Source organism: uncultured Allobosea sp., assembly GCF_945957345.1.
In the GTDB taxonomy this organism is placed as follows: Bacteria; Pseudomonadota; Alphaproteobacteria; order Rhizobiales; family Beijerinckiaceae; genus Allobosea.
In genome coordinates this window covers 1-55,441 of record NZ_CAMFKW010000013.1, presented here as the reverse complement: position 1 = coordinate 55,441, position 55,441 = coordinate 1, and the positions used below count along the sequence as shown (strand labels likewise).

At 67.0% G+C, this 55,441-nt stretch carries 52 protein-coding genes (1 of these 52 cut by a window edge); 20 read left to right on the top strand and 32 right to left on the bottom strand.

The genetic code is table 11. The annotated features are described in order from the left end of the window. On the bottom strand, window positions 1-1,201 hold the 5' portion of the coding sequence (glp, locus tag Q0Q36_RS08870; RefSeq protein ID WP_367187167.1) for a gephyrin-like molybdotransferase Glp. It extends 149 nt beyond the left edge of the window; 1,201 of the gene's 1,350 nt are visible here — the first part of the coding sequence; its start codon is at window positions 1,199-1,201; its stop codon lies off the left edge, out of view. A gap of 43 nt (window positions 1,202-1,244) precedes the next feature. Between glp and Q0Q36_RS08865 the strand changes: the two genes are divergently transcribed. From Q0Q36_RS08865 to Q0Q36_RS08855, 3 genes are all read left to right on the top strand, one after another. Beyond that, the gene (locus Q0Q36_RS08865) at window positions 1,245-1,502 is read left to right on the top strand and encodes a sulfurtransferase TusA family protein (RefSeq protein ID WP_367187166.1); all 258 of its coding nucleotides are present in this window, start codon (window positions 1,245-1,247) and stop codon (window positions 1,500-1,502) included. A 33-nt stretch (window positions 1,503-1,535) separates the two neighbouring features. Next, the gene (locus Q0Q36_RS08860; RefSeq protein WP_293797433.1) at window positions 1,536-2,651 is read left to right on the top strand and encodes an Mrp/NBP35 family ATP-binding protein; all 1,116 of its coding nucleotides are present in this window, start codon (window positions 1,536-1,538) and stop codon (window positions 2,649-2,651) included. 75 nt (window positions 2,652-2,726) lie between these two features. Then, window positions 2,727-3,128, top strand: a complete 402-nt coding sequence (locus tag Q0Q36_RS08855) for an SRPBCC family protein (RefSeq protein ID WP_293797431.1) — start codon at window positions 2,727-2,729, stop codon at window positions 3,126-3,128. A gap of 7 nt (window positions 3,129-3,135) precedes the next feature. Here the strand turns inward: Q0Q36_RS08855 and mobA are convergent, their stop codons facing one another. Both mobA and Q0Q36_RS08845 read right to left on the bottom strand, forming a co-directional pair. Continuing rightward, complete coding sequence (mobA, locus tag Q0Q36_RS08850; protein WP_293797429.1) at window positions 3,136-3,753, bottom strand: molybdenum cofactor guanylyltransferase MobA; 618 nt, start codon at window positions 3,751-3,753, stop codon at window positions 3,136-3,138. Between the two features lie 15 nt (window positions 3,754-3,768). Further along, window positions 3,769-4,284, bottom strand: a complete 516-nt coding sequence (locus Q0Q36_RS08845; protein ID WP_293797427.1) for a DUF2478 domain-containing protein — start codon at window positions 4,282-4,284, stop codon at window positions 3,769-3,771. Between the two features lie 164 nt (window positions 4,285-4,448). Here Q0Q36_RS08845 and Q0Q36_RS08840 point away from each other — a divergent pair, with 164 nt between their 5' ends. The 3 genes from Q0Q36_RS08840 to Q0Q36_RS08830 all read left to right on the top strand — a co-directional run bounded on the left by Q0Q36_RS08840 (window position 4,449) and on the right by Q0Q36_RS08830 (window position 7,335). Next, window positions 4,449-5,705, top strand: coding sequence for a peptide ABC transporter permease (locus Q0Q36_RS08840; RefSeq protein ID WP_293797425.1), 1,257 nt, complete (start codon window positions 4,449-4,451; stop codon window positions 5,703-5,705). 94 nt (window positions 5,706-5,799) lie between these two features. After that, window positions 5,800-6,783, top strand: a complete 984-nt coding sequence (locus Q0Q36_RS08835) for a threonine/serine dehydratase (protein WP_293797423.1) — start codon at window positions 5,800-5,802, stop codon at window positions 6,781-6,783. A gap of 30 nt (window positions 6,784-6,813) precedes the next feature. Then, complete coding sequence (locus Q0Q36_RS08830) at window positions 6,814-7,335, top strand: GNAT family N-acetyltransferase (protein ID WP_293797421.1); 522 nt, start codon at window positions 6,814-6,816, stop codon at window positions 7,333-7,335. Window positions 7,336-7,350: 15 nt separating this feature from the next. Here Q0Q36_RS08830 and Q0Q36_RS08825 read toward each other — a convergent pair whose 3' ends face one another. Then, the gene (locus Q0Q36_RS08825; RefSeq protein ID WP_293797419.1) at window positions 7,351-7,752 is read right to left on the bottom strand and encodes a DUF882 domain-containing protein; all 402 of its coding nucleotides are present in this window, start codon (window positions 7,750-7,752) and stop codon (window positions 7,351-7,353) included. A 573-nt stretch (window positions 7,753-8,325) separates the two neighbouring features. Here Q0Q36_RS08825 and Q0Q36_RS08820 point away from each other — a divergent pair. Continuing rightward, window positions 8,326-9,498 carry a M20 aminoacylase family protein gene (locus Q0Q36_RS08820; protein WP_293797416.1) on the top strand — a complete coding sequence of 391 codons (1,173 nt, stop codon included), beginning with the start codon at window positions 8,326-8,328 and terminating at the stop codon, window positions 9,496-9,498. A gap of 10 nt (window positions 9,499-9,508) precedes the next feature. Then, window positions 9,509-10,615 carry an NAD(P)/FAD-dependent oxidoreductase gene (locus Q0Q36_RS08815; RefSeq protein ID WP_293797415.1) on the top strand — a complete coding sequence of 369 codons (1,107 nt, stop codon included), beginning with the start codon at window positions 9,509-9,511 and terminating at the stop codon, window positions 10,613-10,615. Window positions 10,616-10,774: 159 nt separating this feature from the next. Here Q0Q36_RS08815 and eda read toward each other — a convergent pair whose 3' ends face one another. The 8 genes from eda to Q0Q36_RS08775 form a co-directional block, all read right to left on the bottom strand. Further along, entirely contained in the window at window positions 10,775-11,419 is a 645-nt protein-coding gene (eda, locus tag Q0Q36_RS08810; RefSeq protein ID WP_293797414.1) for a bifunctional 4-hydroxy-2-oxoglutarate aldolase/2-dehydro-3-deoxy-phosphogluconate aldolase, read from the bottom strand. Window positions 11,420-11,458: 39 nt separating this feature from the next. After that, window positions 11,459-12,145 (bottom strand): 6-phosphogluconolactonase, encoded by a 687-nt coding sequence (locus tag Q0Q36_RS08805; protein WP_293797412.1) that lies wholly within the window; start codon window positions 12,143-12,145, stop codon window positions 11,459-11,461. Continuing rightward, on the bottom strand, window positions 12,145-13,647 hold the full coding sequence (gene zwf, locus Q0Q36_RS08800; protein WP_293797411.1) for a glucose-6-phosphate dehydrogenase: 1,503 nt from the start codon (window positions 13,645-13,647) through the stop codon (window positions 12,145-12,147). The genes Q0Q36_RS08805 and zwf overlap by 1 nt, the downstream gene beginning before the upstream one ends. A 271-nt stretch (window positions 13,648-13,918) precedes the next feature. Next, window positions 13,919-14,671 carry an ABC transporter ATP-binding protein gene (locus Q0Q36_RS08795; protein WP_293797410.1) on the bottom strand — a complete coding sequence of 251 codons (753 nt, stop codon included), beginning with the start codon at window positions 14,669-14,671 and terminating at the stop codon, window positions 13,919-13,921. Then, entirely contained in the window at window positions 14,668-15,525 is an 858-nt protein-coding gene (locus Q0Q36_RS08790; protein WP_293797408.1) for an ABC transporter ATP-binding protein, read from the bottom strand. The genes Q0Q36_RS08795 and Q0Q36_RS08790 overlap by 4 nt, the downstream gene beginning before the upstream one ends. A 4-nt stretch (window positions 15,526-15,529) precedes the next feature. After that, the gene (gene nikC, locus Q0Q36_RS08785; RefSeq protein ID WP_293797406.1) at window positions 15,530-16,435 is read right to left on the bottom strand and encodes a nickel transporter permease; all 906 of its coding nucleotides are present in this window, start codon (window positions 16,433-16,435) and stop codon (window positions 15,530-15,532) included. 12 nt (window positions 16,436-16,447) lie between these two features. After that, window positions 16,448-17,512 (bottom strand): ABC transporter permease, encoded by a 1,065-nt coding sequence (locus Q0Q36_RS08780; RefSeq protein ID WP_293797404.1) that lies wholly within the window; start codon window positions 17,510-17,512, stop codon window positions 16,448-16,450. A 155-nt stretch (window positions 17,513-17,667) separates the two neighbouring features. Next, window positions 17,668-19,272, bottom strand: a complete 1,605-nt coding sequence (locus Q0Q36_RS08775) for an ABC transporter substrate-binding protein (protein ID WP_293797401.1) — start codon at window positions 19,270-19,272, stop codon at window positions 17,668-17,670. A 234-nt stretch (window positions 19,273-19,506) separates the two neighbouring features. On the opposite strand from Q0Q36_RS08775, the gene Q0Q36_RS08770 reads away from it, so the two are divergent. From Q0Q36_RS08770 to Q0Q36_RS08760, 3 genes are read left to right on the top strand one after another with little or no spacing between them, the layout of a single operon-like run. Next, window positions 19,507-22,908 carry a DUF2126 domain-containing protein gene (locus tag Q0Q36_RS08770; protein ID WP_293797399.1) on the top strand — a complete coding sequence of 1,134 codons (3,402 nt, stop codon included), beginning with the start codon at window positions 19,507-19,509 and terminating at the stop codon, window positions 22,906-22,908. 7 nt (window positions 22,909-22,915) lie between these two features. Beyond that, window positions 22,916-25,438 (top strand): circularly permuted type 2 ATP-grasp protein, encoded by a 2,523-nt coding sequence (locus Q0Q36_RS08765; RefSeq protein ID WP_293797396.1) that lies wholly within the window; start codon window positions 22,916-22,918, stop codon window positions 25,436-25,438. Then, entirely contained in the window at window positions 25,435-26,313 is an 879-nt protein-coding gene (locus tag Q0Q36_RS08760) for a transglutaminase family protein (protein WP_293797393.1), read from the top strand. The genes Q0Q36_RS08765 and Q0Q36_RS08760 overlap by 4 nt, the downstream gene beginning before the upstream one ends. 4 nt (window positions 26,314-26,317) lie before the next feature. Here Q0Q36_RS08760 and Q0Q36_RS08755 read toward each other — a convergent pair whose 3' ends face one another. From Q0Q36_RS08755 to Q0Q36_RS08745, 3 genes are all read right to left on the bottom strand, one after another. Next, complete coding sequence (locus Q0Q36_RS08755; protein WP_293797392.1) at window positions 26,318-26,650, bottom strand: four-helix bundle copper-binding protein; 333 nt, start codon at window positions 26,648-26,650, stop codon at window positions 26,318-26,320. A gap of 64 nt (window positions 26,651-26,714) precedes the next feature. Further along, on the bottom strand, window positions 26,715-28,160 hold the full coding sequence (locus tag Q0Q36_RS08750; protein ID WP_293797390.1) for an aldehyde dehydrogenase family protein: 1,446 nt from the start codon (window positions 28,158-28,160) through the stop codon (window positions 26,715-26,717). Between the two features lie 124 nt (window positions 28,161-28,284). Continuing rightward, the gene (locus Q0Q36_RS08745) at window positions 28,285-28,581 is read right to left on the bottom strand and encodes a hypothetical protein (protein ID WP_293797387.1); all 297 of its coding nucleotides are present in this window, start codon (window positions 28,579-28,581) and stop codon (window positions 28,285-28,287) included. 28 nt (window positions 28,582-28,609) lie between these two features. Between Q0Q36_RS08745 and Q0Q36_RS08740 the strand changes: the two genes are divergently transcribed. Continuing rightward, window positions 28,610-29,098 (top strand): pyridoxamine 5'-phosphate oxidase family protein, encoded by a 489-nt coding sequence (locus Q0Q36_RS08740; protein ID WP_293797385.1) that lies wholly within the window; start codon window positions 28,610-28,612, stop codon window positions 29,096-29,098. A gap of 6 nt (window positions 29,099-29,104) precedes the next feature. On the opposite strand, the gene Q0Q36_RS08735 is transcribed toward Q0Q36_RS08740, so the two are convergent. The 4 genes from Q0Q36_RS08735 to Q0Q36_RS08720 all read right to left on the bottom strand — a co-directional run bounded on the left by Q0Q36_RS08735 (window position 29,105) and on the right by Q0Q36_RS08720 (window position 32,426). Further along, window positions 29,105-29,755: a phosphatase PAP2 family protein gene (locus tag Q0Q36_RS08735; protein ID WP_293797384.1), complete on the bottom strand. Its 651-nt coding sequence runs from the start codon at window positions 29,753-29,755 to the stop codon at window positions 29,105-29,107. A gap of 93 nt (window positions 29,756-29,848) precedes the next feature. Next, window positions 29,849-30,748, bottom strand: coding sequence for a diacylglycerol kinase family protein (locus Q0Q36_RS08730; RefSeq protein WP_293797382.1), 900 nt, complete (start codon window positions 30,746-30,748; stop codon window positions 29,849-29,851). Between the two features lie 46 nt (window positions 30,749-30,794). Further along, window positions 30,795-31,682, bottom strand: a complete 888-nt coding sequence (locus tag Q0Q36_RS08725) for a transglutaminase family protein (protein ID WP_293797381.1) — start codon at window positions 31,680-31,682, stop codon at window positions 30,795-30,797. 360 nt (window positions 31,683-32,042) lie between these two features. Then, window positions 32,043-32,426, bottom strand: a complete 384-nt coding sequence (locus Q0Q36_RS08720) for a PRC-barrel domain-containing protein (RefSeq protein WP_293797380.1) — start codon at window positions 32,424-32,426, stop codon at window positions 32,043-32,045. A gap of 260 nt (window positions 32,427-32,686) precedes the next feature. On the opposite strand from Q0Q36_RS08720, the gene Q0Q36_RS08715 reads away from it, so the two are divergent. Beyond that, complete coding sequence (locus tag Q0Q36_RS08715) at window positions 32,687-32,947, top strand: glycine zipper domain-containing protein (RefSeq protein WP_265060517.1); 261 nt, start codon at window positions 32,687-32,689, stop codon at window positions 32,945-32,947. A 79-nt stretch (window positions 32,948-33,026) separates the two neighbouring features. On the opposite strand, the gene Q0Q36_RS08710 is transcribed toward Q0Q36_RS08715, so the two are convergent. After that, window positions 33,027-33,776: a UTRA domain-containing protein gene (locus Q0Q36_RS08710; RefSeq protein WP_293797379.1), complete on the bottom strand. Its 750-nt coding sequence runs from the start codon at window positions 33,774-33,776 to the stop codon at window positions 33,027-33,029. A 12-nt stretch (window positions 33,777-33,788) separates the two neighbouring features. After that, the gene (locus tag Q0Q36_RS08705; protein WP_293797377.1) at window positions 33,789-35,156 is read right to left on the bottom strand and encodes a formimidoylglutamate deiminase; all 1,368 of its coding nucleotides are present in this window, start codon (window positions 35,154-35,156) and stop codon (window positions 33,789-33,791) included. 179 nt (window positions 35,157-35,335) lie between these two features. Between Q0Q36_RS08705 and hutI the strand changes: the two genes are divergently transcribed. From hutI to Q0Q36_RS08680, 5 genes are all read left to right on the top strand, one after another. After that, window positions 35,336-36,502, top strand: a complete 1,167-nt coding sequence (gene hutI / locus Q0Q36_RS08700; RefSeq protein ID WP_293797502.1) for an imidazolonepropionase — start codon at window positions 35,336-35,338, stop codon at window positions 36,500-36,502. Further along, window positions 36,499-38,031: a histidine ammonia-lyase gene (hutH, locus tag Q0Q36_RS08695; RefSeq protein WP_293797375.1), complete on the top strand. Its 1,533-nt coding sequence runs from the start codon at window positions 36,499-36,501 to the stop codon at window positions 38,029-38,031. The genes hutI and hutH overlap by 4 nt, the downstream gene beginning before the upstream one ends. A gap of 127 nt (window positions 38,032-38,158) precedes the next feature. Continuing rightward, entirely contained in the window at window positions 38,159-38,968 is an 810-nt protein-coding gene (gene hutG / locus Q0Q36_RS08690) for an N-formylglutamate deformylase (RefSeq protein WP_293797373.1), read from the top strand. Beyond that, the gene (gene hutU, locus Q0Q36_RS08685) at window positions 38,965-40,632 is read left to right on the top strand and encodes a urocanate hydratase (RefSeq protein WP_293797371.1); all 1,668 of its coding nucleotides are present in this window, start codon (window positions 38,965-38,967) and stop codon (window positions 40,630-40,632) included. The genes hutG and hutU overlap by 4 nt, the downstream gene beginning before the upstream one ends. Window positions 40,633-40,794: 162 nt before the next feature. Next, the gene (locus tag Q0Q36_RS08680; RefSeq protein ID WP_293797369.1) at window positions 40,795-41,355 is read left to right on the top strand and encodes a HutD family protein; all 561 of its coding nucleotides are present in this window, start codon (window positions 40,795-40,797) and stop codon (window positions 41,353-41,355) included. A gap of 163 nt (window positions 41,356-41,518) precedes the next feature. Here the strand turns inward: Q0Q36_RS08680 and Q0Q36_RS08675 are convergent, their stop codons facing one another. Further along, on the bottom strand, window positions 41,519-42,598 hold the full coding sequence (locus tag Q0Q36_RS08675; RefSeq protein WP_293797368.1) for a citrate synthase/methylcitrate synthase: 1,080 nt from the start codon (window positions 42,596-42,598) through the stop codon (window positions 41,519-41,521). Between the two features lie 87 nt (window positions 42,599-42,685). Between Q0Q36_RS08675 and Q0Q36_RS08670 the strand changes: the two genes are divergently transcribed. Further along, window positions 42,686-43,825 (top strand): citrate/2-methylcitrate synthase, encoded by a 1,140-nt coding sequence (locus Q0Q36_RS08670; RefSeq protein WP_293797365.1) that lies wholly within the window; start codon window positions 42,686-42,688, stop codon window positions 43,823-43,825. Here the strand turns inward: Q0Q36_RS08670 and Q0Q36_RS08665 are convergent. The 5 genes from Q0Q36_RS08665 to Q0Q36_RS08645 form a co-directional block, all read right to left on the bottom strand. Beyond that, window positions 43,822-45,042, bottom strand: a complete 1,221-nt coding sequence (locus Q0Q36_RS08665) for a cyclopropane-fatty-acyl-phospholipid synthase family protein (protein WP_293797364.1) — start codon at window positions 45,040-45,042, stop codon at window positions 43,822-43,824. The genes Q0Q36_RS08670 and Q0Q36_RS08665 overlap by 4 nt on opposite strands. 174 nt (window positions 45,043-45,216) lie before the next feature. Beyond that, window positions 45,217-45,996, bottom strand: coding sequence for an ABC transporter ATP-binding protein (locus Q0Q36_RS08660; protein WP_293797363.1), 780 nt, complete (start codon window positions 45,994-45,996; stop codon window positions 45,217-45,219). After that, window positions 45,993-46,766, bottom strand: a complete 774-nt coding sequence (locus tag Q0Q36_RS08655) for an ABC transporter permease (RefSeq protein WP_293797362.1) — start codon at window positions 46,764-46,766, stop codon at window positions 45,993-45,995. The genes Q0Q36_RS08660 and Q0Q36_RS08655 overlap by 4 nt, the downstream gene beginning before the upstream one ends. Beyond that, complete coding sequence (locus Q0Q36_RS08650; protein ID WP_293797360.1) at window positions 46,763-47,284, bottom strand: mismatch-specific DNA-glycosylase; 522 nt, start codon at window positions 47,282-47,284, stop codon at window positions 46,763-46,765. Before Q0Q36_RS08650 ends, Q0Q36_RS08655 begins: the two co-directional genes overlap by 4 nt. Before the next feature lie 123 nt (window positions 47,285-47,407). Next, window positions 47,408-48,367 (bottom strand): ABC transporter substrate-binding protein, encoded by a 960-nt coding sequence (locus tag Q0Q36_RS08645; RefSeq protein ID WP_293797359.1) that lies wholly within the window; start codon window positions 48,365-48,367, stop codon window positions 47,408-47,410. A 243-nt stretch (window positions 48,368-48,610) separates the two neighbouring features. On the opposite strand from Q0Q36_RS08645, the gene Q0Q36_RS08640 reads away from it, so the two are divergent. Continuing rightward, the gene (locus Q0Q36_RS08640) at window positions 48,611-50,167 is read left to right on the top strand and encodes an acetolactate synthase large subunit (RefSeq protein ID WP_293797357.1); all 1,557 of its coding nucleotides are present in this window, start codon (window positions 48,611-48,613) and stop codon (window positions 50,165-50,167) included. A 182-nt stretch (window positions 50,168-50,349) separates the two neighbouring features. Here the strand turns inward: Q0Q36_RS08640 and Q0Q36_RS08635 are convergent, their stop codons facing one another. The 5 genes from Q0Q36_RS08635 to Q0Q36_RS08615 all read right to left on the bottom strand — a co-directional run bounded on the left by Q0Q36_RS08635 (window position 50,350) and on the right by Q0Q36_RS08615 (window position 55,183). Then, window positions 50,350-51,393: a histone deacetylase family protein gene (locus Q0Q36_RS08635; RefSeq protein ID WP_293797355.1), complete on the bottom strand. Its 1,044-nt coding sequence runs from the start codon at window positions 51,391-51,393 to the stop codon at window positions 50,350-50,352. Window positions 51,394-51,515: 122 nt separating this feature from the next. Further along, complete coding sequence (locus tag Q0Q36_RS08630) at window positions 51,516-52,118, bottom strand: TetR/AcrR family transcriptional regulator (RefSeq protein ID WP_293797354.1); 603 nt, start codon at window positions 52,116-52,118, stop codon at window positions 51,516-51,518. 220 nt (window positions 52,119-52,338) lie between these two features. Beyond that, complete coding sequence (locus Q0Q36_RS08625) at window positions 52,339-53,517, bottom strand: acyl-CoA dehydrogenase family protein (RefSeq protein ID WP_293797353.1); 1,179 nt, start codon at window positions 53,515-53,517, stop codon at window positions 52,339-52,341. A 99-nt stretch (window positions 53,518-53,616) separates the two neighbouring features. Continuing rightward, window positions 53,617-54,750, bottom strand: a complete 1,134-nt coding sequence (locus tag Q0Q36_RS08620; protein ID WP_293797351.1) for a GGDEF domain-containing protein — start codon at window positions 54,748-54,750, stop codon at window positions 53,617-53,619. Between the two features lie 154 nt (window positions 54,751-54,904). Then, window positions 54,905-55,183 carry a hypothetical protein gene (locus Q0Q36_RS08615; RefSeq protein WP_293797348.1) on the bottom strand — a complete coding sequence of 93 codons (279 nt, stop codon included), beginning with the start codon at window positions 55,181-55,183 and terminating at the stop codon, window positions 54,905-54,907. Between the last annotated feature and the right edge of the window lie 258 nt (window positions 55,184-55,441).

Sequence of the window (55,441 nt, the reverse complement as noted above, 5' to 3'; positions counted from 1 at the left end):
TGCCGTCGGTGTCCTGCTCCAGCGACACACGCAGGAACTCGCGGCGGCCCGGCTTCCTGGCATGGGCAAAGCCCAGCCTGACCGGCCTGGCCTGCGGAGGGGCATAGGCTTCGCCCGCCAGCCGGGCAAGCAGCGGACGCGTGACGAAGGCGAAGCCGACGAAGACCGCGACCGGATTGCCGGGCAGCCCGATGAAAGGGGTGCCGGAGACGCTGCCGATCGCGATCGGCTTGCCCGGCTTGATCGCCACCCGCCAGAGATCGAGCGTGCCGCAGGCCAGCACAGCATCCTTGACGTGATCGGCCTCGCCCACCGAGACGCCGCCAGAGGTGAGGACAAGATCGCAATCGGCCGCCGCCTCGCGCAGCCGGCGTTCCAGGTCCTTGGCTTCGTCGCGGAGGATGCCGAGATCGACGACTTCCGCGCCGGCACGCAGCAGCATGGCGCGCAGCATCGCCCGGTTGGCGTCGTAGATCGCGCCCGGACCGAGCGGCCGGCCGGGTTCGGTGAGCTCATCGCCGGTCGAGAACAGCGCGACGCGCGGGCGGCGACGCACGATGACCTCTGCCAATCCCAGCGCGGCCAGCAGGCCGAGATCCTGTGGGCGCAGGCGCCGCCCGGCCGGCAGCACCTGCTGCCCGCACGCGACATCCTCGCCGGCCAGCCTCAGATTGGCACCGCGATTGATGCCAGCCGGCAAGGTGACCGTCCCCGCGCCCCCGACGACGTCTTCCTGCATCACGATGGTATCGGCACCATCGGGGACCGGCGCGCCGGTGAAGATGCGCCAGGCGCCTTGTCCCAGCACTGCGGGAGCTTCCCCGGCCATCGTCCGGCCAAGGATCGGCAAGCTGGTCGAAGCGCCTGTCGCAAGATCGGCGAAGCGGATGGCATATCCATCGACCGCGGAGTTGGCGAAAGGCGGCAGGTCACGCGGCGCGGTCACTGCTTGCGCCAGCACATGGCCGTCTGCTTCGCCAAGAGGCAGTTCCAACGTCCCGGCAACCGGATGCACGCGCGAGACGGCATCGGCGGCCGCCTCGTCCAGCGTGACCAGATCGGAATCGGTTCTGCCGCCGCCCAATCGCGCCGTCACGGTGCTCGCCTGCTTCGGCTGCCTGAGCGCATCGCCGCCCGCTTCCTCCCGATCGATCGCTTCTTCTTCGTCGCCGTGGCAGGCGGGGTCAAGCGCCTGCGGCAAGGCGGCGGTTGCCCGCCCCCGAACTGACGTCCTATGAAGCAGCATGAGGACGATGGCCCCGACAGGCGCGACCAAGGACATCATTGCGCTGGACCTGCGTGGCCTGAAATGCCCGCTTCCCGTGCTGCGCGTCCGCAAGGCTCTGATCGCCGCACAGGCCGGCAGCCTTATCGTCGTGCAATGCACCGACCCGATGGCGGCGATCGACCTGCCGAACCTTACGCGGGAAACCGGCGACACCATCGAGCGGCTGGGGGATGCGGATGGCGCCCTCGTCTTCCATATCCTCAAGGCGGCGTGAGCCGCGACGGACCAACCAACGGAGTCCAACGACGTGACCGTCTCCCAAGCCGATGTCCTGCGGGCGCTCGAACTGGTGAAGCTGCCGGCGAGCGGGCAGTCGCTCGCCGGCTCCGGGCGCATCGGCGATATCCTCGTCGATGGCGGCAAGGTGATCTTCGCGATCGGCATCGACGCGACCGAGGCCGCCGCGATGGAGCCGGTGCGCAAGGCGGCCGAAAGCGCCGTCGGCGGCCTGCCCGGCGTGACGCAGGTTCTCGTCGGACTGACCGCCGACAAGCCCGGCCCCTCGGCCGGAATGCAGGCGCGCCAGCAGGCACAGCGCCCCGGTCCGGGGGCTGCGCCAAAGCCGGCCGGCGTGCCCGGCGTGAAGCAGATCATCGCCGTCGCCAGCGGCAAGGGCGGCGTCGGCAAGTCGACGACCGCGGCCAATCTCGCTGTGGCGCTCTCGACGCTCGGCCTCAAGGTCGGCGTGCTCGATTCCGACATCTACGGGCCGTCCATGCCGAAGATCTTCGGCATCAAGGGCAAGCCGCAGATCGTCTCGGGCCGGACGCTGGCGCCGATGGAAGCCTACGGGCTCAAGGTCATGTCGATCGGCTTCCTCGTCGACGAGGAGACGCCGATGATCTGGCGCGGCCCAATGGTGATCTCGGCGATCACCCAGATGCTGCGCGAGGTCGCCTGGGGCGAGCTCGATGTGCTCGTCGTCGACATGCCGCCCGGCACCGGCGATGCGCAACTCACCATGGCGCAGCAGGTACCCCTCGCCGGGGCGGTCATCGTCTCGACGCCGCAGGATCTCGCCCTGCTCGATGCGCGCCGCGGCGTCGCGATGTTCAGGAAGGTCGCGGTGCCGATCCTCGGCCTCATTGAGAACATGAGCTATTTCACCTGCCCCGCCTGCGGGCATCGCTCCGATATCTTCGCCCATGGCGGCGCCCGGCATGAAGCGGAGCGGCTCGGCATCCCGTTCCTCGGCGAAATCCCGCTGGCCATGCCGATCCGCGAGACTTCGGACGGCGGCCGGCCGATCGTCGCCAGCGATCCGTCGGGTGCTCATGCCAAGGCCTATATCGCCCTGGCCAGACAGGTTCAGGCCGGCCTCGGCGGCGCCACACGGGCAGCGCCGCGCATCGTCATCGAATAAGGGGGCAAGGCACCGGCTGCTTGACACGCCCAAGGTTTTGTTCTTCTTTTGTTCTATATAGAGAAGGATACAGCCATGCCCGTCCATCGCGCCCGTCATATCGGGATCGGCATCGAGCGTCCGGTGGAAGAGGTCTATGCCTTCCTCGCCGAGCCCGCGAATTTTCCGCGCTGGGCCGAGGGCCTGGGCCATAGCTTCGTGCAGGTCGAAGGCATGACCTGGCGTGCCGAGACACCGATGGGGCCGATGCGCATCCTGTTCAGCGAGCCCAACAACCATGGCGTGCTCGACCATGCCGTCATTCCCGAACACGGCCCTGCCATGCACAATCCGATGCGCGTCGTTGCCAATGGTGACGGAGCGGAACTCGTCTTCACGCTGTACCAGCGCGACGACATGTCCGACGATGAAATGGCGCGTGATGCGGCCATGGTCAGCCGCGACCTTGCAGTACTGAAGGCCCTGCTGGAAGGATAAGTGCCGGTCAGGCCCTATCGGCGGCCAGCCGTTCCGCTTCGGCGAGGTCCTCGGGGGTGTTGACGTTGAAGAAGGGATCGATCGGCTCGGACAGCCACTCGGCGACGGCAACGCCATGGGTTTGCGTCCAGCGGCCGAGCTTGCGCTCTCCCGCAGCCAGCGCCCGACGCAAATCCTCGCGCAGCCCGACCGACCAGAGGCCAATGGCGTGATGCTGCTGCCCAGCGGAAGCCGCGCAGGCGAGCTGTGTTCCGGCAACAGCGCGTGCCCGATGGAGGCGGAGGGCAAGATCATTTGGAATGAAGGGCGTATCGGCGGCGACGCTGAGCAACCACTCGGTTTGCGGCCGGTGATCGGCGATCCAGTCGAGCCCGGCGAGGATGCCTGCGAGCGGGCCGGCGAAATCCGGCACGCTATCTGCCACGACCGGCAGGCCGAAGGCGGACAGGCGGGCGGGATCGCCATTGGCATTGAGCAGGAGATCGCTGCACTGGCCACGCAGGCGGTCGATGACATGGGCGAGAATCGACCGGCCGGTGAGCGGCTTCAAGGCCTTGTCGCCGCCACCCATGCGCCTTGCGAGGCCGCCAGCGAGGATCAGACCGATGGTCGGCAGCTGCGCCATCTTTCGCGATCAGCCTCAGGCGGCGACGGCGGTCACGGCCAGCGCCCAGCGCTCCACCGCTTCCTCGTCCGGCGGCAATTCGAGCCAGTCATCGCCTGCGAATTCGCGCCAAGCCGGCATGAAGTCGCGGCGCACGGCTATCAGCAACGGCAGCCCCGCCAGCAGCGCACCCGCGATCTCCTGGCGCAACCCCTCGCCGATCGCCTCCTGCTTGCCGAAGCGGTTGACGATCACAAGATCGGCGCATCCGGCCAGGGCATCGGAGAAGGCGGCGGCCGCGGCGGCAAGACCGGCGGCATCGAGATGGCAGCCCGAAGCACCGGCGCCGAGATCCTGGCTGATCGGGAAACGCCGGCCGCTCGCGACATCCTCCAGCGACATCGCCATGCAGCGATCGTCGCAGGCCGGGTCGTTATGCTGGACCACCCCGCCGAGACGCAGGCCTCGCCGCTTCAGCCGGTCGACAAGTCCGTGCATGAAGGCATCGATCGCGAAGCCGCTCGTAAAGGGGATGGCTGCCAGCATGGTCATGCCGATTTTTCTCACGAACGCAGTCTTTTCACCAGAGCCGGCGATGCCGCGCCCCTGCAATCCTGCCGCAGAGATGCGGCGCGAGTGTTGCGCCGCACCTACAGTCGGCCGCGTCTGCGCCCGCTAGGGTGGCAAGCTGAGGCCCGTGACTCCCGCCGGAACGCATGATCCGAAACAACGCCAAAGCCCCGCTCGACCCGGCCACCGACGCCGCGCTGCTGTTGCGGCGCATCGGCTTCGGCACGCTGGCGCTCGTCCTGCCGCTGGCCGCGCTAGTGTCGCGCCGGGCCGCTGTCGTTCTGGTGCCGATCGGCATCGCCCTGCTGATCATCGCGACCCTGGTCGAAGAACCCCGCAAATTCGCGGCGACGCTGCGGGCGCTTCTCGTGAGCCGCCCCGGCCTGATCCTGATCGGGCTGATCGCCTGGGCCTATCTGTCGCTGGTCTGGAGCCCCTACCCGGCAGCGGCCGTCGAGAAAGCCAGCAACCTGATGCTCGCCGCCGTGCTCGGCTTCGTCGGGCTCTCCGCCCTGCCGGAACGGATGCGCTCCTCTAACCTCAACCTCGTCGCGCTCGGCACCGGCAGCGCCGGCATCTTCGCGCTCGGGCTGATCGCCGTCGCCGCTTTGCGCCATGCCGAGACGCCGCCCGGCGCGGTCGAACGCGGCGTCTCGATCATCCTGATCATGGCCTGGCCCGCGCTGGCCTGGCTGCTCTCGCGCGAGCGCGGCCTGAGCGCGCTCGGGCTGGCGCTTGTCGTGACGCTGCTGGCGCTCACCCGCTTCGAGGATGGCGAGACGATCGCGATGATCTTCGGCGCCGTCGCCTTCGGCGCGGTCACGGCCAATCCCGAGCGTGCGGCAAAGATCATCGCCGCGATCGTCGCCGGGCTGATGCTGTTCGCCCCTGTCCTGCCCTTCCTGATGGCACCACTCGTCGCGATCCTGCCCGACAGTGCCGACGACTTCGCGCAGATGCTCTCGATCTGGGCCGACGTGATCCGGCAATCGCCGATCGAGCTGATCACCGGGCATGGGCTCGATACCGTGCTGCGCGGCCAGATGAACGGCATGCTGCCCCAACCCGCCCCGGCAACGCTGCTGTTCGAGACCTGGTACGAGCTCGGGCTGGTCGGGGCTGCGGCCGGTGCGGCCTGCCTCTATTTCGCGATCCGCGCCGCCGGGCGCATGACCGGCGCGCTCGCCGCCGGCGGCGTCGCCGCCTTCACCACGGCCTTCGCGCTCAGCGTCTTCGGCTTCGCGCCGCTACTGCCCTGGTGGTTGATGACCCTGACCGCCGTGATGCTGCTCTTCGGCGCTATCGCCCGCGGCCAGTACAGGACGGATCGGCCCGCCGTGCCGCTGCCGACGCGCGCGCCCAACCATACGCGCCCCAAGGCCGGCCAACCGCCCGCTCCCTAGAGCCTGATCGCGGAATGCCGACGCTTGACGGGTCGGCATCTCGCGCGCTCTCGTGCCGCGGATCGGAATCGCCGCGGTAGAGGATTAGAGCGCCATGTCATTTGACGTCACCGCATTCGACGTCACCCTTGCCGATGTCCAGGCCGCTGCGGCGCGCATCGCCGGCAAGGTCCGCCGCACGCCGACCTATTACAGCGCGGGACTGTCCGCGCGGCTCGGCGTCGAGACCTGGGTGAAGGTCGAGAGCCTGCAGCTCGGCGGCTCTTTCAAGGTCCGCGGCTGCTACAACAAGCTGATGGGGCTGAGCGAAGCCGAGCTGAAGCGCGGCGTCGTCACCGTATCCGGCGGGAACCATGCGATCGCCGTTTCCCTCGTTGCGCGCGCGGTCGGCACGCGGGCGCTGGTACTGATGCCGAAGGCGACGCCGGCCCTGAACATTCAGTTGACCGAGCAGGCCGGCGGGCAGGTCGAGCTCTGCGAGGATTCCGTCGCAGCCTTCGCCAAAGCCGAGGACTACGCCGCTCAGGGCATGACCCCCATCCACGCCTATGACGACCCGGCGATCATCGCCGGCCACGGAACGCTCGGCCTCGAAATGGCGGCCGATGCCGGTGGGCGGCTCGACCATGTCTTCATCTCGGTCGGCGGGGGCGGCTTTTCGGCCGGGGTTGGCGCTGCCCTGAAAGGGCTCGATCCGGCCGTGCGCTTGCACGGTGTCGAGACCGAAGGTGCGACGACGATGACGCAGGCGCTGGCCGCCGGCGAGCCGGTCGCGATCCGCCCGACTTCGATCGCGCGCACGCTCGGCGCCCCCTTCGCGACGGAACGCACCATGGCGGCGGCGCGGCAGTTCCTCGAGGACATCATCGTGGTGCCCGACGCGGAAGCCGTCCGCGAACTCGTCTGGGTGCTCCAGAACGGGAGGGTGCTGCTGGAACCGGCAGCGGCTTGCGTCGTCGCCGCGGCCTTGGCGCGCAAGGACAGCTTTCGGCCCGACGAGAGGATCTGTCTCGTGCTCTGCGGCTCGAATGTCGCGCTCGAGGATATCGAGAGCTGGCGCAAGAGCTTCGGCGTCTGAGCCGACCCGGACAGCATTCGGAAACCGGCGATGAACGACCGCTCGATCCCGACGCTGCAGACGCAGCGCCTCGTGCTGCGCCCCATGGCGGAGGCCGATTTCCCAGCCTATGCCGATTTCCTAGCCTCGCCGCGTGCAGCTGGGCTCGGCGGTCCTTTGTCGCTGCGACAGGCCTGGGGCCTGTTCTGCCACGACATCGCTTGCTGGAACCTGTTCGGTCATGGTGCGCTGATTATCGACCGACGCGCGGACGGCACCTGCGTCGGCCAGGTCGGCATCAGCCATGGCCCGCTCTTTCCGGAGAAGGAGCTAGGCTGGCTGCTCTACGAGGGCCACGAAGGACAGGGCTACGCGACCGAAGCCGCCCGCTCCTTGCGCGACTGGGCCGCGCAAGCCCTGGGACTGAGGGAGCTGGTCAGCTATATCGCGCCGAACAACGCAAGCTCGGCTGCCCTGGCGGAACGGCTCGGCGCGGTTCGCGACCTTGTCGCCGACAGGCCCGATCCGAACGATCTGGTCTATCGGCATAAGCTCACTACCGCGCGTCGCTAGGTCATCGAAGCCGGATCAGTTGCTGTTGCGCGCCAGTCTGGCGTAGTGGCCACGCTTATGCGCGGAAGCGTAACGGCTGCGCTTGTAGCCGTACCAGGAAGCCTCGCGCACGCCGACATCGGCATGGACCAGGCCGTTCGAGTAGGAACCGACGCCACCGACGCTGGCGAGCGAGCGGGCAGCCGCCGCCGCCTTGCGCGGCGAGGTCGCCATCGGCCGGAAGTCGATCGCCTTGCCGCTGTAGTGCTGCGAGTGGCGGGCATGGCGGCCGCCGCAGGTCGAAGTGATCTGGATCGGGCCGATCTTGGCGACGAGTTCGGCAATCATCGCCTTCGTCTCGGGCTTGAGGCAGCCCAGTCCTTTGACCTGCGGCTGAAAGGAGATTTTCTCGGGGGTTACATCAGCCAGGGCGGCCATAGGCAAGAAACCGCACACAAACGCAAGCAACGACAAGCGACGCATCATCTACCAAACATGTCAGGGGAAACGGAAAAGATCAGGCCAGATAATCTCGATGGCCCGAGTGGATGCCGCCTCCGCTAATCGTCAAGCAAGGCCAAATCATGGCTACAGGTTTTCCAGGATATTTCATGACCGCCACCCTGATCGCTGATGGCCCTTGGTCACACCGCTTATGACCTAGTGATGAGCGATGGCGGGAACCGCGCCGAAGAAGCCGTGATCGAGCGCTGTCATCCCGCGCGCGCTGCGGCGCGAAATGCTGCTGCGCAGATGCGGGGCCGCGTGACGAGAAGGCGCCCCTACCCGCGCGCGACTGAGAAGGCGCCCTTTCCTGAAACGGCCCCGTGCCTGCGCAGGGGCATTCCATGCCGCAGCACGCACGGGATGACGCGGTGGATAGCGCCCGCCATTCCGGCAAGGCCCATCCCCTGCGCGTCACCGGCTTGGACAGGCGGGGCGCCGCTGGGCTAGCCTGCGCGACGGCACCCGCTTTCTGCGCGGTCGCCCCATACCATCTCAGAGGATACGATGCCCAAGACCGACATCATCGCGGCGCTGACCCCGGAAATCACCGCGATCCGCCGCGACATCCATCGCCACCCCGAGCTGATGTACGACGTCCACCGGACTGCCGGCCTCGTCGCCGATAAGCTCAAGGAATGGGGCGTCGACGAAGTCGCCACCGGCGTCGGCCAGACCGGCGTGGTCGGCGTGATCAAGGGCAAGGGCCAGGATTCCGGCCGCGTCATCGCCATGCGCGCCGACATGGACGCGCTGCCGATCCATGAGGAGACCAACCTCCCGCACCGCTCGACCGTGCCCGGCAAGATGCATGCCTGCGGCCATGACGGCCATACCGCGATGCTGCTCGGCGCCGCCAAGTACCTGACCGAGACCCGCGATTTCGACGGCACCGCCGTGCTGATCTTCCAGCCGGCCGAAGAAGGCGGCGCCGGCGCCAAGGCGATGATCGACGACGGCCTGATCACCCGCTTCGGCATCCAGGAAGTCTACGGCATGCACAACAAGCCGGGCGTGCCGGTCGGCAAGTTCGAGATCCGCAAGGGTCCCGCGATGGCAGCGGCCGACCAGCTCCACATCAAGATCGAGGGCCTCGGCGGCCATGCGGCCGCGCCGCATCGCGTCAACGACCCGATCGTGGCTTCCTGCGCGCTGGTAACCGCTCTTCAGACGGTCGCCTCGCGCAATGCCGATCCGCTCGACTCGATCGTCGTCTCGGTGACCGCGCTGAATGCCGGCGAGGCCTTCAACGTCATTCCGCAGACCGCGGAGATCAAGGGCTCGGTCCGCACGCTGACGCCGGAAACCCGCGATCTCGCGGAGAAGCGCATCGGCGAGATCGTCGAGGGCGTGATGAAGGCCTTCGGCATGAAGTACCAGCTCAACTATCGCCGCGGCTATCCGGTGACCTTCAACCATGCCGGCCAGACCGATTTCGCCACCAGCGTGACGAAGGAGGCCTTCGGCTCCGACGCAATCAACACCGAGGTGCCGCCGACCATGGGCTCGGAGGACTTCTCCTACATGCTGGAAGAACGCCCCGGCGCCTTCATCAATATCGGCAACGGTGACTCGGCGGGCCTGCACAACCCGGCCTACGAGTTCAACGATGCGGCGATCCCGGTGGGCGTGAACTACTGGGCGAGCCTCATCGAGATCGCCATGCCGCAGCGTGGCTGACGGCTAGGCGATGAGCGACATCGATTGTCTGGTGATCGGGGCCGGCGTCGTCGGCCTCGCTGTTGCCCGCGAGCTGGCGCTGGCCGGGCGCGAGGTCGTCATCGCCGAAGCTGCCGAGGGGATCGGCACTCAGACCTCGGCACGCAATTCCGAGGTCATCCATGCCGGAATCTATTATCCGCCCGGCTCGCTGAAGGCCCGCGTCTGCGTCGCGGGCCGCAGCAAACTCTACCGCTATCTCGCGGAGCGCGGCTTGCCGCACAAGGCTTGCGGCAAGCTGATCGTCGCCACCTCCGAGGCCCAGAAGCCGGCGCTGGAGACGATCATGGCCCGCGCCAAGGCATCCGGCGTGGACTCGCTGCGCTGGCTCTCCGGCGCCGAGGCGAAAGCTATGGAACCCGAGGTGCGCTGCGAGATCGCCCTGCTCTCCCCTGAGACCGGCGTGGTCGACAGCCATGCGCTGATGCTCTCGCTGCTCGGCGAATGCGAGGCGGCCGGCGGCTCGCTTGCGCTCAACACGCCGATCACCGGCTGGCGACGTGAGGCGGATGGCTTCAGCGTCGATTTCGGCGGCCAGGATCCGGCGACCTATAGCGTGCGGACCGTGGTCAATTCGGCTGGCCATGGTGCGCCGAAGCTGCTCGGCCTGCTCGATGAGTTTCCGGCCGCGCATGTGCCGGTGCAGCACTATGCCAAAGGCAACTACTTCGCTCTGACCGGCAAGCAGCCTTTCAGCCATCTCGTCTATCCGGTGCCGGAAGCGGCAGGCCTCGGCATCCACGCCACGATCGACATGGGCGGGCGGGTGAAATTCGGACCCGATGTCGAATGGGTCGAGAGCGATCAGGATCTGGTGGTCGATCCGGCGCGGGCGGAGAAATTCTACGCGGCGATCCGGACCTATTGGCCGGGCTTGGCGGATGGGGCGCTGGTCGCGGATTACGCGGGTATCCGACCGAAGCTGCACGGGCCGACCGAGCCGATGCCGGATTTCCGCATCGATGGGCCGGAGGTGCATGGGGGGGCGGGTCTGGTCAACCTGCTGGGTATCGAGAGCCCGGGGCTGACGAGTTCGCTGGCGATCGCGGAAATGGTGCGCGAGAAGCTCGCGGCGTGAAGGGTGTCTTCCCGCACGCGCTGCGGCACGAAGTGCTGCTGCGCAGATGCGGGACCGTCCTCAGGAAAAGGCGCCTTCTCGTCACGCGATCCCGTGTCTGCGCAGCAGCGTTACACGCCGCAGCGCGCACGGGATGACGCGTTTCCTTTCTCGCTGCCCTTAACTCCGCGCCTTCCCAAACGCGTCCTTCGCCTCGCGCGCCAAGGTCTCGATCCGCTTCCATTCACCCGCCGCGATCGCATCGGCCGGAACCAGCCAGGATCCACCGACGCAGATAACCTGCGGCAAAGCGAGATAGTCGCCGAGGTTCTTAAGCCCCACACCGCCTGTCGGGCAGAAGGTCATTTGCGGGAACGGGCCGGAGAGCGCCTTCAAGGCCGGCGGGCCGCCGGCCTGCTCGGCGGGGAAGAACTTCGCGGTGGTGCGGCCAGCGGCGACGGCACGCATGCAGTCAGAAGCCGTGGCAACGCCCGGCAACCAGGGCAGACCAGCCTTGCGCAGGGCCTCGTCGACGCTTTCACTGAAGCCAGGGCTGACCACGGCCTGCGCGCCGGCATCCTTGACTTGCTGGGCCTGGGCCGGCGTTACCACCGTACCAGCTACCGCCAAGGCCTTCGGCACCGATTTCGCGATGGCCGCGAGCGCTTCCATCGCAGCCGGGCGGCGCAGCGTGACCTCGACGACATCGATGCCGCCGGCGACCAGCGCATGGGCAAGATCGACGGCGCGCGAGGCATCCTCGATCACCACGACGGGGATCACGCCGCAGCTCTTCAACCGGGCAATCGCGGCAGTCTCGTCCATGGTCTCGTCTTTCAATCGATTTGAGCAGGAAATCCGGCTCTACTCCTTCGCCCAGTAGACGTCGAGCCCTCGCGCGCTGCCGAGCAGAAGGTCGACCGGCAGCGGCTTCTGCGTACGCTCTGGGGCGGCCTTGAGCACCGCTTCCTTGGCGGCGCCGGAGACGAGCAGGCTCGCCCAGCCAGCGCCGAGCAGGCGGGCTGGCGAAAGCGAGAGCCGCGGCGGCAGGCCCGGCGGGCGGGCGACGACGATGCCGCTATCGGGCACCGCGTTGAAGGTCGCCTCCGCCCCCGGGAAGAGCGAGGCGATATGGCCGTCCGCGCCCATGCCGCTGACGAGCAGGTCGATCTCAGGCAATTCGGCAAGCTTCGCACAGAGCAGCGCGGCAGCAGCCTCGATATCGCTACCGTGCTCGTGGAATGACAGGAAAGCGGCGCGCCCTGCCGCCAACGGCGCGAACTGCGCGCGGATCATGCGCTCGTTCGAAGCCGCGTCATCTGCCGCGACGAAACGCTCGTCGGTCGGCAGCAGCGTGACCTGCTCCCAGGCCAGATCGTGCCGCCCGAGCGCGGCGAGGAAGCCGGCCGGGGTCGTGCCGCCGGGCACGGCGAGAAGCGCCCTGCCCTGCCCGGCGAGCAAGTCCTTCAACCGGACTGCGACCGCTTCCGCCAGCGCCTCGGAGGCGTCGGCCAGCGTGGCGAAGCGGTGCCAGGCGAGCGGGCCGGCCATCAGACCAGATCCGGATCGGCCCAGGAGCGGCCGTCGCGCTCGATCAGACCGATCGCCTGCGACGGGCCCCAGGAGCCGGCGGCGTAGCGATGCGGATGCGGATAGTAATCCTGCCAGCCGGCGATGATCGGGTCGACCCAGGTCCAGGCCTGCTCGACCTCGTCGCGATGCATGAACAGCGTCTGGTCGCCGCGGATCACGTCTGTCAGGAGACGCTCATAGGCGTCCGGCGTGCGTTCGTCGAAGGCAGTGGAATAGCGCAGATCGAGCTGGCGCGGCACGATCTTGAGCCGGCCGGAGCCCGGGACCTTCATCATCAGCTGGAGTTGCACGCCATCGTTCGGCTGCAGGCGGATGAAGAGGCGGTTGGCGTCCAGCCTGTCGCCGCCGCCATTGCCGAAGATCGAGTGCGGCACCGGCTTGAAGGTGACGGCGATCTCGGAATAGCGCTGCGCCATGCGCTTGCCGGTGCGCAGGTAGATCGGCACGCCGGCCCAGCGCCAGTTGTCGACCTCGCAGCGGATGGCGACGAAGGTCTCGGTGTTCGAGCCGTGGCCGAGTTCCTCGGCATAACCGCGCACACGCTGACCATCGATCTGCCCCGGTCCGTACTGGCCGCGAACCGTATAGCGCTGGACATCCGGCCCGACGATGGGCCTGAGCGCCTTCAGCACCTTGATCTTCTCTTCACGGACGGCGCCGGCCTCCAGCATGTTCGGCGGCTCGATGGCGAAGAGGGTGAGCAATTGCATCAGATGGTTCTGGACCATGTCGCGCATATGCCCGGACTTGTCGTAATAGCCGGCGCGCTGTTCCAGCCCAACCGTCTCGGCCACCGTGATCTGGACGTGGTCGATGTCGCGGCTCGACCATGAGCGCTCGAACAATGTGTTGGCGAAGCGCAGGACGAGCAGGTTCTGCACCGTCTCCTTGCCGAGATAATGGTCGATCCGGTAGGTGCGGCTTTCCGGCAGGATGCGCGCGACGGCGTCATTGATCGCCCGAGCCGAAGCGAGATCGCGGCCGAGCGGCTTCTCCAGGATGACGCGCGAGGTCGGCGTCAGGATATCGGCCTTGGCGAGGTTCTCGCAGATCGGGATGAAGAGGTCGGGCGGGGTCGAGAGATAGAAGGAGCGGACGCGCTCGCTGTCGCCCAGCGCCTTCTTCAAAGCCTTGTAGGTCTCGGGCTTCACGGCATCGAGCATCACCATAGTCAGGCGGCGCAGGAACGGCTCGACCTGATCCTTCGGGATCCCCTCCTCGTCGAGGCGCTTGGCGATCTGCTTCGGCAGGCCCTCGACATCCTCTTCCTTGCGGACGACCGCAAGGATACGGCTCTCCTCGGGCAGGACGCCCTCGCGATTGCGCTGTGCCAACGCCGGGAAGAGTTTGCGCAGGGCGAGATCGCCGCCCGCACCAAAGATCACGAGATCGAAAGGCGGGACCGGCGTCCGCTCGGGAATGGTCTCGGGCCGAAGCGCGTTGTCCACGGTGGCGTCCATAGGTCCTGTAACTCCGTCAGGCGGTGCCGGTTCGCCAGATCGCCGTGCGTCCTATCGGACGCCAAGTGGCGATCTAGCCTTGGCTCTAGCATCAGATGTTTCCGAAAAGTGGTACCCACTTTTCGGTCCGATGCCTTAGCCGGCGCAAAACCTTGCTGACTGGCCATGATCCGAGCCGGACACGAAGCAGTTAACGCAAGGCCGCGACCAGAGTGAGACGGATTTGCCGCGCTGCAAAGAGGGCGTGGCGCAAGGCCGCTGCCCTCGTGGTTCAGCCCGCGCGCCGAAAGCCTGCGCTCGCAGTCAGCAATTGCTGGGCATAGGCCGTCTGCGGCTGGCGCGCCGCCAGGGTCTCGACCGTCATTTCCTCGACGGCGCGGCCGAACTGCATGACCAGAAGGCGCTCGCACATATGGCCGACGACCGAGAGGTCGTGACTGACGAGGATATAGGTCAGCTTGCGCTCCTGCCGGAGCGCCGCGAGCAGATTCAGCACCTCTGCCTGGATCGAGACGTCGAGAGCGGAGGTCGGCTCGTCCAGCAGCAGGATCGAGGGTTCGAGCACCAGCGCACGCGCGATCGCGACACGCTGGCGCTGGCCGCCCGAGAGCTGGTGCGGATAGCGGAAGCGGAACGAGGCCGGCAGGCCGACATCGGAGAGCGCCTTGCCGATGCGGGCCTCGGCATTGTCGAGGCCATGGATCGCAAGCGGCTCGGCCAGCGTGTCGTCGACCGTCTTCTTCGGGTGCAGCGAGCCATAGGGGTCCTGGAAGACCATCTGGACGTTGCGATAGAAGGCCTTGTCGCGGACCTTGGGCTGCACGGCGCCCTCGATCGTGACATTGCCGCTCCATTCCCGGTTGAGGCCGGAGAGCACGCGCAGCACGGTCGACTTGCCCGAACCGGACTCGCCGACGAGGCCGTAGCTCTCGCCCTTGCGGACGTCGAAGGAGAGGTCCTTCACGACATGGGAGTCGCCGAAAGAGACGTTGAGCTTGTCGACGGAGATCGCTGTTTTCGTCATGCCAGCCACGCCGGGTCACGGTTGAGGGTGGCGAGCTTCGCCCGGGGATGGTCGAGGTCCGGCAGGCATTCGAGCAGACCGAGCGTATAGGGATGGCGGCGGCTGCGCGCCGCCGGGTCCGCCAGCTCGGCCGCCGGCAGCGTCTCCATGACCTTGCCGCCATACATCACGATGACGCGGTCGCAGAAGGACTGCACCAGATGCAGGTCGTGGCTGATGAAGATCAGCCCCATGCCGCGCTCGGTGACGAGATCATCGAGGATCTTGAGGATCTGGAGCTGGACGGTGACGTCCAGCGCCGAGGTCGGCTCATCGGCGATCAGCACCTCCGGCTCGGCGATCAGCATCATCGCGATCATGACGCGCTGGCCCATGCCGCCCGAAACCTCGTGCGGATAGAGGTCGTAGACGCGGGCGGGCTCGCGGATCTGCACCTGCTCCAGCATGGCGAGGCTGCGCTCGCGCGCCTCGCGAGGGCCGGCCTTGCGGTGGATGCGATAGGCCTCCGCGATCTGGCTGCCCACGGTCTCGACCGGGTTCAGCGAGAATTTCGGGTCCTGCATCACCATGGAGATGTGGCGGCCGCGCAGCTTGCGCCTCGCGCCCTTGTCCATGGCCGTCAGGTCCTGGCCGCGGAAGCGCATGCGGTCGGCGCTGACGATGCCGGGATGCGGAATCAGGTCGAGGATGGCGCGTCCGGTCATCGACTTGCCGGAACCGGACTCGCCGACGATGCCGAGCCGCTCGCGGCCGAGCGTGAAGGAGAGGCCGCGCACGGCCCGCACGATGCCGGTCGGCGTGTGGAAATCGACCTTGAGATTGTCGATCTCGAGAAGAGGCTGCTCGCTCGTCATCGGCTTACCTCGCATCCATGACGTCGCGGAGCCCGTCGCCGAGCAGGTTGAAGCCGAGCGCGACGATGCAGATAGCGATGCCGGGGAAGGTCGCGACCCACCACTGGTCGAAAATCTGCTCGCGGCCGGCCGAGATCATCGCGCCCCATTCCGGCATTGGCGGCTGCGCGCCGAGGCCGAGGAAGCCGAGGCCGGCGGCCGTCAGGATGATGCCGGCCATGTCGAAGGTGGTGCGCACGATCAGCGAGGACATGCACATCGGCACGACGTGCTTCCAGATGATGCGCGCCTGCGAGGCGCCCTGCAGGCGCATCGCGGCAATATAGTCCTGGTTGCGGATCACCATCGTCTCGGCGCGAGCGACGCGGGCATAGGGCGGCCAGGTCGTGATCGCGATGGCGATGATGGCGTTGACGATGCCGGGGCCGAGCGCCGCGACGAAGGCCAGCGCCAGCACGAGGCGCGGGAAGGCCAGGAAGACATCGGTGATGCGCATCAGCAGACGGTCGACCCAGCCGCCGTAATAGCCGGAGATCGCGCCTATCAGCAGGCCGAAGGGACCGACGGTGACGACGACCAGCAGCACGATGACCAGCGTGATCCGCGTGCCGTAGACGATGCGGCTGAAGATGTCGCGGCCGAGCGCATCCGTGCCGAACCAGTTGGTCGCGGATGGCGGCAGGAGACGCTTGTCGAGCGCCTGGGCGATCGGGTCGAAGGGCGCGATCAGGGGGGCGAAGGCCGCGATCAGCAGCAGCAGGACGATGATGACGAGGCCCGCCACCGCCATCGGGTTGCGCTTGAAGGCGAGCCATTGCCGATAAAGCTGGCCGAGACGGGCCTGACGACGCGACTCAGGTGAGTCGCTGATCAGCCAGGCATGCAGGCCAGTGGAGGAGGTATCGCTCATGGGTCCGCCTCCTCAGCGCACGCGCGGATCGGCCAGCCGGCCGATGATGTCGGTCAGCAGGTTGACCGCGATGAAAACGACGCCGACCACCAGCGTGCCGCCGAGCACCGCGTTCATGTCGGCATTGAGCAGCGCGTTGGTGAGATAGCGGCCGAGGCCCGGCCAGGCGAAGATCGTCTCGGTCAGCACCGAACCCTCCAGCAGATGCATGTAGGAGAGCGCGATCACGGTGAAGAGCGGCACGGCGGCATTGCGCAGCGCATGGCGCCAGATCACGGCGGTCTCGGAGACGCCCTTCACGCGGGCGGCGATGACATATTGCTGCTGCAGCTCGGTGATCATGAAGCTGCGCGTCATGCGGCTGATATAGGCGACGGAAAGCAGGCCGAGCACCAAAGCCGGCAGGATCAGATGCGAGAAAGCGTCCCAGAACGCCTCCCATTCGCCCTCAAGCGCGGCGTCGATCATGATGACGCCGGTGCGCGTGGTCACGATGTCCTGCCAGACGACCGAGATGCGGCCCGGGCCGGAGACCCAGCCGAGCTTGGCGTAGAACAGCAGGAGCGCCATCAGGCCGATCCAGAAGACCGGGACGGAATAGCCGACGAGGCCGACGACGCGGGCGACCTGATCCTGCCAGCGGCCCTGGTTGACGGCGGCGAGAATGCCGAGCGGCACGCCGATGAGGACGCCGATCAGCGTGCCGAGCGTGGCGAGCTCCAGCGTCGCCGGGAAGACGCGCTTGATGTCCTCGACGACCGGGTTCGAGGTCAGCACGGAGGTGCCGAGATTCCCGGTGAAGACCTTGCCGATATAGATGGCGAATTGCTGCCAGAGCGGCTTGTCGAGACCGAGCTCGATGCGCGCCGCCTCATAGGTCTCGGGCTTGGCGTTGTCGCCGACGACGGCGAGCACCGGGTCGATCGGGATGACGCGGGCGATGAAGAAGGTGACCAGCAGCAGGCCGAACATGGTGATGACCACGGTCGTCAGCTCGCGCGAAAGCGCGCGGCCCCAACGGCCGAGCCTTCCCGGCGAAGCCGCCTTGCCCGTGGGAGCTTGCGTCACGGCTGTCATGACCCGCCTCCGTTTCTCGTGTCTTTCGTCGGAGCGCCGGACGCGGTCGCAGACGGTTCACGTCGCGCCAGAATCCAAGCCTTGTCCGGGATGGGCATGAAAGGAAGCCCGCCGCGACCTTTCGGGATCGCGGCGGGCTTCCTGAGCCAGGAGGCTCAGTTCTTGACGATGGTGGCGTAGCGGTTGGTGTCGGAGCTCGGTCCGATAACCCAGCCGTTGACGTTCTTGCGCTCGGCCGAGACCTCGATCTGCTGGAACATGATCACGAAGGGCGAGACCTTCTGGTGATCGCGCTGCAGGGCCTCATAGGTGGTCTTGCGCTTGTTGGCGTCGGATTCGAGCACGGCGCCCTGCGTGATCTTGGTCATGTCCGGGATGTCCCAGGCATTGCGCCACGCCAGCGTCTTCGACTTCGCGTCCTCGCCATTGTCCTCGTTGATCGCGAAGGTCTCGGCATTGGTGTGCGGGTCGAGATAGTCCGGGCCCCACTGGCCGATATAGATGTCGTGGGTGCGGGCGCGGTACTTGGTCAGGGTCTGCTTGCCGTCGCCGGGGATGATCTCCAGCTTGACGCCGGCCTGGGCCCAGGTCGCCTGGATCGCCTGCGCGATGTCGGTGATCGGCGCGACCGAGCGGGTATCCATGGTCACGGTGAAGCCGTTGGCCAGGCCGGCCTTGGCGAGCAGCTCCTTCGCCTTGGCGACATTGAGCGCATAGGGCTTGTCCGTGATCGCGCCGAGGAAGCCCTGCGGCAGGAAGGCCTCGTGGCCCTTGTAGGTGCCCTCGAGAATGTTCTTCTCGATCGAGCCGTAATCGACCAGAAGCTTCAGCGCCTCGCGAACCTCGGGCTTGGCCAGGTTCGGGTTCTTCTGGTTCAGGCCGAGATAGAGGATGTAGCCCTTGTCGCCCTGGACGATCTTGATCGCGTCGTTCTTCTTGACGGCCTCGAGCTGGTCCTTGGAGAGGTTGCGGGCGATGTCGACATCGCCCTTCTCGACGAGGAGGCGCTGCGAGGCCGGCTCGGCGACATGGCGGACGACGATGCGCTTGCTCTTCGGCGCGCCCTTGTACCAGTTCTCGTTAGCGTCGAGCGTGTACTGCTCGTTCGGGCGATAGCTGCGGACCTTGTAGGCGCCCGAGCCGGCCGAGTTCAGCTTGAGCCAGCCATTGCCCCAGTCGCCGTCCTTCTCATTGGCCTTGACCAGCTTGGAGTCGACGATCGCGGCGACACCCGAAGTCAGGCAGTTATAGAAGAAGGTCGGGGCGTAGGGCTTCGAGACGGTGATCTGGACGGTGTTCTCGTCAACCGCCTTGACCTTGTCGAGCACGTTCTCGGCGACGAAGCCGAACTGGCGCAGGATGAAGCCCGGCGACTTGTTGAGGGTGACGGCGCGCTGGAAGGAATAGACCACGTCGGCCGCGGTCAGCGGGTTGCCGGAGTGGAACTTGACGCCCTTGCGCAGCTTGAAGGTGTAGGTCAGGCCGTCAGCGCCGACGCTCCAGCTCTCGGCGAGATCCGGGACCAGCGCGTTGTTGTTGGCGATATCGACGTTGATCAGCTTGTCATAGACGTTCGCGCCGACCTCGACGCCGGAAAATTCGAAGGCCTCGGCCGGATCGAGCGTGATGATGTCGTCGATCTGCTTGGCCATCACGACCGTGTCCTTCGGCGTCTGCGCGAAGGCGGCGGTCGTCGACATCAGGGCCGCAAAGGCCGAAACCGCCATCAACTTGGCTACGTGACGCATCGATTTCCCCATTGTTGGTGTTTCGCGGACGCTAACCGCCCGTTGGGCGCTATCTGCAACCACTCGGCCTTGGCTGTCCAGTCGACCAATGGCCATCGAAAGGGCTGAGCGGGGCATTTTGCACATCTCTTGAGCAACGATGCCGGGCCGAGGCGCCATTGCGGCCATGCTGGCGCCTTGCGCATGCCGGCCGCCTCGCTAACCTGACGTTGCAGGCAGCCATCGCCTGGGATTAGGGGGCGAAACTTGGCCATCATCGCCGCACTGAATCACGTCACGCATTATCGCTACGACCGGCCGGTCACGCTGGGACCGCAGATCATAAGGCTGCGCCCCGCGCCTCATTGCCGGGCCGGGATCGAGAGCTATTCGCTGAAGGTGACGCCGGCGCAGCATTTCGTGAACTGGCAGCAGGACCCGGCCGGCAACTGGCTGGCGCGCTATGTCTTTCCCGAGCCCGTGACGGAATTCCGGATCGAGGTCGACGTCGTCACCGAATTGTCTGTGATCAATCCCTTCGATTTCTTCGTGGAAGCACAGGCGGAGACTTTCCCCTTCGCCTATACGCAGGAGCAGACCGAGGAGCTCGCGCCTTATCTCGTGGCCGAGCCGGCCGGGCCATTGCTCTCCGCCTTCCTCGCCGAACTGCCGCACGAGCCGGTCAACACGGTCAATTTCATCGTCGACCTCAATGCCCGCCTGCAGCAGCGCATCGCCTATGGCATCCGCATGGAGCCCGGCGTGCAGGAGCCGGAGCATACGCTCTCGGTCGGCTCCGGCTCCTGCCGCGACACGAGCTGGCTGCTGGTTCAGGCGCTCCGGCATCTCGGCCTCGCGGCGCGCTTCGTCTCCGGCTATCTGATCCAGATGAAGGCGGATATCGATCCGCTGGAAGGCCCGCGCGGGACGGACAAGGACTTCACCGACCTGCATGCCTGGGCCGAGGTCTATATCCCCGGCGCCGGCTGGGTCGGGCTCGACCCGACCTCGGGCCTGCTCACCGGCGAAGGCCATCTGCCGCTGGCGGCGACGGCGCATTACCGCGCGGCCGCGCCGGTCTCAGGGATGGCGAGCTATGCCGAGACGACATTCGACTTCCAGATGAGCGTAACGCGCGTGCATGAGGTGCCGCGCATCACCCTGCCCTTCTCCGATGCCTCCTGGGCCGAACTTGATGCGCTCGGCGACAAGGTCGAAACCGATCTCAAGGGGCAGGATGTCCGCCTGACGATGGGCGGCGAGCCGACCTTCGTCTCGATCGACGACCAGACCGGCGAGGAATGGAACATCGCCGCCGTCGGGCCGACCAAACGCCAGCGCGCCGACTCGCTGATCCGGCGTCTGCGCCAGCGCTTCGCGCCGGGCGGGATGCTGCATTACGGCCAGGGCAAATGGTATCCGGGCGAAACCCTGCCGCGCTGGGCCTTTGCCTTGTATTGGCGCCGCGACGGCGAGCCGATCTGGCGCAATGCCGACCTCATCGCCCGCGAGCCCGGCGCGCAGACCGGCGGCGACCGCGAACTGGAGGTGAGCGCGACCATCCGCGACGCGGAGGCCCTGGCGCAGGGGCTGTCGGAAAAACTCGGGCTCGGCGCCGATTACGTGATGCCGGCCTATGAGGATACCGGTGTCTGGCTGCTCAAGGAGGCGCAGCTTCCCGACAATGTCGATCCACTGGATTCGCGGCTATCCGACCCGGAGGAACGCTCGCGGATGGCGCGGGTCTTCGAGCTCGGCCTGGGCAATCCGCGCGGCTATGTCATCCCCGTGCAGCGCTGGCAGGCGGGCGCGAGCGACCGGCGCTGGCGTTCGGAAAAATGGAAGCTGCGCCGCGGCAAGCTCTTCCTCGTGCCGGGCGATTCGCCGGTCGGCTACCGCTTGCCGTTGGGCTCGCTGCCGGTCGTGCCCAAGGCCGAGTACCCGCATATCCACCCGCAGGACCCAATGGAGCCGCGTCCGCCGCTGGCGGCCGGAGGGCCGGCCGGAGCGAGCTGGACCGATCATCCCGAAACCCGACCAGCGGAGCCGACTTCCACGGAGGAGCGGCCCGGCCCGGCGCAGATGAGCCTCGGGACGTCCGCCGCGTCAGGTCCGGTTCAGGACCGGCGCGAGCAGGAGATCGGCGGCGATCACGTCCGCACGGCGCTGAGCCTCGAAATCCGCGACAACGTGCTCTGCATCTTCCTGCCGCCGGTCGAGCGGCTGGAGGATTATCTCGACCTCGTCGCCTCGGTCGAGGCGGTGGCGGAGGAGCTCGGCCAGCCCGTGCATATCGAGGGCTATGCGCCGCCTTTCGACCCGCGGCTCGACGTTATCAAGGTCACGCCCGATCCCGGCGTGATCGAGGTCAATATCCACCCGGCGACGGACTGGCACGAGGCGGCGGCGATCACGCAGGGCGTCTATGAGGAAGCGCGGCTGGCGCGGCTCTGCGCCGAGAAGTTCATGGTCGACGGCCGCCACACGGGCACGGGCGGCGGCAACCACGTCGTGCTCGGCGGCGTGACGCCGGCCGACTCACCTTTTCTCCGCAGGCCGGACCTGCTGAAGAGCATCATCCTCTACTGGAACCGGCATCCGTCGCTCTCCTACCTGTTCTCAGGCCTGTTCATCGGCCCGACCAGCCAGGCGCCGCGCATCGACGAAGCCCGGCAGGACGGGCTCTACGAGCTGGAGATAGCGCTGGCTCAGGTGCCGAAGCCCGGCGAGGCGCCGATCCCGCTCTGGCTGGTCGACCGGCTGTTTCGCAACCTGCTGGTCGACGTCTCCGGCAACACGCACCGTACCGAGATCTGCATCGACAAGCTCTATTCGCCGGACGGACCGACCGGCCGGCTCGGGCTGGTGGAGTTCCGCGGCTTCGAGATGCCGCCGGACGCGCGGATGTCGCTCGCCCAGCAATTGCTGTTGCGGGCGCTGATCGCCTGGTTCTGGCGCGAGCCGCTGGACGGCAAGCTGGTCCGGTGGGGCACCGCCCTGCATGATCGCTTCATGCTGCCGGAGATGGTCTGGCAGGATTTCAAGGACGTGCTCGGCGATCTCCAGAGTGCCGGCTATGCCTTCGATCCCGTCTGGTTCGAGGCGCAGGCCGAGTTCCGCTTCCCCTTCTTCGGCAAGGTCGCGCATGGCGGCGTCGAGATCGAGATCAGGCAGGCGCTGGAACCCTGGCATGTCATGGGCGAGGAAGGCGCGATCGGCGGCACGGTGCGCTATGTCGATTCCTCGATCGAGCGCCTGCAGGTCAAGGCGGCCGGATTGGTGCCGGGCCGCCATCTCGTCACCTGCAACGGAAGGCGCCTGCCGATGACCGCGACCGGCACGTCCGGCGAGGCCGTCGCGGCGGTGCGCTTCAAGGCCTGGCAGCCGGCATCGGGCCTGCATCCGACGATCCCCGTGCACGCGCCTCTGACCTTCGACATCGTCGATCTCTGGTCAGGCCGCTCGCTCGGTGGTTGCGTCTACCATGTCGCCCATCCCGGAGGTCGCAATTACGAAACACCGCCGGTCAATTCCTACGAGGCGGAGGCAAGACGGCTCGCGCGTTTCGAGGCGATCGGTCATAGTCCCGGGCCTCTGGCGATTCCGCTGGAGGAACGCAGCGCCGAATTCCCGCTCACGCTGGACCTGAGGCGCCCGACAGGGATTTGACGAGCGAATGCCGGTGCAGGGCCGCATCCGATCGGGACGCAGCAAGGCCGAGCGGCGCGCGTCGCTGCTCGCCGGCTATCGCCCGCTGCCCGGCGTCTTCGACGAGTTCATCGATGAGAACGGCAACGTGCGCCCACATTGGGAGCCGTTCCTCTCGGCCTGGTGCGCGCTGTCGCCCGCCGAACTCAATCAGCGTTTCGGGCTCGCCGACCGGCATGTCCGCGACACCGGCGTCTCCTATCGCGTCCATGGCGATATCGACGAACGCGATCCCGGCGTCGGCGAACGGGCCTGGCCCTTGTCGCATGTGCCGCTCGTCATCCCCGAGGCGGAATGGCAGGTTATCGCTGCCGGCGTGACGCAGCGCGCCGAGCTGCTCTCGACCGTGCTCGACGACATCTATGGACCGGGCGAGCTGATCGCGGAGGGCCATCTGCCCGCCGCCGTCGTCACCGGCAGCCCCGACTACCTGCGCCCGCTGCACGGCATCGCCGGCGGCGGCACGTTGCAGCTGTATGCAGCCGATCTCGGCCGCGGCCCGGACGGGCGCTGGTGGGTGCTGCAGGATCGGACACAAGCCCCCTCCGGCACCGGCTATGCGCTGGAGAACCGGCTGGCGCTGGCGCGCGCCTTCCCCGACATGTTCCGCAACATGAATATCGAGCGGCTGGCGGCCTTCTTCCAGGGCTTCCGGGCCGGGCTGGTCGCCCGCTCGAAGCGCGTCGAGCCGCGCATCGCCCTGCTGACGCCCGGCTCGCTCAACGAGAGCTATTTCGAGCAGGCCTATCTCGCGCGCTATCTCGGCTTCCTGCTGGTTGAAGGCGGCGACCTCCTGATGCGCGACGGCCGGGTGCATGTACGCACCATTGCCGGCCTGAAGCGCGCCGACGTGATCTGGCGGCGCATCGACGGTGATTTCGCCGATCCGCTGGAGCTCAATTCCGGCTCGGCGCTCGGCGTCGCCGGGCTGGTCGAGGCCGTCCGGCAGGGCCAGGTTCATGTCGCCAACGGGCTCGGCTCCGGCGTCGTCGAGGCGCGCGCCCTGATGGGCTTCCTGCCAGCGCTCGCGCGACAGGTCCTCGGCCAGGACCTGATCCTGCCGAATATCGCGACCTGGTGGTGCGGCCAGCCGCAGGAACGCCAGGCCGTGCTCGAGCGGCTCGGCGAGATGAGCATCGCGCCGGCCTTCCGCAGCGCCGGCAACGGGCTCGACAGGACCCAGATCGTGGCCGGCGAACTGCCGGAAACGGAGCGCGCAGCCTTGCGCGAACGCATCGAGGCGCGTGGCATGGATTATGTCGGGCAGGAGGTCGTCCGGCTCTCGACCATGCCCGTCTTCCAGAACGGCCGGCTCGAGCCTCACCCGATGACGCTGCGCGTCTTCGCCGCCGCAACCCCCGAAGGCTGGAAGGTGATGCCCGGCGGCTTCTGCCGCATCTCGGACGAGCCGGATGCCCGGGCGGTCAGCATGCGCAACGGCGTGCGCTCCAGCGATGTCTGGGTGACATCGGAGGAGCCGGTCGCGCAGGTCAGCCTGCTGCCGACGCCGGACCGGATCAGCATCCGCCGCGTCACCGGCACCTTGCCGAGCCGCGCCGCCGACAACCTGTTCTGGCTCGGGCGCTATCTGGAGCGCGGCGAGGCGATCCTGCGGCTGGTTCGTGCCCTGCTCGGCCGCCTGATCGATCCGGACCCGGCGCCGGGACGCAACGATACCGTGCGCCAGCTCGCCGGCATGCTCGTCGCCTGGGGCGCCGCGCCTGGCGGGCAGGAGAAGCGGACGCCGGCAGCGCAGGCCTATGCCGCGCTCTACAGCCTCGACGATTACGGCTCGGCTGCCGCCTCGCTGCGCGAGGCGCGGCGCACCGCTTCGGTCATCCGCGAGCGCCTCTCCGTCGATGCCTGGCGCCTGTTCGGCGACCTGCAGCACCAGCTCGATCCCGAAGAAGGCCGCAAGCCGAGCGAGGGCGAGGCCTATGAGATCGCCGACCGCGCGCTGAAATCGCTCGCGGCCTTCTCCGGCCTCGGCCAGGAGAACATGGTGCGCGGCAATGGCTGGCGCTTCCTCGATATCGGCCGGCGGCTGGAACGCGGCATCGCAACCTGCCGCTTTGCCCGGCAATTCGCCGACAGCAACGCCTCCGGCGACATGCTCGACGCGCTGCTCGACCTGACGGATTCGCAGATCACCTATCGCTCGCGCTACCTGCTGGGCGCCAGCCTGCAGCCGGTGCTCGATCTTGTGATGCTCGACCCCTACAACCCGCGCTCCGTCGCCTTCCAGGTCGAGCGCCTGGACACCGAAATCGCCAACCTGCCGACACTTGCCGATGACGGCATGCTGGAGGCGCCGCGCCGGCTGGTGCTGCGTCTCGCAGCCGATTGCCGGACGATGGAAGCGAGCCGCCTCGACCGCACCAGCATCCTGCTGTTCGAGCAATTGCTCATGGGCCTCTCCGCGGCCATCGCCGATCGCTATTTCCTGCAGAACAGCGGCCCCGAAGGCTCGCGGATGACGAGCATCGCGTGATCTACGAGCTGCGCCACGTCACGACCTACGGCTATAGCCGACCGGTGCCCTTTTCGCGCTGCATCCTGCGTCTGCTGCCGCGCGACGGCAGCGGCCAGCGCGTGCTGAAGAGCGAATTGCTGATCACGCCCCGCCCGGCCGAGCGCAATGACGGCATCTGCTTCTTCGGCAACCATATGACCACGATCACGATCACCAAGCCGCATCGCGAGCTGAAGCTCGAGATGCGGGCCCGGATCGAGGTCGACCGGCCGCCGCCGCCCCATGCCGGGCTGACGCGGAACTGGGAGGATGTCGCGGCGCTGGCGCTCGATTCCAAAAGCCTCGCGCCGGATTCGCCCGCGCATCATCTCTATCCCAGCCGGCTCGTGCCGCAGGTTCCGGCCGTGGTCGACTATGCGCGGACGAGCTTCGACGCGGGGCGGCCGGTGCTGGAGGCGGCCTGCGAGCTGATGGCCCGGATCAGACGGGATTTCGTCTACGATCCCGAGGCAACGGAGGTGACGACGCCGCTGGCGGAGGCCTTCGAGCAGCGCCACGGCGTCTGCCAGGATTTCGCGCATATCATGATCGCCGGCTTGCGCGGCCTCGGCCTGCCTGCGGCCTATGTCTCCGGCTATATCCGCACCATCCCCCCACCGGGCCAGAAACGGCTCGAAGGCGCCGATGCCAGCCATGCCTGGGCGATGCTGTGGTGCGGGCCGGAGATTGGCTGGGTCGGGCTCGACCCGACCAACGACCTGATCGTCGCGGACGATCATATCGTCACCGCCTTTGGCCGCGACTATGCCGATGTCGCCCCGCTCGACGGCGTGGTCATCGGGCCGGGCACGCAGAAGGTCGGCGTCGCCGTGGACGTGGTGCCGGTCGGCTAAGCCGTCAGGCGGCGAGCGCGGCGCAAGCCTTCGCACAGGCCCGGCAGGCGGCGACGCAGGATTCCATGTCGCCGACCCGTGCGCAGTCGGTTGCGCAGGCCTCGCAGACCTCGGCGCATTCCTTGGCCATGTGACGGCCATGGACGGAATCCATCAGCAGCAGATGCGCCGTGGTCCGGCAGATTTCGGCGCAGGCGGCCATCACGCGCAGATGGTCCGGCTCGGCATGAGAGCCGCCCACCTTCAGGCAATGGGTCATCGCCATGCCGTGGCAGTGCTTGTAGCAGTCGAGCGCGAGGTCGGCTGCGTTGCGCGTCTTCGGGTCAAGATGGTGCATGGCGCGGCTCCGATCGGGAGGGGTCTCCCGATCAACCGCCGCGACAGGCGCCCTGTTCCGCGGATCAGGCCAGCGTGTAGGCCGTCTTGACCGTGGTGTAGAACTCCTTGGCGTAGGCGCCCTGCTCGCGCGGGCCATAGCTGGAGCCCTTCCGGCCTCCGAACGGGACGTGATAGTCGACGCCCGCCGTCGGCAGGTTAACCATCACCATGCCGGCCTCGCTGTTGCGCTTGAAATGCGTCGCGTATTTCAGAGAGGTGGTGCAGATGCCGGAGGAGAGGCCGAACTCGGTGTCGTTGGCGACGGCGAGCGCCTCGTCATAGTCCTTGACGCGGACGATGTTGGCGACCGGGCCGAAGACCTCCTCGCGCGAGATGCGCATGGCGTTGGTGGTCTCGGTGAAGAGAGCCGGGGCGAGATAGAAGCCGGGGGTGTCGCGCTTCAGCAGCTCGCCGCCGAAGACCAGCTTGCCGCCCTCGTCCTTGGCGATCTGGATGTATTTCAGGTCCTGGTCGAGCTGGCTCTGGTCGACGACTGGGCCGATATGGGTGCCGGCTTTCAGCGCATCGTCGACGACGACGCTCTTGAGGCGCTCGATGCAGGCCTCGACGAACTTGTCGTGGATGCCGGCCTGGACGATCAGGCGCGAGGAGGCCGTGCAGCGCTGCCCGGTCGAGAAGAAGGCGCCGTTGACGGCGACCTCGACGGCGACCTTCAGATCGGCATCGTCGAGCACGACGAGCGGGTTCTTGCCGCCCATCTCGAGCTGGACCTTCTTCATCGGACTTCCGGCGATGCAGGCCGCAGCGACCTTGCGGCCTGTCCCGACCGAGCCGGTGAAGGAGATGGCGGAGACGTCCTTGTGCTCCAGCAGCGCCTGGCCGACGACCGAGCCGCGACCCATGACCAAGTTGAGGGCACCCTTGGGCAGGCCGGCGCGCTGGAGGATATCGACCAGCGCCCAGGCCGAGCCCGGCACGAGATCGGCAGGCTTGAGGACGACGCAATTGCCCCAGGCCAGCGCCGGCGCGATCTTCCAGGCCGGGATCGCGATCGGGAAGTTCCAGGGCGTGATCATGCCGACGATGCCGACCGCCTCGCGGGTGATCTCGACGCCGACGCCGGGGCGCACCGACGGGATCATCTCGCCGCCGAGGCGCAGGCATTCACCGGCGAAGAAAGCGAAGACTTGGCCGGCGCGGGTCGCCTCGCCGATGCCCTCGGCCAGCGTCTTGCCCTCTTCGCGCGAGAGCAGGCGGCCGAGCTCGTCCTTGCGGGCGAGAATCTCGTCGGACGCCTTCTTCAGGATGTCGTAGCGCTCCTGCGGGGTGGAGCGGCTCCAGGCCGGGAAGGCGGCCTTGGCAGCCGCGACCGCGTTGTTCAGGTCCTCGACCGAGCCTTGGGTGTACTCGCCGACCACATCATTCGTGTTGGAGGGGTTGATGTTGCGCGAAGCGTTAGCGCCGCCGGCCCATTCGCCGGCGATCAGGTTCTTGAAGGGCGCGTTCATCTCGTTCTCCCACGACACAGGTTCGTGGATCGGGTGTTAGCGCCTTTGGTCTAGGAAGGCCAATACCCTTTGGGCAGCCGACTAGCCGCTGGCCGCATCACGCGCCATGAGCGCAAGGTGCCGATCACTTCTCCTTGATGGAGAGTCCGTTCTTGCCGACCGAGATCTCGACCCCATCCGGCTGCTTCTTCTCCTGGTAGAGCGAATAGCCGGTCACGGCGAGGGCAGCAACAAGCACAAGAACAAGCACGGCCAGAAGATTACGCGAAACGAGCATAAGAGATTCCCGATGAGGCGGCAGCGCCGCAGGCTCCATCGCAACGCGAGCCGGGCCGCGCTGTTCCGCCACGCGCTGCGGGAACGTTGCCGCCCGGGCAGCGTTTGCATGGCGCGCAGGCCGGTTCCATGCGAGGGTGGTCATGAGACGATCGCACCCGCAGGAGGTTGCCATGCCCGACACCGAGCTGCAGGAGCGCATCTGGACCGCGCTGGCCTCCCACCCGGTCTACATGGTCTCCATTGTCGCCGATGGCGACATCAAGACAAGGCCGATGTCCGGCCATATCGACCGCGACCACCATCGCCTGCTCTTCATCACGCACCGCCATACCGGCATCATCGGCGCGGCTCTGCGCTCGCCCTCCGTCAATCTGGCGATCAGCCATGAGGACCGCAATTTCTACGCCGCGATCTCCTGCTCGGCTTCCGAGATTCCGAGCCGCGAGACGCTACGCGACGTCTGGACGCCGATGGCCAGCGCCTGGTTCCCGAACGGACCCGACGACCCGGACGCGACCCTGCTGGCGCTGACGCCAACCTCCGCCGAGATCTGGGACGGCCCGTCGAGCAGCGTGCTCGTCGCCTTCAAGCTGGCGACCGCCAAGATTCTCGGCCGTACGCCCGATCTCGGCGTCAACGCCACCATCGACATGCGTTGAGCCCGGTCAAGCCGGATCGGAAGCCGCCATCCTGCGGCCGAGCCAAGCCGTCGCGACGCTCGACCAGACCATCCCGAGACACCAGCCGCCGAGAACGTCCGTCGGCCAGTGCACGCCGAGATAGATGCGGCTGAGGCCGATCAGGCCGGTCAAGATCACGGCCATCACCATGCAGAAGCGAGCGATGTCGGTCCGGCGCGTAGCCAGGCCGACGAAGCTGGCAATGGTCAGCAGTGTCGCGGCCGAGAGGAAGGCATGGCCGCTCGGGAAGCTCGCGGTGAAGGTCAGGGCCGCATGCTCGACGATATCGGGTCGTTGCCTGGCGATCGCGATCTTCAGGACGGTGCTCGCCAGGAAGGCGGCGACGAGGCTGACGACCAGCCCGATCGCGAGATGGCGGTAGCCGCAGAGCCAGAGCGCCAGCGTCGCCGTCAGCGCCATGAAGAACAGGCCGACGAAGCTGCCCAGCGCCGTCATGTCGCGCACGGCTTCGTGGAACCAGGCCGGCCCGAGCGGAACCGCGGGGTTGGCCGCATCGCGGAACAGCATGATCAGCGTGGTATCGACGGAAAAGCTGTGCCCGGAGACGATCAGCAGTGCGAGCCCGAGGAAGATCAGGGCGGCGACAGCGGGAACCAGGATGCGAGGCTGAGGCAAGGAGCGCGGTCTCCGAGGGCTGTCGGACGGAAGATTAACCGGCGGCGGCCGATGTCGAACAGGCGGCTTGTGCCGCGCATGCCAGAGAGCTTCTCAGGCTTGCGCCGGGCGGGCGGAAATCACCCGCAGCGCCTTGGGCAGCAAGCCGTAGCTCAACGGCCCGACCTTGCGCTCGACCTCGCCGTCGAAGGTGATGTGACCGCGCCGCTTGTCGCGCCGCATCAGCGTCACCGCGTCGCCGGTGAAGGAGGTCAGGTTATGCGCATTGCGCCAATGGCCCGAGACCACCGACAGCGCCGCCTTGCTGCGCGAATACAGCCCGCCGGCATTCAGGACATGGACCTCGAACAGCCCGTCGTCGAGCCGTGGCCGGCGCCAGTCGGCGCCCTCGAAGCGATTGACCGTGACCAGCACGGCATCGGCCTCGACGATGCTGTGGTCCTTGTCGACCTTGATGTCGAGCATGACCGGGCGGGTGAACAGGATCGAGCGCGTCGCGGCGACGCCGAAGGCGGCGGCCCGGCTGAAAGGAAAGCGGCGGCGCGCATATTCGCGCTCACGCGCCATCAGGCTGAAGAAGCCCATGCCGGAGAGCGAGTGGAACAACCGGTCGTTGACCCGACCGACATCCATTTCCACCGGCTCGCCCCGGCAGAGCGCGGCGATCTGCTGCTCGAGCGAGCCCGAGATGCCGAGATCGCGGCCGAGCACGTTCACCGTTCCCATCGGCAGGATGCCGATCGGGCGATCGGCCTGGATCAGAACCGGCAAGGCGCCGTTGATCGTACCGTCCCCCCCCGCCAGGACCGGCAGCGCGTGACGATCCGAGATCGCAAGCGACAACGCGTCGTCGATCTCGCGCGGCGGCACGAGACGCACCTCCGCGCCGCAGCCATGGTTGGCGAAGGCCGCCTCAAGCCGCGCGGCGAAAACATCCGCGCCGGCTTCGAGAACCGTTCCGGCGCGAGCATTGACGATGATCGTGTAGCGCATGGTGCTGGCGTAGATATGAGGCGCTCGACCACGCGCAAGGGAGCGCTTACGCGGCGGCCGGGCGGGCGTCGAACTGTTCCGGCATCGGCGGCATCAGCGGCATCGGCACATCCTCGACCTCCTCGGTGACGACCTCGAAACGCTGCAGCGTATGCGTCCCGAAGGAGCTGATCATGGCGACATCGGTCGCGTCGCGGCCGCGCGCGATGACGATCCGGCCGATGCGCGGCTCGTTGTGGCGGGCGTCGAACGTGTACCAGCGCCCACCGAGAAAGACCTCGAACCAGGCATTGAAATCCATCGGCGCGGGATCGAGAGGCACACCGATATCGCCGAGATAGCCGTTGCAGTAGCGCGCCGGGATGTTCATGCAGCGGCACAGCGTAACGGCAAGATGCGCGAAGTCGCGGCAGACGCCGATCCGCTCCTCGAAGGCCTCGGCAGCGGTACGGGTGTTGCGGGCGAAATGATAGCCGAAGCTCATGTGATTGTGGACGAAGTCGACGATCGCCTGCACGCGCGGCCAGCCCGGCTGAACCTGCCCGAAGAGGCTCCAGGCCTGATCGTAGAGCTTGTCCGTCTCGCAATAACGGCTGCCGAGAAGGTAAACGAGCGCCGCATCCGGAAGACGTGACGGCGACACCTCGCGCGCCGCCGGATTGACGATGTCGGGTTCGCCGGAATCATGGACGATCCCCAGCGATTCCAGGCGGATGCCGCCCGGCGGCGCGATCATGCGCCGGCGGATATTGCCGAAGGCGTCGAGGTCCTGCGTCATCGTGATCGGCAAAGCGGGATCGGCCAGCGCGGTCAGCTTCATCTCGTCCGGCGTGGTCAGATCGTGGCGGCGCGACGGGTGAACGTCGAGCAGCGTGATCAACGGCATGTCATGGGCACAGACCAACTCTATCCGATAGCCGTAACGTATGCGCATCTCGCCTTCTCCTGATTGAGGGCCGGACCGCTGCGCGAACTGGCTAACCGCGGATCATCGGGTGTCGTAATCCCCCGGCGAATAGACGCGCGAAAGGGCCTTGCTGTTCCCACCATCCAACGAAAAATGGCTGTTGAGCCACGAAGCTCAGGCGATTTGCGAAGAGCTCAAAAAAGAAGATGCGGGCCTTTCGGCCCGCATCCCGCCGCCACGACGGTTCGGCTGGGGGGATAGCAACCGCCGCGACCTGCGCCCAGATCGTTTCCGCCTTTCTCCGAAACGCGGAAACGATTCAAACCCTTGATCGATCGGGTTTTCGTCATGCGAAGCAGGCTACGCTTCGCGTGACGCGCCCGGCAGTTACATCATCCAGTAAGGCATCGTGCCGTAGTAGTCGTGGACACGCTTGCCATAAGCCTTGTCCTCCCAGTCGGGCTCGCCTTCGCTATCGTACATCGGCGCCGCCTCAAGCTGTTCCTTGGTCAGCGGCACGACATAGCCGCCGCGCTGCGTGTCGTAGTCGAGCACGCTCCACGGGATCGGGTGATACTTCTCGCCGAGCCCGAGAAAGCCGCCGAAGGACATGATCGCGTAGGCGACCTTCCCCGTCAGCTTGTCGAGCATCACGTCATAGATTTCGCCGAGATGGTCGCCTGTCGCATTGTACACATCGGTTCCAGCGACGCGGGCGCCGGCAATCAGCGGATTGGCAGTCGTGCGAGCTGTCCCTTGAACATCGGTCATCGTCTTCCCCCTTGTCTCGCGATGGGATGCCGGAGAAAGCGCCCTCCGGCGGGACTTGTGACTTCAACCGTCGCTGCCGCGATAGGTTCCGGGAGGCTCGAGAATTTTCACGGCCTTCGTGCCGACACAAAGCCCGTTTCCAAAACAGGAACCGAGCAAAGGGCCGATGATGGCCTGCCAACCGGCGGAACCTTAGCCGCCCGGCGCTGTTTGGTGCTTCGAAAGACCCGTCATCTCACGGAGGAGGAGAGGTCATGATCATCAAGAAGCTGATGCTCGTCGCGGCTTTGGGTGCCGCTCTCGGTGCCTGTACGGCCCGCGAACAGAATGCCGGCACGGGTGCACTGATCGGTGCAGGCGCCGGTGCCATCATCGGTGGCGCGGCCACGGGGCGGGCCGGAGGCGCGCTGGCCGGCGCCGCGATCGGTGGCGCCAGCGGCGCGATCATCGGCGGCGCCGCCACGCCGCAACGCTGCTACGGGCGCGACGAATGGGGCCGCCGCTACGTCTACGATTGCTGAGGTAGCATCCCATCCCAATGAAGGCCCGCCCGACCGGCGGGCCTTTTCTTTTGCGCGGGATGGCGAGAAGCCCCCGCCCTCAGGCGGCTCCATAGGGCCCGAAGCGCCCAACGAAGCGGTGGCGGAAACCGGGGTAGAGCAGGCGCACAGCCGTCACCGACTGCGACTGGTTCCAGGTCCGGCGCTCGACCAGAAGGCAAGGCTCGCCCTCCGCGATCTGCAGCAGGGCGGCCTGCTCCTCGCCCGCCCCGATCGCGCTGATCGCATGCTCGGCCTGCGACCAGAGGCTGTGCCGCAAAAGCCAGTCGCCGGGTGGGGTCTCGGCGAAATCCTCGTCCGCAAGACCGGTCACGCCCGCGGCATGGATGACGCGTTCCTCCAGCACATGCGGCTTACCGTCGGCCCGGTGCAGCACGATGAGATGCGCAACCTTGTCGGAACGCTTGAGACCGAAAAGCTCGGCCACTTCCGGCGAAGGCCGGCCGTCGGTGCGCGCCAGCACCTCATAGGCATAAGCCTGGCCGAGCTGGCGCACTTCCTCCGGGATCGAGAGGATGTCGAGCATGGCGTGGCTCGCCGGGGGCGTCGCGACCACGGTTCCAGAACGGCGGCGCCGGATGATCAGGCCCTCGCGGGCAAGCTGAACCAGAGCGCGATGCACGGTCATGCGCGAGGCGCCGAGCTGCTCCATCAGCGCATGCTCGGGCGGCACGCTGGTGCCGGGCTGCCATTCCCCGCTGACGACGAGGTCGCGGATCGCCCGCCGGATCTGGTCATAGACCGGCCCGGCGCCATCCAGTTTTACCGCGTCGAGCCGGGTGTCCGTCATCGTCGTCCCTGGTTACTCCGCTGCGAGCAGGCGCCGCATCACGCCGGCGAAGCGCGTGCGCACCGAATCGCGGGCGACATGGCGCCCCTCGGCCACCACCCTCCTGCCACCGACGACGACGTCGCGCAAAGGCATGGCATTGGCGGCGAAGATCGCGCTGTCGATCGCCTCGGCGCCGCCGCGGCCGACAAGCGCCGGATGATCGGTGTCGAGCGTGATGAAATCGGCGCGATGGCCGGGCGCGATTGCGCCGATGGCGCGGCCGCAGGCGCGCGCCCCGCCGGCACAGGCCGCCCGCCAGAGCGCGAGGCCGGTCGACGCCGTCTCCTCAGCGAAGAGCGCTCGGCGGCGATCGCGCAGGCGCTGCGAATATTCAAGCTGGCGCAGCTCCGAACCGGCATCGATCTGGATGTTGGAATCGCTGCCGACGCCATAGGCGCCACCGGCCTGCGCATAGCGGACACCGTCGAAGATGCCGTCGCCGAGGCTGGATTCGGTGATCGGACACAGGCCCGCGACCGCGCCGCTGCGGGCAATGCCGTCGCGCTCAGCGTCGGTCAGATGCGTCGCGTGGATCAGGCACCAGCGACGGTCGAGCGGGATCGTGTCCATCAGCAGTTCGACCGGGCGCTTGCCGGTGATCTTCAGGCTCGCCTCGACCTCGGGGATCTGCTCGGCGACATGAATATGGACGGGGTCGTTCGGGCGCAGCGACGAGACCCAGCCGAGATCGTCGAGCGCGACGGCGCGCAGCGAATGCGGGGCAACGCCGAGCCGGGCATCCGGCAGGTCACGGATCGCGGCGAGGCTGCCTTCCAGCAAGCGCTGATAGGCATCGCGCTCGTTGACGAAGCGGCGCTGGCCATGAACCGAGGGCGCCTGCCCGAAATTGCCGAAGCGATAGAGCACCGGCAGCAGCGTGAGGCCGAGGCCGGTTTCCTGCGCAGCCGACGCGATCGCCTGCCCCATCGTCGCGATATTCGCGTAGGCGCGCCCGTCCTTGTCGTGATGCAGGTAGTGGAACTCGGCGAGCGCGGTGAAGCCGCCTTCCAGCATCTCGACGAAGGCCTGCGCGGCGATGGCCTGCACGTCATCGGGATCGAGCCGGTCGAGGAAGCGGTACATCACTTCGCGCCAGGTCCAGAAGGAATCCTCCGGCGCACCGCGACGCTCGGAGAGGCCGGCCATGCCGCGCTGGAAGGCGTGGCTGTGCAGGTTAGGCATGCCAGGCAGCGCGATGCCTGAGAAGCTGCCCTTATCCCCTGCTGGCTTAACCCCCGCCTCGACGGAAACGATCACGCCATCAGCGACGGTCAGCTTCACATCGCGGGCAAAACCTTCGGGCAGAAGCGCCTCGGCCAGATGCAGGGTCTCGGTCACCGTTTCGCTCCGTCGCTCGCTGGCGTTCAATTGCATATGCAAATAACACTTGCCAATTGCATATGCAATTGGATAGCATGGCTTCACATCAAAGAGTAGCGGGAGGACGCACGGTGGCGAAAGCGCCTGGTGAAACGGTTGTCTGCGACAAGCTCTGGACGAATGCGCGGCTGGCGACGATGTCGCCTGCGGTCGACGCGCCCTATGGTGCGATCGAGGATGGCGTCATCGCCGCCCGTGACGGACGCATCGTCTTCGTCGGCCCGCGCAGCGAGGCGCCGGTTTTTGATGCCGCCACTTCCATCGATTGCGAAGGCCGCTGGATCACGCCCGGCCTGATCGATTGCCATACCCATCTCGTCTATGGCGGCGACCGGGCGCATGAGTTCGAGTTGCGCCTTCAGGGCGCGACCTATGAGGAGATCGCACGGGCCGGCGGCGGCATCCTCTCCACCGTCAAGGCGACGCGTGAGGCGAGCGAGGACACGCTCTTCGCCTCAGCCGATAAACGCCTCGCTGCGCTGATGGCCGAGGGCGTCACCACCGTCGAGATCAAGTCCGGCTACGGGCTGGAGCAGCAGGCGGAACTCAAGCAGCTGCGCGTCGCACGCCGGATCGGCCGCGAGCGCCCCGTCACCGTCCGCACCACCTTCCTCGGCGCCCATGCCGTGCCGCCGGAATACAAGGGCCGCTCAGGCGACTATACCGCGCTCGTCGCCGGGCCGCTGCTCGATGCCGTCGCGGCCGAGGGGCTCGCCAATGCGGTCGACGTCTTCTGCGAGGGCATCGCCTTCTCGCCCGACGAGACGAAGGCCATCTTCGAGGCCGCCAAGGCCAAGGGGCTGGCGATCAAGGTCCATGCCGAGCAGCTCTCCAACCTGCATGGCGCCAAGCTCGCGGCCGAGATGGGCGCGTTGTCGGCCGACCATCTCGAATACCTCGACGAGGACGGCGTCATCGCCATGGCCAAGGCCGGTACGGTCGCGGTCGTGCTGCCCGGCGCCTTCTATTTCCTGCGCGAGACGCAGAAGCCGCCGATCGACCTTCTGCGCAAGCATGGCGCCGCGATCGCGCTGGCGACCGATGCCAATCCCGGCTCATCGCCGCTGACCTCGCCTTTGCTCGTGCTCAACATGGCCTGCACGCTCTTCCGCATGACGCCGGAAGAGGCACTCGCCGGCCTCACCCGCCATGCCGCGACCGCGCTCGGCCTCCAGGACGAGGTCGGCACGCTGGAAGCCGGCAAGCGTTGCGATCTCGCGATCTGGGAAATCGAGCGTCCCGCAGAACTCGCCTATCGCATCGGTTTCAATCCCCTTCACACCCGCATCTGGAACGGACAATGACGACGGTTTCGCTGAACCCGGGCGCAGCCCATCTCACCGACTGGCGCGCGATCCTCGACGGCGCCACCGCCTCGCTCGGCAGCGACAGCGCGGGGAATATCGCCTCCGGCCAGAAGATCGTCGAAGAGATCGTCGCCGCCGGCACCGTGACCTATGGCGTCAACACCGGCTTCGGCAAGCTCGCCAGCGTGCGCATCGCCGATGCCGACCTCGCCAAGCTCCAGAGCAACCTGATCGTCTCGCATGCGGTCGGCACCGGCCCTGCCCTGCCTGACGGCGTCGTCCGCCTGCTGCTGGCGATGAAGGCGGCGAGCTTGGCGCGCGGCGCCTCCGGCGTGCGCCCCGTCGTGATCGAGGCGCTGACCAACGCGCTCAAAGCCGATGCCTTGCCGGTCATCCCTGCCAAGGGCTCGGTCGGCGCTTCCGGCGATCTCGCCCCGCTCGCCCATATGACCGCGGCCCTGATGGGTTTCGGCGAGATCCGCCTGAAGGGCGAGACCCTGCCGGCGACTGATGCGCTGAAGCGCGCCGGCCTCACCACCCTCGCGCTCGGCGCCAAGGAAGGCCTCGCGCTGATCAACGGCACGCAGGTCTCGACCACGCTCGCCATGACCGGCCTTGCTGCCATCGCCCGCGTCTTCGACGCCGCGCTCGTCGCCGGCGCGCTCTCGGTCGATGCGCTGAAGGGTTCCGACACCCCGTTCGATCCGCGCATCCAGACCCTGCGTGGCCAGCCCGGCCAGATCAAGGTCGCCAAGATCCTGCTCGACCTGATCGCCGGCAGCGCGATCCGCGAGAGCCATCGCCATGGCGATACGAAGGTGCAGGACCCCTATTCGCTGCGCTGCCAGCCGCAGGTGATGGGCGCCGTGCGCGATCTCATCGGCAATGCCGCCGCCACGCTCTCGATCGAGGCGAACGCCGTCACCGACAACCCGCTGGTGCTCGGCCCCGGCGAGATCGTCTCGGGCGGCAATTTCCACGCCGAGCCGGTCGCCTTCGCCGCCGACATCCTGGCGATGGCCGTCTGCGAGATCGGCAATCTCTCGGAGCGCCGCATGGCGCTGCTGGTCGACCCCGTGATGAGCGGCCTGCCGCCCTTCCTCGCCCGCGATGCCGGCCTGAACTCGGGCTTCATGATCGCGCAGGTGACCGCCGCCGCGCTCGCCTCCGAGAACAAGCAGAAGGCCTATCCGGCTTCGGTCGACACCATCCCGACCTCTGCCAACCAGGAAGACCATGTCTCGATGGCGACGCATGGCGCCTTCCGCCTGATCGACATGGCGAAGAATGCTGCCAGCGTCATCGGCGTCGAGCTGATGGCAGCGGCGGAAGCGATCGAGCATCACCGCCCGCTCACGACCAGCCCGCGGCTGGAGCCGGTGCTCGCCCTACTGCGCAGCAGGATCGCGCCGCTGACCGAGGACCGCTACCTCGCACCCGATCTCGCGGCCGCGACCGAGTTCGTGCTCTCCGGCGCCGTCGGCAAGGCGGCGGGGCTCGACAGCTTCGCCGATTGCGCAGCGTGAGTTCGCCCTTCCCGTCATGGTCGGGCTTGTCCCGACCATCCACGTCTTCCTTCGTCGAATGCAGTGTTCAAGACGTGGATACTCGCCACAAGGGCGAGCATGACGAAGCGGTTCCAGAGGCAGGGCCATGACAACAGACATCATCAACGTCACGCGCGGCTCGTCCCCGCTGATCCTCTCGATGCCGCATCCCGGCACCGGCGTTCCGCCGGAAGTCGCGGCGCAGCTCAACGCACGCGGAAAGCTGGTCGAGGATACCGACTGGCATATGCGCCAGCTCTACAGCTTCGCCGCGCCGTTCGCGCCGAGCATCATCGAGGCGCAGCTTTCGCGCTTCGTGATCGATCTCAACCGCGACCCGTCCGGCGTCTCGCTCTATCCGGGCCAGGCGACGACCGAGCTCGTGCCGACCACGACCTTCGACGGCGCGCCGATCTGGCAGACCGCGCCGGATGCGAACGAGATCGAGCGGCGCAAGGCGGCCTATTTCCAGCCCTATCACACGGCGCTGGCGGCCGAGATCGAACGGGTGAAGGCCGAGCACGGCTATTGCGTGCTGTGGGACTGCCACTCGATCAAGTCGGTGATCCCGCGCCTGTTCGAGGGCACGCTGCCGACGCTCAACCTCGGCACGAATTCCGGCCAAAGCTGCGCATCGAGTGTCGAGGCTGCCGCCGTCACCGCGATGGCGGGCCAGCCGCTCACCCAGATCGCCAATGGCCGCTTCAAGGGCGGCTGGATCACGCGCCATTACGGGCGCCCCTCAAGCCAAGTGCACGCGCTCCAGATGGAAATCGCGCTCTCGGCCTATCTCTCGGAAGAAAACGCGCCCTGGACCTTCGACGCACTGAAGGCCGCCACCTTGCAAACCGCCTTGTCCGCCATCATCGCCGCCGCCCTCGACGCGGCCAAGCAACTCGAACGGAGCCGCTCATGACCCGCCTGGACAATACCCGCGTCATCCGCCCCGCCACCGGCACCGAGCTCAGTGCCAAGAGCTGGCTGACCGAGGCGCCGCTGCGCATGCTGATGAACAACCTGCATCCGGACGTCGCCGAGAATCCGCAGGAGCTCGTGGTCTATGGCGGCATCGGCCGCGCCGCCCGCTCCTGGGAGGATTTCGACCGCATCGTCGAAACGCTGCGCCAGCTCGAGGCCGACGAGACGCTGCTCGTCCAGTCCGGCAAGCCGGTCGGCGTGTTCCGCACCCATAAGGATGCGCCGCGCGTCCTGATCGCGAACTCGAACCTCGTGCCGCATTGGGCGAACTGGGATCATTTCAACGAGCTCGATAAGAAGGGGCTCGCGATGTACGGCCAGATGACGGCCGGCTCCTGGATCTATATCGGCACCCAGGGCATCGTGCAGGGCACTTACGAGACCTTCGTCGAGGCCGGCCGCCAGCATTATGGCGGCAACCTCAAGGGTAAGTGGGTCCTGACCGGCGGCCTCGGCGGCATGGGCGGCGCGCAGCCGCTCGCCGCGGTGATGGCCGGTGCGTCCTGCCTTGCCGTCGAGTGCAACCCGGACTCGATCGATTTCCGCCTGCGCACCCGCTATCTCGACGAGAAGGCCGAGACGCTCGACGAAGCGCTGGAGATGATCGCCCGGTGGACCAGGAATGGCGAGGCGAAGTCGGTCGGCCTGCTCGGCAACTGCGCCGAGATCCTGCCCGAGATGGTGCGCCGCGGCATCCGTCCCGACATGGTCACCGATCAGACCTCGGCGCATGACCCGATCAACGGCTACCTGCCGAAGGGCTGGACCATGGGCCAGTGGAGGCAAGCACGCGAGGCCAATCCGAAGTCCGTGGAAAAGGCCGCCCGTGCCTCGATGCGCGAGCATGTCGAGGCGATGATCGCCTTCCAGAACATGGGCTTGCCCGTCTTCGACTACGGCAACAACATCCGCCAGGTCGCCAAGGAAGAGGGACTGGAGAACGCCTTCGCCTTCCCGGGCTTCGTGCCGGCCTATATCCGTCCGCTGTTCTGCCGTGGCATCGGCCCGTTCCGCTGGGCCGCGCTTTCGGGCGATCCGGAGGATATCTACAAGACCGACGCCAAGGTGAAGGAGCTGCTGCCCGACAACAAGCACCTGCACAACTGGCTCGACATGGCGCGCGAGCGCATCGCGTTCCAGGGCGTGCCGGCGCGCATCTGCTGGGTCGGCCTCGGCGATCGCCACCGCCTCGGCCTGGCCTTCAACGAAATGGTCCGGAACGGCGAGCTCAAGGCGCCGGTCGTGATCGGCCGCGACCATCTCGATTCCGGCTCGGTCGCCTCGCCGAACCGCGAGACGGAAGCGATGAAGGACGGCTCGGACGCGGTCTCCGACTGGCCGCTGCTCAACGCCCTGCTCAACACGGCGTCGGGTGCGACCTGGGTCTCGCTGCACCATGGCGGCGGCGTCGGCATGGGCTTCTCGCAGCATTCGGGCGTCGTGATCTGCGCCGACGGCACGGATGACGCGGCCGCTCGTCTCTCGCGCGTGCTCTGGAACGACCCGGCCACGGGCGTGATGCGCCATGCCGATGCCGGCTACGACATCGCGCTGGACTGCGCCCGCGAGAAGCAGCTCAACCTGCCGGGTATCCTGGGCTGAGCGACGTTGTCCTTCCGGGGCTCCGCGCCAGCGGAGAACCCGGAGCCCACGACCGGGCGAGCCTTGTCCAACCACGATGTTCTACCCAGTCGTGGGTTCCGGGTTCGCCCTTCGGGCGCCCCGGAATAACAAGGGTGGCCGTCTGAATTCGAAGGAGCTTCCATGCGCATCATCCGCGCCGCCGATTGCAAGGTCATGCCGTGGAAGAACGGCGGCGGCACCACGACCGAGATCGCGGTCGCGCCGGAAGGCGCCTCGCTCGGCGATTTCGACTGGCGCATCTCAATGGCGCATGTCGGACAGGACGGGCCGTTCTCGTCCTTCCCCGGCATCGACCGGACGCTGTCGGTGTTGACCGGCAACGGCATTCGGCTGGCCTTCGGCGATGGCGAGACGGTTTCGCTCGACCGCGCGACCAAGCCGTTTTTCTTCGCCGCCGACCGGGCGGTGGATGGTGTGCTGGTCGATGGGGCAATCGACGATCTCAACGTGATGAGCCGGCGCGGTCGCTGGCAGCACCGGGTCGAACGCCTCTCTGGCGCCGGCTCGCTCAGCGCAAGCGAAGGCCTGGTGGTGCTGGTCGCCCGCAAGGGCGACTGGCTGGTGAACGGCACGACGCTGCCCGCCGGCGACAGCGCGATGCTGGATGCGCCGGGGGGTGTGGAGCTTACTGTGAGCGGCGGTGAGGCTGAGCTTTATGCGGTTTGGCTGACGGCGTCATAAACAGCCGCGGGCTCCTCTCCCCCGAACGGGAGAGGGGTAGGGGTGAGGGACCGCCGCTGATCATTGGAGCGCGACCGGGCCATCGAGTCTTCGCGGATAAGGCAGGCCCTCATCCCTGCCCTTCTCCCACACGGGAGAAGGGTTCCCAGCGCCCTGCTGGAACTTAAGCCGCCTGCCGCGGCTGCGGGCCGACATAGACCGATTGCGGCCGGATCAGGCGGCCGCCGGCGATCTGCTCCTTGGCATGGGCGAGCCAGCCGGTCGTGCGACCGAGCGCGAAGACACAGGTGAACGAGTCCGGCGTGAAGCCGAGCGCCTCCAGCAGGAGCGCCGTGTAGAACTCGACATTGGTTTCCAGCGTCCGGTTGGGCTTGCGTTCGCGCAGGATGGCGAGTGCTGCCTGCTCGACCGCCTCGGCCAGGGCAAGGCGCCCGCTATCGGCGCCGAGCCGGCGGATCGCGCCCTTCAGCGCATCGGCGCGCGGGTCGCGCACACGGTAGATGCGGTGGCCGAAACCCATCAGCCGGTCGCCGCGATCGAGCGCGGTTTCCAACCAGGCGCGGGCATTCGTGGGTGCACCGATCGCATCGAGCATCTCGATCACCGGGCCGGGCGCGCCGCCATGGAGCGGCCCCTTCAGGGCGCCGATGCCGGCGAGCACAGCCGAGACCAGCCCGGCGCGGGTTGAGGCGACGACGCGCGACGCAAAGGTCGAGGCGTTGAGGCCGTGATCGGCGACGGTCACGAGATAGGTATCGAGCGCGGCGGCCTGCTGCTTCGTCGGCGCCTTGCCTGTCAACATGCGCAGCGTATCGGCGGCCTGCGGCAGGGACGGATCGGGCGCGACCGGCGCGAGACACTGCCGCATGCGCAGCGAAGCGGCGGTAAAGACAGCCGGCGCCGCCAGCAGCCGCAGCACCGTGCCGACATCCTCGCCATCGGGGATCAGTGCCGTCATCGCCCGGATCATCTCGACCGGGCCGAGGGTGACGGGGACAACCGCCTTCTGCACCACCGTTTCGAACAGTTCCTGCCGGGCCGCGCCGAGCGCCGCCGGCAGATCCTTCATGGCGCGCAGGTCCGGCACGAAGCCGTCGAGCATCAGCGCGGCCATTTCCTCGAAGGAGGTATGGCCGGCGAGTTCATCCAGGCTGTGGCCGCGCATCACCAGCCGGCCCGCCGCTCCATCGACTTCCGAGAGCACGGTATGGGCGGCAACGACATCTTCAAGGCCATCGGACATGGCGGTTCTCCTCAACATCTGAGGCCTTGAAGATTGATAGCTTCACCAGTAGAATCAATCTTGAACAATATAATCAATCTATTTTCCATGACCGACTGGCTGACGGCGCAACAGGTTATGCAGCGGCTCGGGCTGAAGCCGCAGACGCTCTACGCCTATGTCAGCCGCGGGCTGATCGAGGCGCGCGGCGATGCCGCCGACTCGCGTCGACGGCTCTACCGGGCCGAAGATGTGGCACGGCTGGAGCATCGCAAGGCGCGGGGGCGCAAGCCCGCTGCCATCGCGGAGGACGCGATCGCGTTCGGCGAGCCGATCCTGGCCTCGGGCATCGCCACGATCCAGCGCGGCAAGCTGTGGTATCGCGGGCAGGATGCCGAGGTGCTCGCCGAAACGGCAAAGCTTGAGGATGTCGCGCGGCTGCTCTGGGATTGCGGCTCGCAACGCTTCCCGCCGCTATTCACGATCGTGCCGGAAGCGCCGGCCCGGCAGCGCATGTTCGCGGTGATCGCCGCCCGCGCCGCCAGCGATCCCGCCATGGCCGGGCGCACCAAGAAGGCGCTCTATCTGGAGGCCGCCTCCGTCATCGACTCGCTCGTGGACGCCATCGCCGGGCGGCCGGGACAGGGACCGATCCATCACCGGCTGGCGCAGGCCTGGGGCTGCGACGAACGCGGCGCCGACCTGATCCGCCGCGCGCTGGTGCTGCTCGCCGATCATGAGCTCAACGCCTCGACCTTCGCGGTCCGGGTCGCGGCCTCGACGCGCGCCTCGCTCGCCGCCAGCATCCTGGCCGGGCTCGCGACGCTGTCCGGGCCATTGCATGGCGGGATGACGCCGCGCGTCCTCGGGTTGATGCGCGAGATCGCAAGCGAGGGCGTCGAAATGGCGGTCTCCGCCCGGCTCGCGACCGGCATGCCCCTGCCCGGTTTCGGCCATCCACTCTATCCCGATGGCGATGCGCGGGCCCGCGCACTGCTCACGGCCTTCGCATTACCGCCTGCCTATGAGGAGACGCGCCGGGCTGTCACGACGCTGACCGGCGAGGAGCCGAATATCGATTTCGTGCTGACGGCGATCGCCAGCGACCTCGGGCTCGCGCCGGATGTCTCGTTCCAGATTTTTGCTGCCGCACGCTGCGCCGGTTGGATCGCGCATGCGCTGGAGCAAGGCGAGACCGGACGCCTGATCCGGCCTCGCGCCCGCTATGTCGGGCCGGAGCCGGGCTAAGCCGACTCGGCGACCTTCGTGAGCGCCGGCTTGCGCCCAAGCTCGCTCTCGCGCTCTCCGATATAGCCGCGCGTGATCGGCAGGCCATCGAGCTTCTTGGCGAGCTGGAACTGGAACACGACGAGGTCGTCATGCCGGAAGCTCGCCTCGCAAGCGGCGAGATAGAACTCCCACATCCGGGCGAAGCGCTCGTCATACATCGCCACCGCCTCGTCGCGGCGGGCAAGGAAGTTCTCGCGCCAAACCTTCAGCGTCTCGGCATAGTGCAGGCGCAGCACCTCGACATCTGTGATGACGAGCCCTTCCTGCTCGACCGCAGCCGCCACCTCCGACATGGCGGGGATATAGCCGCCGGGGAAGATGTATTTGGCGATGAATGGATTGGTCGCGCCCGGCGGCGTCGAGCGGCCGATCGTATGGACCAGCGCCACGCCGTCATCACTCAGCAATTCCCGGATCTTGCGGAAATAGTCGCGGTAGTAGCCGACGCCGACATGCTCGAACATGCCGACCGAGACGATGCGGTCGAAGGGCTCGCTGAGATGGCGATAGTCCTGCAGCCGAAACTCGACCGGCAGGCCGGATTCCGCGCCGCGCTGCTGGGCAATGGCAAGCTGCTCCTCGGAGAGCGTGATGCCCGTGACAGACGCTCCCGTCTCGCCGGCTATGGACAGCGCCATGCCGCCCCAGCCGCAGCCGATATCGAGCACGCGCTGGCCCGGCTGGAGATCGAGCTTGCCCATGATGTGGCGCTTCTTGGCGAGCTGCGCCTCGGCCAACGTCATGCTCGGATCGGCGAAATATGCGCAGGAATACTGCATGTCCGGATCGAGAAAAAGCCGGAAGAAGTCGCTCTTGAGATCATAGTGATGCGCGACATTGCGCCGGGAGAGCGCCGGCGTGTTGTGCTGATGGAAGCGCCGCACGGCGGTGCGTAAACCCTCCAAGACCTTGCCCCAGCCTTTGGGACGCGCCCGATGCACGGCTGCGACCAGCGCATCGAGAAGATCATAGAGCGAACCTTGCTCGACGACGACGCGACCGTCCATAACGGCCTCGCCGAGAGCAAGCTCGGGATTGAGCGCCAGTTTCAGTTCCGTCGGGGAATCGACGATGCGCATACGCAATCGCGGCACCGCGCCCTGCCCGACCGACTGCAACGTGCCATCGGGAAATACGACATCGATACGTGGCTCGATCGCGAGCCGAGACAACATCCTGGCAATCAGCGAATGCATTGGCCCCACCTTCGGCAGCGCCCCTTTCGCTCAAGATGGCAATTTGCCACGCAGCCGTAACGGCCCTTACGCGCAAGGCAGCCCCTCGCCTGCGACATGACAACGCAGGCGAGGCCGATTGGTTCCGCTACGGAAGCATGGCTGACTGCCCGGCTAGTGATCGGCCGCGATAACCTCGGCGCGGATCTCCTCGACCAGCCGCTCCTTCAAGGCGACGAATTCCGGCGTCGTCTTGATGGTGTAGGGCCGCGGATGGGGCAGATCGACCGCGATATCGGCCTTGATCCGCCCCGGACGCTTGCTCATCACCACGACGCGGGAGCCGACGAAGATCGCCTCCTCGATATCGTGGGTGACGAAGAGCACCGTCTTCTGCTCGCGCTCCCAGATGCCGAGCAACATTTCCTGCATCAGGGCGCGGGTCTGGTTGTCGAGCGCGCCAAAGGGCTCGTCGAGCAGGAGGATCTTGGGATCGTTGGCGAGTGCGCGGGCGATCGCCGTGCGCTGCTGCATGCCGCCGGAGAGCTGCTTGGGAAAATGGTCGATGAACTGGCCCAACCCGACGCGTACCGCCCAGTCGCGGGCAATCTTCATGCGCTCGGCCTCGGGCACACCCTTTTCGCGCAGGCCGAAGGCGATGTTCTGCTGCACCGTCAGCCAGGGGAAGAGCGTGTAGCTCTGGAAGACGAAGCCGCGATCGGCGCCCGGCCCGGAAACGGCTGAGCCGTCGAGCAGGACGCGGCCCTCGCTCGCCGTCTCCAGCCCGCCGATGATGCGCAGCAAGGTCGACTTGCCGCAGCCGGACGGGCCGAGGATCGTGATGAAGTCGTTATCGGCGACATTGAGCGAGGTCGGCACCAGCGCCCGCGTCGGCTCAGCCCCGCGCTGCGCCGGGAAGACCTTGCCGACATTCTCGATGACAAGCTTGCTCATGCGCGCGCCCACGGGAACAGGCGCTGGTTGACCGCCTTGAAGAGGAAATCGGAGACGAGGCCGATCAGGCCGATCACGATGATGCCGAAGATGATCTGTCCGGTGTTCAGCAGCGCCTGGCTGTCGGTGATCATGTGGCCGATGCCCGACGACGAGCCGATCAGCTCGGCGACGATGACATAGGTCCAGGCCCAGCCGAGCACGAGGCGAAAGATCTCGGCGATCTCGGGCGCCGCATTCGGCAGCATGACGCGGCGCACGACCGAGCTGTCCGTCGCGCCCAACGTATAGGCGGCGTCGACGAGATCGCGCCGGATCGAGCCGACCGAGACCGCGATCATCAGGATGAGCTGGAAGACCGAGCCGATGAAGATGACGAGCAGTTTCTGCGTCTCGCCGATGCCGGCCCAGAGGATCAGCAGCGGGATGAAGGCCGAGGCCGGCAGGTAGCGCGCGAAGGAGACGAAGGGCTCCAGGAAAGCCTCGATCGGCTTGTAGGCGCCCATCAGGATGCCGATCGGCAAAGCGACGATGACGGCGATGATGAAGCCGCCGACGACGCGCCAGATCGTCATCATGATGTCGAAGCTGAAGCCGTAGCGGACCATCAGGCTGTAGCCCTCGCCGACCATGGTCAGCGGATCGGCCAGGAAGAGGCGCTGGACATAGCCGCCGAAGGTCGCGACCGACCAGAGCGCGACGAAGAGCGCGAAGAAGGCCAGGCCATAGCCGATGCGGGCGGGGGCCGAGACGGGTTGCAAAGGTCTCATCGCGATTGGTTTCCGGTCACGGCCATGGCCAGTTGCTTCCAGGGTTCGATCGACCAGAAGCCGGCCGCAGCGCCGGAGGTCGAGGGGAGGACGTAGATGTCGGCGTCGGCCAGTCCATGCGTCTGCGGCCCGTAGGAAAGCCTGCCCTCGCTGATGCCAAGGGCGGCCTGCGCCGCGCGCTTGCCGTTGAAGGCGAGGATGCGGGGCTGGTTCGCATCGATCCGCGCCGTGAAGCCGGCCACGTCGAAATGGTCGCCACGCAGCGCGGAATCCGGCCCCGAGGTCCGCTTGGCGACATCGGTCAGGCCGATGCCGTAGCGCAGCAAGGTCCGGAATTCCTCCGGCCGTAGCCTCACCGGGACGAGCCCGATCTGGTGAAGCACCGGCCAGAACTTGTTGCCCGGCCCGGCATAATAGGCGCCGAGCCTGGCCGAGGCGGCGCCGGCCTGCGTGCCGCAAAAGACGACGCGCAGGCCGGGCTCCAGAACATCCGGGAGGACGACTCCCTCATCCGTCATGGTCGGGCTTGTCCCGACCATCCACGTCTTCCTTTGTCGCGGACCGCGTTCAGGACGTGGATGCTCGCCACAAGGGCGAGCATGACGGTAGTGGCCAACCCGTCCGGCCTCACTTGCTGGCGTTCACTTGCCGGCGACGAAGCGCGTGTCGATCAGCGAAGCGAAATCGGGCTTCGTCTTGATCAGGCCGACCTCGAGCAGCACGTCGGCCGCCTTGGCGTTGAAGGCCTGCCACTCGCCGGAGAAGAACGTCTTGTTCCCCTCGGCGTCCGACCAGCGCAGATACGCGGCCGACTTGCCGAACTGCTCGCCGGTCTGCTTCACGTCAGCGCCCATGATCTCGTAGGACTTGGCCTGCTCCGCCTTGATCATGGCGAGCGCGTCGAAATAGCTCTTGGTCAGCGCAGCCGCCGCCTTCTCGTCGACGAGGAAGGCCGGCGTGCAGCCGAACGTGTCCATCACCATCGGGTAATCGAGCGTGGTGGCGATGATCTTGCCGGCATCCGGCTTCTCGCGCACCGTCGAGAGATAGGGCTCGTAGGTCAGCGCCGCGTCGTTCTGGCCGGCGATGAAGGCCTGGGCGGCCGGGCCGGGCTCCATGTTGACGACCTTGACGTCCTTCACGGACAGGCCGTTCTCCTTGAGCATCCAGGCCAGTGCGAAATAGGGCGAGGTTCCGGGGGCGGAAGCCGCGACCGTCTTGCCCTTCAGGTCCTTGATCGAGGCGATGTCCTTGCGCACGACCATGCCGTCAGCGCCGTAGCTCTTGTCGAGTTGGAATATCTGCTTGGTCTTGATTCCGGCGGCATCCCAGACCAGCCAGGTCTCGACCGTGGTCGCGGCGCACTGGACGTCACCCGAGGCGATGGCGAGGTGGCGGTCCTTTTGTGGGATCTTCTTGATTGTGACGTCGAGGCCGTTCTTGGCGAAGATGCCGGCCTCCTTGGCGAGCACCAGCGGCGCGAAGCCGGTCCAGCCGGAAATGCCGATATTGACCTTGGTCTGTGCCTGGGCGCCGCCCGCCGCAAGAAGCGCCGCGAGGCCAAAACCGACCGCAGCGCCGGCGCGCTTGAAAACTGCCATGATTGAAACCCTTCCCCTGCTTTTTCGGCTGACGCCGCACCCAGACGCCTAAACGTCATCCATGCTGCAATGCAACCTTCGTTCCAGATCAGCGTAATTGCATATGCAAAAACGTCAAGCGGCCGATCAGCGTCGCTTGGGGAAGTCATGACATTCTCTCGTTTGACAGGGCAGAGGGAATTTCCTCCTCTTCCGCCCGCCGGCGCGCTGGCGCCCTTATTTCTTTCGAATCGAGGTTTCCCGATGAACGGCGCCGACCGCCTTTGCGACACGCTTCTGATCAACGGCGTCGATACCTGCTTCGCCAATCCCGGCACCTCGGAGATGCATTTCGTAGCGGCGCTCGACCGCAAGCCGGAAATGCGCTGCGTGCTCGGCCTGTTCGAGGGCGTGGTGACGGGCGCTGCCGACGGCTATGCCCGCATGGCCGACAAGCCGGCGGCGACGCTCTTGCATTGCGGGCCGGGCATGGCGAATGCGCTCGCCAACATGCACAATGCCCGCCGCGCCCGCACGCCGATGATCAATGTCGTCGGCGACCACGCGACCTATCATCTCCAGCACGACGCACCGCTGACCAGCGATATCGAGAGCCTGGCCGAACCGATGTCGCATTTCGTCCGCCGCATCGCGACGCCGGAGGATGTCGGCCCGGCGATCGGGGAAGCCTATGTCGCCTCGCTGACGCTACCCGGCGTCACCACGGTCATCCTGCCGGCCGACTGCGCCTGGGGCAGCGTCGAGCCTGCCACGCTGAAGCCGACGGAATTGCCGGCGCTGAAGAGCGTCGATGGCGCGACGATCCGCGAGGTCGCGGCCGGCCTGCGCAAGCATGGCAAGCGGGCGGCGATCATGCTGACGGGGCTCGCGCTACGCGAAAAGCCGATGGAGATGGCCGCCCGCATCTGCGCCGTGACGGGCGCCCAGATCTTCAGCCAGATGTCGAACGGGCGCATCCAGCGCGGCGCCGGCCGCGTCGCCATGCCGAAGGTGTTCTATCCGATCGACAAGGCGCTCGAGCAGCTCAAGGATGTCGACTATCTCGTGCTCGTCGGCGCGCAGGTTCCGGTCGGCTTCTTCGCCTATCCCGGCAAGCCCGGCCGCCTGATCCATGACGGCTGCGAGGTCGCGACGCTGTCGATTCCGGGCGACGACCTGCCGGCTTCGATCACCGCGCTCGCGGAGGAGATGGGCGCGACCAAGACCGCCCCTCTCTACATCGCCCCGGCGCGCAAGGAGCAGCCCGGCCTGCCGACCGGCAAGCTCGATGCCGACAAGGCCTGCGCCATCGTCTCGGCGCTGCTGCCCGAGAACTGCATCGTCTGCGACGAGTCGGTCTCGTCCGGCCGCAGTTTCTATTACGACTGCCATAGCGCGCCCCAGCACGACTATATCCAGCTCACCGGCGGCGCGATCGGCGAAGGCATCCCGCTCGCCATCGGCGCGGCCGTCGCCTGCCCCGACCGCAAGGTCATCAGCATGCAGGCCGATGGCTCCGGCATGTACACGGTGCAGGGGCTGTGGACGCAGGCGCGCGAGAACCTCGACATCGTCACCGTGGTCTTCGCCAACCGGACTTACCAAATCCTGCATGGCGAGATGCGCGCCGTCGGCGTCAACGATTTCGGCCGCAACGCCACACTGATGCTGAACATCGACGAGCCGGCGCTGGACTGGGTGATGATGGCCAAGGGCATGGGCGTCGAAGCCGCGCGAGCCACGACGGCCGAGGAGTTCACGAGCCTGTTCAAGGCGGCGCTGAGCCGCAAGGGGCCGTTCCTGATCGAGGCGGCGATCTGAGGCGTTTCAGGCCGCACTGAAGGGTGTCATCCCGTGCGCGCTGCGGCATGTGAATGCCGCTGCGCAGACACGGGACCGCATGACGAGAAGGCGCCTTTTCCGGGGGGCGGTCCCGTGTCTGCGCCGCAGCGTTTCACGCTGCAGCGCGCACGGGAAGACAGGTGCCCCAGAGAAGACAGGCGCTACTTGAACCCGCCCAGGAAGGCGTCGAGGCAGTCGCCGATCGCTTCGATGGCGTAGCCGCCCTCCTGCACCACCAGCGTCGGCAGGCCGAAGCCCTTCACCTGCCGGCCGATCGTGCCGAAATCGGCAGCTTCCAGCTTCAGCACCCCGATCGGGTCGTCCTTGTGGGCGTCGTAGCCGAGTGCGATCACCACGACCTCGGCCCCGAAATCGCGGATCGCCTTGCCGGCCTCGGCGACGGCCGCTTCCATCGCGGCGCCACCGGCGCCATGCGCGAGCGGCAGATTAAGGTTGAAGCCCTCGCCCGGGCCGTTGCCGCGCTCGTCGGCATAGCCGGTGAAGAACGGGTAGTAATTCGACGGGTCGGCATGGACCGAGATCGTCAGCACGTCGTTGCGGCGATAGAAAATCTGCTGCGTGCCGTCGCCGTGATGCGCGTCGACATCGAGGATCGCGACCTTGCCGAACTTCGAGCGCAGGCGCTGCGCCGCGATCGCCGTGTTATTGAGGTAGCAGAAGCCGGTTGCGCGATCGGCACGGGCATGGTGGCCGGACGGGCGGCAAAGCGAATAGACCGCGCGTTCGCCGGCCAGGATCGCATCGGCGGCCGAGACCGCGGTCTCGGACGAGCGCAAGGTCGAATGCCAGCAATGCTCGCCGATCGGCACCGAGAGATCGCCGAGATACCAACCAAGCTGGCCGATGAAGCCGGTCGGGCGGCAGGGCGGGCGGACATCCTCATCGGGGCGGCCGCTCCAATAGGGAAAGGTGCTTGGCCAGACTTCCGGGCCGCGCTCGGCCGGCAGGTCCTGCCAGCGCGCCCAGGCGGTTTCGAGGAACTTGACGAAGCCTGCATCATGGATCGCCAGGACGGGGTCCGTGCCATGCGCCGCCGGCTTCTCCGGCGTGATGCCGTGCTTCTTCAGCGCGCCCAGCAGGCGTTCCGTCCGCTCCGGCAGATCCTTGGGGGCCACGACCTTGCCGAAGCGCATATATTGCTGGGGATCGTGAAGCGCCTGGTCGGGGTGGTAGAAGGCACGCATCGGCTGGGCAATCCTCTGGGCAGAGCCGCTGCAGGAGCGGCGATCACGCCGTCATCGTAGCAAGCTGCCGGGCCGCCGCCAGTCGTTCCGCGCCTCCCTCCCCTGCGTCCGGGACGGAGCGCTCACGTCCCTGCGGGCGACAGCAGCGCCACGAATTCACGCGCCAGGGCGTCGATGGAATAGCGCTCCGGCCGATACCAGTCGGTCGAGCCATTGAGCGCGCCGAGCAGGAAGAGCCTGAGCACGTCCGGCGAATTACCCGCGGGCACGCCGCCCGCCTCCTGCCATTCGGCGATCAGGCGGCGCCAAACATCCTCATACGCACGGCGCACGGCGCGCACGCTCTCCGGCACCGGCGCCGCGCCGAAGGTGAAGACCTTGATGCTGGCCGAGGTGTAGTCGCCATGGCCGTGCAGGGCGGAGAGATGCGCGCGGACCGCGGCCTCCAATCGTACGCGCGGCGAAGCGCCATCCTCCGTCGCGAGCGCTGCGACGACCGCCTCGTGGACAAAGCGTACGCCGTCGTTGACGACCGCCTCGACGATCTCCTCCTTCGAGCCGAAATGGTAATAGAGGCTGGCCTTGCGGATGCCGACGGCCTCTGCGATCTCGCGCAGGGTGGTTTGGTGATAGCCGCCGCCGCGCAGCAGCCGCGCGGCATGGTCGAGGATCTGCCGGCGCGAACCGCCTTCGATTGGTGGCCGGGTTTGCGCGGCTTCACTCATAGGGTGTCCTCCCGTGCGCGCTGCGGCGCGTAGTGCCGCTGCGCAGACACGGGACCGCGCGACGAGAAGGCGCCTTTTCCGGAGAACGGTCCCGTGTCTGCGCAGCAGCGTTTCACGCTGCGGCGCGCCCGGGATGACCCTGCCCTCTCCTGAGGACGGTCCCGCATCTGCGCAGCAACACTGCGTGTTGCAACGCGTGCGGGATGACAGCGCCTCTGGCTCACAGCCGCTTCGCCACTTCCTCGAGCATGACCTCGGTCGCGCCGCCGCCGATCGCCTGGACGCGGGCGTCGCGGGTCATGCGCTCGATCGCGCTTTCGCGCATGTAGCCCATGCCGCCATGGAACTGCAGGCAGTCGTACATGACTTCGTTGACCAGCTCGCCGCAATAGGCCTTGGCCATCGAGACCTCGCGGGTGGCGTCGAAGCCCTGCGCATCGAGCCAGGCGGCGTGGTAGACGAGCTGGCGGCCGGCCTCGACCTTGCCCGCAAGCTCGGCCAGGCGCTGACGGATCGCCTGCTTCTCCCAGAGCGGCGCGCCGAAGGCCTTGCGCGTTCGGACATAGTCCAGCGTCAGGTCGATCGCGGCCTGTGCCTCGCCCATCGCCATGGCGCCGATCACCGTGCGCTCGTTCTGGAAATTGCTCATGATCGCGTAGAAGCCGCGCCCCTCCTGCCCGAGCAGGTTCTCGGCCGGCACCTTGCAATCGACGAAGGAGAGCTCGGCAGTGTCCGAGGAGCGCCAGCCATGCTTGTCGAGGGCGCGCGAGACGGAGAAGCCGGGCGTGCCCTTCTCGACCACGAAGATCGAGACCGATTGCGAGGGCCGCCCCTGCGGGTCCGTCTTGGCGGCGACGCAGTAGAGATCGGCATGGACGCCGTTGGTGATGAACATCTTGGCGCCGTTGAGGACGTAATGATCGCCCTCGCGCCGCGCCGTGGTGCGGATGCCCTTCACGTCCGAGCCGGCATCGGGCTCGGTGACGGCGACCGCGACGATCTTCTCGCCGGCAATGATCGCCGGAAGGTACTTGTCCTTCTGTGCCTGGCTGCCGGCATTGGCGATATGGACCGAAGCCATGTCGGTATGGACCAGCGCCGTGATCGCGACGCCGGAGAAGGTCGAACGGCCGAGTTCCTCGGCCAGCACGACGGTCGCCATCGTGTCCATTTCGGAGCCACCATATTCGGCGGGGTAGCGGATGCCGAAGAAGCCGAGCTCGCCCATCTTGCGCAGCACGGCGCGCGGGACGAAACCGTCCTCCTCCCATTGCAGGGCATGCGGCTTGATCTCGGTCTCGACGAAGCGGCGGACCTGGTCGCGCAGCGCCTCATGCTCCTCGGTGAAATAAGGCGAGCGGCGCGCGCCCTCCGCGACAGTCTTTCCGCCTGACGACATCGCCGTCTCCCGTTCTTGTGCAGCGTCACCGCGCAGCTACCTGCCGGACGGTAGGTGAATGGCGAGCCGAGATCAAGCTACCGCCATTCCCGGCTGATGTCAGGCGACGTCGTCCCAATGCGCGACCATGCTTCGGCCCTTGCCGGCGCGCTTGGCACCATAGAGCGCCTGGTCGGCGGCGCGCGTCAGGACCTCTGCGGTCCAATGCTCGGAATCCCGTTCCGACTTGACGGAGACACCGACGCTGGCACCGACCGTGACCAGTTGCCCTGCCAGCATGAACGGCGCCTTGACGACCGAGACCGCCCGTTCGGCAACCTCGGAGAGCGCGACCGCATCCGCGACACCGCGGATGACGAGGGCGAACTCGTCGCCGCCGAGCCGCGCCACGCTGTCGCCGAGCCGAACGACGCCCCTCAACCGCATCGCGACTTGCTGCAACAGCTCGTCGCCGGCCTGGTGGCCATGGCGATCGTTGATCAGCTTGAAGCCGTCGAGATCGAGCAGCAGGAGGCCCAGCGCCTCGCCGCTCTCGCCGGCGTCGCGAAGCACGCGGTCGAGGCCCCGGCGGTTCACGAGCCCGGTCAGGGGATCGTGGCTCGCGGCGAAATCGAGTTCGCGCCGCACCATCAGCAATTCCTCGAACTGGCCGATGATATGATCGGAGCTCTCGTAGATCGAATAGAGATAGACGAGCAGGAGGACGCTGAGCGCCTGATAGAGCGGATCGCCCGAGAGCAGGAAAGCGACGACCAGCGTGCCGATCGCGATGGTCGAGAGCACGGCGCAGATCCAGTAGCGCAGGGTGCGCAGGTAGGACCCCGCCGTCAGCGCCATCGTGAGCCCGAGGCTGAGCACGAAGCCGCCGGCATGGCCGACTGCCGCGGCGGTTAGGGTCAATGCGGCGATGACGAGCGTGAAGGCGAAGGCCGTGTAAGCGTAACCGGCCTCCCAGCGCCGCGCCTCGACAAGCGTCAGCGTGCGTGCAGGGTCGCGCCGCTTGAAACCGACGATGTTGGCGATGCGCAGGACGGTGGTCAGGACCCCTGCCCCGGTCAGCCACCAGAAGATCATCTCGCCCGTCTGCACGGCCATGATGGCGGAGCCGACGATCAGGCCGGCCGCGATGCACAGGATCTGCGGCAAGGCAGCGAAAAGACGCGAGATGATCTCGATCTCGATATCCGCGGGAAGCTGCGCGGCGCGTTTGCGGGGCCTCATCAGCAGATGCATGGGGCTGCCTCTACGCGCGAGGCTCTAAGAACCCGTCTGCCCGATCCCCGGCATTTTAGGCATCACCGGCGCGCAATGCGGCACCCACAAGAAAAGGGGCCGGCGAGTGCCAGCCCCGTTGAGGTTTCAGGTGGGGAGGTCGGACGCGTGGCGGTCAGTTGCAACCGCAGCCGTGACCGAGCCCGCCGAGCAGGCCGCCGACGATGCCGTTCTTGCTGACGATCGCCTTCACCGGGGCGACGATGCCGATCTTGTTGCCATTGGCGTTGCCGCTGAGGACGCTGACATTGTTGAGCGCATTGATCTTGACGCCCGACACCGCCGTCGTCACCGGAGCGACGATGCCGCCGATCAGCGAACCGCCCCGCCCGCCGGCCATGGCCGGGGAAACAGCGAAGGCCGCAACCGCAGCGAGTACAAACGCGTATTTCATCTTGCTTCTCCCTGTCTTCGCCTCCGGGCCGGAAGCGATAAAGCACGTATAGGTTGCAACAACCCTCCAAAACAACCCTGCCTCAACATTAACCATACCGAGTAAAGTTAACTCGCAATCCGACAGTATATTTTTGATATCGACTCGAATTCTAAATGCAAATTCGCAAAACAACATAAATACGCCCCACAGTAATTATGCGACTGTCAACGGCGGTCGGATTCCAGGCCATCGTGGCGGAGTAAAAGCAGGCCACTG

Excerpts from the sequence above, each read along its gene's own strand:
- Q0Q36_RS08625 (WP_293797353.1), bottom strand. The coding sequence starts at position 53,517 with ATGTCGTCAGGCGGAAAGACTGTCGCGGAGGGCGCGCGCCGCTCGCCT.
- Q0Q36_RS08720 (WP_293797380.1), bottom strand. The coding sequence starts at position 32,426 with ATGACCGATGTTCAAGGGACAGCTCGCACGACTGCCAATCCGCTGATT.
- Q0Q36_RS08630 (WP_293797354.1), bottom strand. The coding sequence starts at position 52,118 with ATGAGTGAAGCCGCGCAAACCCGGCCACCAATCGAAGGCGGTTCGCGC.
- Q0Q36_RS08795 (WP_293797410.1), bottom strand. The coding sequence starts at position 14,671 with ATGACGAAAACAGCGATCTCCGTCGACAAGCTCAACGTCTCTTTCGGC.
- Q0Q36_RS08750 (WP_293797390.1), bottom strand. The coding sequence starts at position 28,160 with ATGAACGCGCCCTTCAAGAACCTGATCGCCGGCGAATGGGCCGGCGGC.
- Q0Q36_RS08825 (WP_293797419.1), bottom strand. The coding sequence starts at position 7,752 with ATGGCCGCCCTGGCTGATGTAACCCCCGAGAAAATCTCCTTTCAGCCG.
- Q0Q36_RS08725 (WP_293797381.1), bottom strand. The coding sequence starts at position 31,682 with ATGCGCATACGTTACGGCTATCGGATAGAGTTGGTCTGTGCCCATGAC.
- Q0Q36_RS08740 (WP_293797385.1), top strand. The coding sequence starts at position 28,610 with ATGCCCGACACCGAGCTGCAGGAGCGCATCTGGACCGCGCTGGCCTCC.
- Q0Q36_RS08780 (WP_293797404.1), bottom strand. The coding sequence starts at position 17,512 with ATGACAGCCGTGACGCAAGCTCCCACGGGCAAGGCGGCTTCGCCGGGA.
- Q0Q36_RS08635 (WP_293797355.1), bottom strand. The coding sequence starts at position 51,393 with ATGCGTGCCTTCTACCACCCCGACCAGGCGCTTCACGATCCCCAGCAA.
- Q0Q36_RS08765 (WP_293797396.1), top strand. The coding sequence starts at position 22,916 with ATGCCGGTGCAGGGCCGCATCCGATCGGGACGCAGCAAGGCCGAGCGG.
- Q0Q36_RS08820 (WP_293797416.1), top strand. The coding sequence starts at position 8,326 with ATGCCCAAGACCGACATCATCGCGGCGCTGACCCCGGAAATCACCGCG.
- Q0Q36_RS08650 (WP_293797360.1), bottom strand. The coding sequence starts at position 47,284 with ATGACGGATGAGGGAGTCGTCCTCCCGGATGTTCTGGAGCCCGGCCTG.
- Q0Q36_RS08755 (WP_293797392.1), bottom strand. The coding sequence starts at position 26,650 with ATGCACCATCTTGACCCGAAGACGCGCAACGCAGCCGACCTCGCGCTC.
- zwf (WP_293797411.1), bottom strand. The coding sequence starts at position 13,647 with ATGGACGCCACCGTGGACAACGCGCTTCGGCCCGAGACCATTCCCGAG.
- Q0Q36_RS08730 (WP_293797382.1), bottom strand. The coding sequence starts at position 30,748 with ATGCGCTACACGATCATCGTCAATGCTCGCGCCGGAACGGTTCTCGAA.
- mobA (WP_293797429.1), bottom strand. The coding sequence starts at position 3,753 with ATGGCGCAGCTGCCGACCATCGGTCTGATCCTCGCTGGCGGCCTCGCA.
- Q0Q36_RS08840 (WP_293797425.1), top strand. The coding sequence starts at position 4,449 with ATGATCCGAAACAACGCCAAAGCCCCGCTCGACCCGGCCACCGACGCC.
- Q0Q36_RS08815 (WP_293797415.1), top strand. The coding sequence starts at position 9,509 with ATGAGCGACATCGATTGTCTGGTGATCGGGGCCGGCGTCGTCGGCCTC.
- Q0Q36_RS08830 (WP_293797421.1), top strand. The coding sequence starts at position 6,814 with ATGAACGACCGCTCGATCCCGACGCTGCAGACGCAGCGCCTCGTGCTG.
- hutU (WP_293797371.1), top strand. The coding sequence starts at position 38,965 with ATGACCCGCCTGGACAATACCCGCGTCATCCGCCCCGCCACCGGCACC.
- hutH (WP_293797375.1), top strand. The coding sequence starts at position 36,499 with ATGACGACGGTTTCGCTGAACCCGGGCGCAGCCCATCTCACCGACTGG.
- Q0Q36_RS08855 (WP_293797431.1), top strand. The coding sequence starts at position 2,727 with ATGCCCGTCCATCGCGCCCGTCATATCGGGATCGGCATCGAGCGTCCG.
- Q0Q36_RS08615 (WP_293797348.1), bottom strand. The coding sequence starts at position 55,183 with ATGAAATACGCGTTTGTACTCGCTGCGGTTGCGGCCTTCGCTGTTTCC.
- hutG (WP_293797373.1), top strand. The coding sequence starts at position 38,159 with ATGACAACAGACATCATCAACGTCACGCGCGGCTCGTCCCCGCTGATC.
- eda (WP_293797414.1), bottom strand. The coding sequence starts at position 11,419 with ATGGACGAGACTGCCGCGATTGCCCGGTTGAAGAGCTGCGGCGTGATC.
- Q0Q36_RS08710 (WP_293797379.1), bottom strand. The coding sequence starts at position 33,776 with ATGACGGACACCCGGCTCGACGCGGTAAAACTGGATGGCGCCGGGCCG.
- Q0Q36_RS08640 (WP_293797357.1), top strand. The coding sequence starts at position 48,611 with ATGAACGGCGCCGACCGCCTTTGCGACACGCTTCTGATCAACGGCGTC.
- Q0Q36_RS08845 (WP_293797427.1), bottom strand. The coding sequence starts at position 4,284 with ATGACCATGCTGGCAGCCATCCCCTTTACGAGCGGCTTCGCGATCGAT.
- Q0Q36_RS08675 (WP_293797368.1), bottom strand. The coding sequence starts at position 42,598 with ATGTCCGATGGCCTTGAAGATGTCGTTGCCGCCCATACCGTGCTCTCG.
- Q0Q36_RS08620 (WP_293797351.1), bottom strand. The coding sequence starts at position 54,750 with ATGCATCTGCTGATGAGGCCCCGCAAACGCGCCGCGCAGCTTCCCGCG.
- Q0Q36_RS08660 (WP_293797363.1), bottom strand. The coding sequence starts at position 45,996 with ATGAGCAAGCTTGTCATCGAGAATGTCGGCAAGGTCTTCCCGGCGCAG.
- hutI (WP_293797502.1), top strand. The coding sequence starts at position 35,336 with ATGTCGCCTGCGGTCGACGCGCCCTATGGTGCGATCGAGGATGGCGTC.
- Q0Q36_RS08680 (WP_293797369.1), top strand. The coding sequence starts at position 40,795 with ATGCGCATCATCCGCGCCGCCGATTGCAAGGTCATGCCGTGGAAGAAC.
- Q0Q36_RS08645 (WP_293797359.1), bottom strand. The coding sequence starts at position 48,367 with ATGGCAGTTTTCAAGCGCGCCGGCGCTGCGGTCGGTTTTGGCCTCGCG.
- Q0Q36_RS08805 (WP_293797412.1), bottom strand. The coding sequence starts at position 12,145 with ATGGCCGGCCCGCTCGCCTGGCACCGCTTCGCCACGCTGGCCGACGCC.
- Q0Q36_RS08775 (WP_293797401.1), bottom strand. The coding sequence starts at position 19,272 with ATGGGGAAATCGATGCGTCACGTAGCCAAGTTGATGGCGGTTTCGGCC.
- Q0Q36_RS08865 (WP_367187166.1), top strand. The coding sequence starts at position 1,245 with ATGAGGACGATGGCCCCGACAGGCGCGACCAAGGACATCATTGCGCTG.
- Q0Q36_RS08665 (WP_293797364.1), bottom strand. The coding sequence starts at position 45,042 with ATGTTGTCTCGGCTCGCGATCGAGCCACGTATCGATGTCGTATTTCCC.
- Q0Q36_RS08670 (WP_293797365.1), top strand. The coding sequence starts at position 42,686 with ATGACCGACTGGCTGACGGCGCAACAGGTTATGCAGCGGCTCGGGCTG.
- nikC (WP_293797406.1), bottom strand. The coding sequence starts at position 16,435 with ATGAGCGATACCTCCTCCACTGGCCTGCATGCCTGGCTGATCAGCGAC.
- Q0Q36_RS08655 (WP_293797362.1), bottom strand. The coding sequence starts at position 46,766 with ATGAGACCTTTGCAACCCGTCTCGGCCCCCGCCCGCATCGGCTATGGC.
- Q0Q36_RS08790 (WP_293797408.1), bottom strand. The coding sequence starts at position 15,525 with ATGACGAGCGAGCAGCCTCTTCTCGAGATCGACAATCTCAAGGTCGAT.
- Q0Q36_RS08745 (WP_293797387.1), bottom strand. The coding sequence starts at position 28,581 with ATGACCACCCTCGCATGGAACCGGCCTGCGCGCCATGCAAACGCTGCC.
- Q0Q36_RS08835 (WP_293797423.1), top strand. The coding sequence starts at position 5,800 with ATGTCATTTGACGTCACCGCATTCGACGTCACCCTTGCCGATGTCCAG.